This is a genomic window from Mucilaginibacter sp. Mucisp86, assembly GCF_047324315.1.
Lineage (GTDB): Bacteria > Bacteroidota > Bacteroidia > Sphingobacteriales > Sphingobacteriaceae > Mucilaginibacter.
Genome location: NZ_CP168503.1, coordinates 3,745,047 through 3,802,717 on the forward strand (window position 1 = coordinate 3,745,047; position 57,671 = coordinate 3,802,717).

Consider the following 57,671-nt stretch of genomic DNA (forward strand, 5'->3'; position numbering starts at 1 on the left):
GAGCGGGCCACATCGCCGCCGAAAGAAATTTCGACACCGGTAAGCTTATCCTGGCTGGGGTGATAAATATCTATGCCGGCAATATCCAATGCTTTAGCTGCTGCAAAGTGGTCAACATCTGGTTGGATGCCGAACGAATAGCCGTGCCATTCCAGATCGAAATTTTGGGTGATGAACTGGTCGGGCCGTTTGTATTCGCGCACTATGGCGGCCTGCCATGCTAAGTAATCGGTAACCAGCTGGCGTTGAAATTTCGCAAACTCGGACGAAAGACTACCGTTGATCGTATTAACCATCGAAGGAAAATCGTCCCAGTTATTGATGCGGTTGCTCCAGTAATCGAGCCCAAAAATGTGGTTAATATTATCCAGTGTTTTATACTTTGCCTTCATGTAGTTCACAAACAAGGCCTGCACGTTTGGTCCTGCCGTACCATATGATTTGGTTTCGTTGTCAACCTGGTATCCTATCACTGCCTTGTTGTCCTTCACATGCTCCATTATTTTGCGGATAACACGCTCTGCATAAAAACGATAATCTTTGTTAGTGATGTCCATATTTTGCCTTGGCCCATACTGGTTTTGACCCGATGGGGTGATAGCCAAAATTTCCGGGTGCTTTTTTACCATCCATGTGGGTACGGCATAAGTTGGTGTACCGATGATAACATGGATCCCCGCTTTTTGCATGGCATTTAATACCCTGTCAATATGGGTAAAATCGAAAACACCATCCTGTGGTTCTTCAGTGCTCCAGGTTGATTCGGCAATGCGCACTACGTTAATGCCGCAGGCTTTCATCATTTGCACATCCTTGTCCAGCCTTTCGTAAGGCATGTACTCGTCATAATAAGCCACGCCATAAAGCAGCTTATCCATTTTGGGATATTGTGCGAAAGCGGATACAGCGAAAAGTAATTGCACGATGAAGAGCAGCAGGTATTTCTTATTCATAACAGCGATATTTAGGGTAATTGGCTTACGCTGATGAAAGTACGAATTAATTGTATTTTTAACACACATTAATAAATATTTTACGATGTGAAACAGATGTAGTAGTACACAAAACATTTATTGCTGTTTAAAAACTGATATTAGCCCCCTGTTGTAGTACCATTATAACCTGTTAGTATTTCCTTATGAAAACAGTTATCCGTTACCTGCTTATCCTGATGTTTTGCTGCGCGATGAGCGCCCATGCGCAACAAAGGCGCCTTACCTACTGTAACCCGCTTAACCTCGATTATGGTTACACCCCCTTCGAAACATTTGCAGGCTGGGGTAAACACCGCGCTACTGCCGACCCAACTATGACTTTGTTTAAGGGCAAATACTACCTGTTCTCAACCAATCAATTCGGTTACTGGTGGAGCGATGATATGCTGAACTGGAACTTTGTTTACCGCAAATTTGTCCGCCCGTATAACGAGGTGAAAGGCGATGAACTTTGTGCTCCCGCTACATTAGTTTTGGGCGATACCCTGCTGGTGATCGGATCTACCTATAATAAAGATTTTACCCTGTGGATGAGCACTAACCCAACTCATGACGATTGGAAAGCCGCTAAAGACTATTTTAAAGTAGGTGCCTGGGACCCGGGCATGTTTGCCGATGATGACGGCAGGGTTTATATTTATCATGGCTCAAGCAATACCCTGCCGCTTTACGGGCAGGAGATTGACAGGCGCACCTTTGAACCCATCGGCCCTAAAAAAGAAATGGTTAAACTTAACCCCGAAGAGCACGGCTGGGAACGTTTTGGCGAACATAATGATAACGTTTTCCTGCTGCCCTTTATTGAAGGCTCGTGGATGAACAAGTATAAAGGCAAATACTACCTGCAATTTGGCGCTCCCGGTACCGAGCAAAGTGGTTATGGCGATGGCGTTTTTGTGGGCGATCATCCGCTTGGGCCTTTTGCTTATCAAAAACATAACCCATTCTCGTACAAACCCGGTGGTTTTGCCAAAGGTGCAGGTCATGGCGCTACCTGGGCCGATAAATATGGCAATTACTGGCATATCAGCACGATGGGGATCTCGGTGAAAAATAACTTTGAGCGCCGTATTGGTTTCTGGCCTGCCGGGTTTGACCAGGACGGTGTACTGTACAGCAATACTTCCTACGGCGATTACCCGCACTATTTATCCAATGGCCCGGAAGACCACCTGAAAAGCAATTTTACCGGTTGGATGATCCTTAATTACAATAAACCCGTAGAGGTTTCGTCAACCCTGGGGGCTTATGCGGCTAACAATGCTGTTGATGAGGATATCAAAACTTACTGGAGTGCCAAAACAGCCAACAAAGGTGAATGGTTAAAAACCGACCTGGGTGAAGTGAGCACAGTAAACGCCATCCAAATAAACTATGCCGATCAGGATGCCGGTTTTATGGGTAAATCGTTAGGCGTGTACCATCAATATATTATCTACTCATCCCTCAACGGCAAAACATGGCAGCCGCTTATCGACAAAAGTAAAAACCGTAAAGATGTACCACACGATTACATCGAACTAAAAACTCCAGCCAAAGCCCGCTATATCAAAATGGTAAACCTGCACATGCCTACGGGCAAATTCGCACTATCCGGCTTAAGGATATTTGGCAAAGGAGCCGGTGCAAAACCCGATACCGTGCAAAACCTCATTGTGCTGCGTGGCGACAGCGAGCGCCGTAACGCATGGCTTAAGTGGAAACCGAACGACAATGCCACCGGTTACACCGTTTATTTTGGCATAGCACCAGATAAGTTGTACAATAGTATGATGGTTTACGGCAAAAATGAATACTATTTTAATGGGATGGATAAAAGCCTGCCATACTATTTTCAGATAGAGGCGTTTAATGAAAACGGTATTTCGGCAAGGACGAAGGTTGTAAAGGTGGAGTAGTGTTGACTCACTGTTATTGTCATCCTTCGTACTACCCATGACACAATTAAAAAAACGTTCCCGTCAGCAGTTAAGCTTCGGGCGAAAGCAGGCAGAACAATGGTGGCCCGAGCGTAGGAAAGGGCATAGCAAGTTTTTGCAGAAGCAGGGGTAAGCGGGAGCGCAGCAGGGCAAAATAATTGCAGCCGTGGTTCTGACTGATTTGCGGGGCAAGGCCTGTGCGGCAAAGAAGCCTATGTGCTGACTTGATTTTTTGGGTACTTTTGTATCAAGACAAAAGTACCTGGCCCCGCGCGGCCAAGAGCGCGACGATGTAAGTTAAATACCCTTAAGCTAATTATCCCCCCAATGCTAAAAACTATCTTCCCCCTCATCATAACCCTAATGCTCAGCATTGCTGCCAAAGCCCAGCAGGCCGACAGCACCCTGAAAAAATCGCCCATAAAAACGCTGAGCGATAAACAGTTTACGCTGTTAATTACCGGCGAGTATCTGTTTGACGATATGGAGCAGGTAGCCCGGCTAAACCATTACCCCATGCCCGATGCTGCACTGAAGTTCAAAAAAGAGCTAAGCCTGAGCCCTATGCAGGTAACCAAAATAACCGCTATAGCTACCGAACTGCACCGTAAACGGATGGAGATGGGCAATTTTATAGTCACCAATGAAACTACGCTTGATAAATTGATGAAAAAAGGGACGGATAATGGTAGTATCATCTTTTACTCCAACCGCTCGGGGTTATATTATGGCGAGCTTCGCAACGCCATTTTACAGGCCTGTTTAGGTACGGGGAATGCCCTTGCGCCTCAGCAAATCACAAAGTTAGAAACACTCGCTGCTCATAATTGAAAATATCCCGTTTGATTTGCTTAATTTAGCGCCTCCAAATAAAGTGTATGAAGATTACGTTTGATTTTGAAAAACCACTGGCTGAGCTACAGCAGCAGATAGAGAAGGTAAAACAGGTTGAGGAAAAAAACAAACTCGACATGTCGGCAACAGTAGCCGAGCTGGAAGGAAAGCTGGAAGAAGCCAAAAAAGATATATACAACAACCTTACAGGCTGGCAAAAAGTACAAATTTCCCGTCACCCTGAAAGGCCATATACGCTGCAGTATATTGAGCTGATGTGCGATGATTTCATCGAGCTGCATGGCGACCGTACCGTTGGCGATGACAAAGCTATCATCGGCGGTTTCGGTACGCTGAATGGTCAAACAGTAATGTTTATCGGTCACCAGAAAGGCCGTAATACAAAGGAGCGTCAGTACCGTAACTTTGGTATGGCCAACCCAGAAGGTTACCGTAAAGCCTTAAGGCTAATGAAAATGGCCGAGAAATTCAATAAGCCTGTAGTTACCCTGATAGATACCCCCGGAGCATTCCCCGGTTTGGAGGCGGAAGAGCGTGGACAAGGTGAAGCCATTGCCCGCAATTTGCTCGAAATGTCTGTGCTTAAAGTGCCTGTAATTTGCGTGATCATTGGCGAAGGTGCATCAGGTGGTGCATTGGGCATTGGTATTGGCGATAGGGTTTTAATGCTGGATAACTCCTGGTACTCCGTGATCTCTCCCGAAAACTGCTCAACTATCCTTTGGAAGACCTGGGAAAATAAAGAACGTGCTGCCGAAGTGCTTAAACTAACCTCGACAGAGATGTTGAAGAACAAACTGATCGACGGTGTGATCAAAGAACCACTTGGCGGTGCACACCAGGATCCTGTTGCTATGGCCGGCATCCTCAAAAAACAATTACTAAAAGACCTCAAAACCCTTAAAGAGCGTAATATCGAAGAGCTTGTAGCCGAGCGAATTGATAAGTTTTGCTCAATGGGCGTGGTTAATGAATAATAACAAGGTATCGCGATGCAATCGCTAAACCATGTTAAGCGCTCGTTACAAACGAGCGCAAGTTTAAGAAGAAAAAGAGCTGCCTGTAAGGCGGCTCTTTTTCTTTCAATAGCTAACTTCGTGCGCTCGTTTGTAACGAGCGCTTAACATGGGTTTACGTTTGTAACGTAAGCAAATTAAAACTTTTGCTCTTGCGCTCGTTTGCAACGAGTGCTTAAAATGGGTTTACATTTGTAACGTAAACAACCTAAAATTTTACTGAGATAAAGCCCCTATCCAATAAAATAACCTCCAATAGCCCCTTCTCCCCGGCATAGTTAATTGCCGAACTATAAATATAATGTTCAGGATGGCTTACAATTTCTGCCCGTACAGGGTTATCATGGATGTAATCCAGCTTTTGAAAAAGTATTTCTTCCCGGTCACACTCAATAGAATGATAGCCATCTTGCCATACTTTATAATTTTGTATCCGATCGTCAAATCTTGCATTATACTGAAACCGGTATAGCATCCAATCCCGACGGCTTTCATTTTCTGTTTCTACCAGTTTAATGAGTTGTTTGTTGGTGTGCTTTTTAAAGTCGCGCACGATGTCAGGCAATCGTATCGGGTGTTTGGCTGATACCAATAAATGAAGATGATTGGTCATCAAGCAAAAAGCGTATATCTCTAATCCCTTATTTTGCTGGCAATAGATAAGTGAATCGATAATAAGTTGTTTGTAAGCTGGTCTGATGAAAACATCAACCCAATCAATTATAGTAAAAGTAATGAAATGGATTTCTTCATGGTTTCTAACCCGGTATTGATGCGACATTGTGGATAAAGGTTTAGGCTAAATTAATGATCGTGCGATACAATCGCAAAACCATGTTAAGCGCTCGTTGCAAACGAGCGCAAGAGACAACGAGCACAAGAGAAGAATTACAAACCCCACCCCACAATAGTCGCAAATGCCCCTTACATAAAAGTTAGTTTGATGGTAAATTTAATCATCAATTAAACCATGCATTATGAAGACTGAAGAATCAGAAAGCCCTTTTGGCAAATTGGGTAACCCGGCCCGGCGTGCACTGGCCAATGCGGGGATTACATCATTACTTGAACTGTCAAAACTTACCGAAAAAGAATTTTTGCATTTGCACGGTGTCGGCAAAAGTTCGGTGCCGGTGGTGAAAGAGAAAATGAAGGCCGCAGGGTTAAGCTTCAAAGAATAAAAGATTAAAAACAACCGGGTTAGCTTTTTAAAATGGGTGGTGGTTTTAATATAAATCGCTGTAACTTGTATGCTGAAGTTTGCGTCACACCTCTAAAATACAAAAGCCATGAAGCGCCTGATCTTTTTGCTGTTTTTGCTTCCGGTTTTAACAACTCATGCCCAGCAAATCAATACTGTTAAGCTTGATAGCCTGTTTACTTCACTTGCCAAAAATGATGAAGCAATGGGGAGTATCGCCATAACAAAAAACGGGAAGGTAGTATACCAAAAAGCAATGGGATACGCGGTAACGGAAAGCAATACCGTGGCTGATGAAAATACAGAATATCATATCGGTTCCATAACAAAAATGTTTACCGCAGTTTTGGTTTTTCAGCTCATTGAAGAAAATAAGCTTTCTTTGGATGATACACTTTCCAGGTTTTTTCCTCAGTTGCCAAATGCAGGTAAGATCACCATAAGTAACTTGCTTTATCACCGTAGTGGTCTTCCTGGTTTTACAAATGACACCAATTTTCCAGATTGGACGGATAAGCCTAAAACGCATGAGGAGTTACTGGGGTATATTGTTGGCCGAAAACCTGATTTTGAGCCCAACGCCAAAGCCGATTATAATAATTCCAATTACCTGGTATTGAGTTATATTATTGAAAAGGTTTGCAAAAAAACTTATCAAGAGGTTTTAAAGCAAAATATAACCGACAGGCTAAAGCTTACCAAAACATATTATGGCGTTGACGCTGTGCTGCATCCAAATGAAAGTGCCTCATACACTTACTTTGACAATAAATGGAAAAAGGAAAAGGCTGCCAACCTGAATAATTATTGCGGTGCGGGAGCAATAGTTTCAACACCTGCCGATCTGGCCAAATTTATCGACGCGTTGTTTAATTATAAACTGGTAAAAAAGCAAAGCCTCGAAAAAATGAAAACCCTGGTTGATGGCTACGGAATGGGGTTGTTCCCATTTGAATCCGGCACAAGAAAGGGGTATGGGCATAACGGGAAAACAGAAGGCTTCTCTTCCTCACTTACCTATTATCCTGATGAGAAATTGGCTGTTGCCTATTGCACCAATGGCGAAATTTATCCCAAAGCCGATATTTTAAATGGTGTTTTAAGTATTTGTTTTAACACACCATATGTGATACCAACATTCCAACCGTTAAAATTAAGCGCTGCCGAACTGGATAGGTATTGCGGCACCTATTTATCAAAACAGCCGCCAATTGAAGTGATTTGTACAAGAAAGGATAGTGTTTTAACACTGCAAACCAAAGGACAGATTTTTACTGTCGAGCCCGTTGAAAAGGACAGGTTTATGAATAAACAGTTTGGATTTTTCTTTGATTTCGACTTATCAAAAAAGCAGCTGGTAATAGAGCAGGGCAGTGTTAATTATTACCTTGATATAAATAAGTGAACCCCTGTGCCTTCCCGCACAGGGGCGTAAAGCTTACAGTATATAATATACGTCGGCTTTAGCGGCGGCAGGTTGTACTGCTGCCTTTTCACTCTCATGTTTATCGTTAAGCATCTGCTTTAAATCGCGTTCAATGGTTTGCGATATGGCAGTTGTTGGGGTATCTGTTGGTTTGTTTTCAAATGGGTCCTGCAGGTGGATAGCCATTTTTTCTACCAGTAAAAATGCCGCTGCTATGGCTATGATCAAAGGCACTTCAAACATGCCGAAGAACTCGATCAAACCAAATGGCAACAGTATAATGAACAGGTACAAACAAAAATGGATGTACAAGCTGTAAGTAACCGGGAACACCGTGTTCTTGATCCGCTCGCATTTACCCATGGAATCACAAAGGCGGTTAAGCGTGCCGTCAATTTGCACCTGTTGGTAGTCGTTAAGCCATCCGTTTTTATAAGCCAGTTTCAGATCAAGTCCGTGCAGTTTCATTAAACTATTGGGCATATTGGTAAAGCGATGGGTAAACTTTACCTCTTCATCAACCAACAAATGCGCGTTTTTGGCATAAGGATCTTGTTTACGTAACGACTGGCTTAAGCCGTAGCACCAGGCTATCTGCCTGTAAACAAAACGTTTTTTAAAACCTTCTACCTCCTCGCACGCAGCATTATCGCCATCTAAAAAGGTGATTAATTCGCGGGTGAGGGATCTTGAATCGTTAACTATCGCTCCCCAGATGCTCCGGGCTTCCCACCAGCGGTCATAAGCCTGGTTTGAGCGGAAGGCCAGCAACAACGATATGATGGTTGCCAATATGGCCGGTACAGCAATTGGAATTGAGATCCTGTATTCGGGAAAAAAACGATGGAATAAAGCTATAGATACCGCATAAACAGCAACCAGTAAAAGCTCATTCTTGATTTTCCCTACCACATATTTTACCGGGATATTTTCTTTCAATAGCATAGATTATCTTTTTAAATGAATTTGATAAATATTAAACTTCCAGTAATTCGTGTTCGGTTTGGGTTTTAAGTACAGTTAAAGGCTGCTTCACTTCAGCTTTAAGGGTGATTATTTTGTACCTGCTCCGTTCCATTAGTATGGTAGGATCAAAACTGTTGGGTGTTAACCTTTGGTAGTTATGATTTTCAGGCATGGCTATCAGGTCGGTTTCTTTTGCTTCAAGATAGTTTTTAAATACCGCTACTGTGTTGCCATAGAAAAAGTCGGGTGTGATGCTGATGATCTGATCCGGGTAATCGGCTTTAAGCATGGTACAACCGGCATAAAATTCATCGCTGATGAGCTGGTATTCCCTGCTTCTGCGTGATAATAATAACAGGTCGGATATGGAGTCGGATAATTGCAGGAAGTGAACGAGCGAGATATTGAGCTTTTGCTTTGGATACCGCTCTGCTAAAACAGGTATAATGTTTAATGATGATAAGGCGAAATCAGACGGGATAATGATGTTTAATGTTTTCATGATGATACCTTTTTTGTGAATACTACTGTTTGTTGATACAATAGTAGGTACCGGGCATTAAAGCCATTTAAGAAAGAAATTAGAATGTGATTAGAGTTTTTAAATAATGAAGAAATTATGTGGGTCGATTGGACAGGGAGGAGTGAGATGGAATAATATCTTCCCGTCATGCCGAACTTGTTTCGGCACCCCACAAGTCAGATAGGCGATTTGATTAGCCGGCGGCTCAGCGCATGGGATCCCGAAATAAATTCGGGATGACGCAGGGGGCAAAGCTACTAATTTTTCTCCACCTCATAAACCGGCAACATCACCCTGATCTCGGTGCCTTCACCCTCTTTAGAAACAATGCCGATATTGCCCTTATGCAGCCTCACAATATTTAGCGCCAGCGGAAGCCCCACGCCATGGCCCTCATATTTACCTGTGTTTGAGGCGCGGAAAAATGGCTCGAAAATATGCTGAACATCACTTTCAGGGATACCAATGCCCTGGTCCTTTACACTAAAAATGATGCTGTTGTTTTCGGCATATACTTTAAGCACTACGGGTTTGTTCTCAGAGTATTTACAGGCATTGAGGCCTATGTTACTTATAGCCAGTTTAAGCAGGTTAATGTTTCCCTGTGTTACCAGGCTATCCACATCATCGGGTAGCGACGAAAAATCAATGCTGAGCTGGTTGGCCGGGTTGATGTGATCAACAGCCTCTTTAACCATAAACGCCATTTCATCGGCACGGATCTGTTCCCAGTTTTGCTTTTTGCCGTCGAAACCGCTTTGAGCCAGTCCGAGCAGACTGGTAATAATATCCTGCAGACTTTGAGTGCCGGTTAATATTTCCTGCAGGTTTTTATGCAGATCGGCACCGGGTTGGTCTATGTTTTTGAGCGAAAGCTCGGCCTCTCCTTTAATAATGGCCAGCGGCGTACGCAGTTCATGCGAGGCATTGCTGATAAAGTTGTTCTGCGTTTCAAAGGCGGTTTCCAGCCTGTCGAGCATATTATTAAAGGTTTGGGTAAGCTCGGCTATTTCGTCTTTCCCGCTGTAATCTTCCAAACGCAGGTGCAGGTTACTGGCCGTAATGGTGTTTACTTTTTTGATGATGTTACGTACCGGCTTAAAGGTATGGTATGAAAAACGGCGGCCAATGAGGTAAACAATTAATATCGAAATCAGGAAACTAACAATCAATACCTGTTCAAGGTCATTAAGCTCACTAAGGCCCGAAGGATTGGTTGCCGAAACTACAATAATAGCGTCACCTTCGGGAAAGTGAAATATATTGCCGGCATAAAATACATTGTTGGCCTTAAATCTTGATTTTCCGTTAGCAAGGATATTATCTATCAGTTGGCGCGGAACACCTTTTACTGTTTTGCCTTTTGTATAAACCTCCGGTTTAATGACATATTGCTTTTCGGCAATGAGGCGCTCAAGATAGCGCTGGCGAATTTCCCTGTACATGCCAAGGCTGTCGCGATCATTAAGGTGATGGATTTGTGAGGATATGTTTACCCTTGTTTCCAGACGTTTAAAAAAATCGTCGAAGGTAAACTGGTGTACAAAATAAAAAATGGCGCCGCTAAATACCAATATTACCGATACCGTTAAGGCCAGGAACAGCAGCGCAACTTTTTTCTGGATGCTCATTTAGGCTGCGTTGTTTTTTAAAATATAGCCCATGCCTATAACCGTGTGGATAAGCTTGTTGTCAAAATCTTTATCCACCTTTTTGCGCAGGTAGTTGATATACACATCAACCACGTTGGTCCCCATATTAAAATCAATGTTCCAAACATGCTCCAATATCTCAATGCGGCTAAGCATATGGTTTTTATTTTTGGCCAGAAACTCCAGCAGGCGGTATTCGGTAGCTGTAAGGTCGATGGTTTTATCTCCGCGCTTAACTGATTTTTCGTCACCGTTAATTACCAGGTCGGCAATTTGGATCACGTTTGCCGGTTGTGTAAGATTTGAATTGCGACGGGCTAATGTCCGGATGCGCGCGTTGAGCTCGGCCAAACTGAAAGGTTTAACCATGTAGTCGTCGGCTCCGCTGTCAAGGCCTACTACCACGTTTTCGGTAGTGCCGAGTGCGGTAAGCATTAATATGGCAGCGTTTTGGTTGGCTTGCCGTAAGCGGCGACAAACCTCGATGCCATTAATACCGGGCAGCATAATATCCAGAATGATCAATTGAAAATCCATTTTAATGGCCATGTCCAGCCCGGTTGTACCATCAAGGGCAACACTTATTTCGTGGCCTTCGGCAGTTAGGTCGCGCTGGATAATGGATACCAGTTTAGCTTCATCTTCTATGAGGAGGATCTTCATTGTGGCAAATATATATTACGCTTATTATAAACAATAAATAACGCCGATGTTTTAGTTAAACTCATCAGGAATATCGGTAAATTAATGCAATATTAATTGTAAGCCAGATTATGCCTAATCCTTTCAAAATCATCAGTATTTTAGCCTGTATCGTGTTCCTGTTAGGGGCATTGGGGTGCCATCCTGCAAGTAAACCGGCAGATAAACAAGCGTCGAAAAAAACAGCCGGAAAAAAAGTAAAAGAATATAAAGAGATCAAATATTCATACGAACAGCTTATTGCTTTTTTTGACAGTGTGGGTAAACTACCTGTTGATCCAATGGCAAACAAAGTGGCTTTCTATGCCGATTCCGTTTTTAAAACTTTTACTAAACCAGTAAACCGCCAGCTTTCGGCTGCCGATTTTGCATTGTTAAAACAAGCCATACGGGCTAAAAGAATAAACGTGCATATCGCAAAAAAAATATTCGGGGAGTTTACGGTGGATAGTAATTGCAATTCAAACGGCTTATTTGATTCGGTCAAGAGAGGATATGTTTATTTGGAGGCCTATCCTTTTATCCGTAATAAAAATAAGTTTGATGAATTTGCGGTTGGCGTGGCTGATCGCGGACATTGTCCGGGCGCTATGATCTATTATTTTAGAGGAAGTAAGATTATAGCAAAACAAGACGGTTATTCGCGATATGGAAGTGAGCCGGAATATTTTACTAACGTGGATGGCGAAAATATTGTTTACAGGCAATATGAGTTTGCTGTAGGATCAGGCGTTGGATGGTTTAATTACTTTTTTTATAAATACGATGGCGATAGATTAATCCCGGTGTTAAATGAACTTGCAACCGGGAATGTGCAGGGAAGTTGGATAGGACGGGTTATATGGCTGGATGCATCAATTAAGAAAACAAATCCACTTACCTTAAAGATGGTTTACTACAATCATTTTGTTAAGGATGATAGAACTGGTTGGGGGCCTGCGGTCATCGATGATTCAACAATGGTTAGCTATAGGTGGGATGAAAAATCAAAAACATTTATCGGGCAATACGAAAAATCTAAAATTAGTAAAGCTCAGATTTTGTCATATTATCTGGATGATAATGATCTGTTATTTATTAATGTTTTTAAGAAGCCTTTAAGGGGGGCTTTAAATAGCAAAGAAAACAGGCCGTTAATATTGAGATACCTCACTAATGTAAAAGCCTATCAGGATACCATTAGTAAATGATTTTATTCTGTTCTAAAGCTTCGACTAATTCTCAAAAGCTGTTTAAAAACCAGAGAAAATATTTTTGTAGAGACGCATAATTGCGTCTCCCGGAGGACAAGCCGATTTCAAAAGCGTCTCTACTGCCGTAAATTGCAAGCGGGAGACGCAATTATGCGTCTCCTACATTAAAAAAACTGTCGTTTTTAACGGCCTCTCAGGTGAGTAAATAAAACAAAATGCCCGCTTTTGGCGGGCATTTACATATCAAAAATGAAACTTACCTTTTTCCTGTCACTCCAAATTTCTTTTCAAACCCACTTAACTGCGCGCTGAACTTGTTGAATAATTGTGGCTGCTTGTATTGTTTGCTAAACTCAACCAGGCCGCCCAAAATCTGCATTGAATATTGCAGATCACGGTTTTCGAGGTTAGTTTCACCTTTCTGGATCAGCGCATAGCTGTAATCGAGCTGGTTATTTACATAATCATCAACCAGGTTAGCCAGTTTGTTGCCCAATTGAATATCATTTAAGCGATATGCGTTTTCAATCATGTAATATTTGCGCACTGCTATCTCTAACGAGTTAATGGTGGTTGGCATTACTTCGTCATACTTCTTAAGCACTTTACGTGCCGAATCAGGTTTGCCGGCTTTCGCCAGGTCATCGGCCAGGGTTGAGTAAAGCCTTGTGATGAGCGGGTAAAACATGGTCATTGATTCGTGGTCAAGATAGCTGGCGTTTTTCATGTTGCCCCATTTGTATTTGGTCATCATGTTTTCGTACATCTTACCTGTGTTGCTGGCTTCAAGAGGGCCAACTGCAGTATCAGGTTTTAACGGCAGCAAACGGTACGCAAAACCTTCGTTATACATGTATTTATCCAAACCAATCATGTTACTGTTAGGTACAGTAACTGAAAAATAGATAGGACGCTTCCAGTCGTTGTGCGATAAGATATCCATCATCGCCAGTACATCTTTGGTAACATAACGGCCGCTAAATGTCCAGTCCATTTCAGGAGCTATCTTGTCTTTGTCGGCTGCCGCTACGGTGCCGGTTTTAACAACCTCATCGGCATTAACGGTCAATTTGAATTTGTTGGTTGGCAAATAATTGGCAACATCGCCGTTATTGTATTCAACCATGGCTTCTTTTTTATCAGAAGTAATAAAGTCAAAAACGTCTTTTAACTCGGTGGCTCCGGGAATTTTCTGATCACTAAAATAGATCACGTCGCGTACGCCCGGTTTAAACTTGTCGTTTGTCATGCTGATCGGCAATGGCTCCGACTCATTCATCTTGTTTTTCATGCCACGGATATACCAGTCGGTACCCAGCAAGCTCAGGTTCACGATACGCACATCGGGACGCACATTTTCAACCTCCTGGATATACCAGAGCGGGTAGGTATCATTATCGCCATAAGTAAACAAAATGGCATTTGGTGCACATGAGTTAAGATAGTTATAAGCCATGTCATGCGGTGTAAGCTTGGTTGAGCGGTCATGATCATCCCATTCCTGGTTAGCCATTAGTAAAGGAGCGGCAACAAGACAAACTACTGTAGAAATGATTGCGCTCACCTTTGCATTAAGCTTTTTACTCAGCACATCTGCAATGCCAATCACGCCCAGGCCTATCCATATCGCGAAAGCATAAAAGGAGCCGGCATAAGCATAATCACGTTCGCGGGGCTGCAGCGGGTCCTGGTTTAGGTAAAGCACAATGGCTAAACCGGTGCAAACAAACAGGATGGCAACAACACCGGCTTCGCGCTGGTTACGTGCAAAGTGAAATACCGCGCCAAACAAACCTATGATAAGCGGTAAAAAGAACAGGCGGTTATAGCTTTTACTTTCGGTAACAGAATAGGGCAGAGGTTTGTTAAAATTCCATCCGCTGATCCATTCACCATCAGCTCCGGAGCCCAGACTCTGGCCATCAAGGTCATTAGAACGGCCAACAAAGTTCCACAGGAAGTAGCGGGTATACATCTGGTTAATTTGCCATTTAGCAAAAAAGTTAATGTTTGAGCCAAAGGTAGGGTGTTCGCTTTCACCAAGGCCAGTCCACTCCCGATAAAACTCCGGGTGACCGGGCTTATCGCTGAACATACGCGGGAATATGGTATTTCGGTCGTAAACCGTATTGAGTTTTTTGCCTGCAACCTCGTATTTGGTTGCGCCGCGGCGGTAAATATTGGCTCCTTCTGTTTGTGCTGTAGCTTCCGAATCAAAAAACTGGCCGTACAATAATGGGGTATCGCCATACTGGTCGCGGTTAAGGTAGCTGTTCAGGGCGAAGGCATTCTCAGGGTCGCTGTTGTTAAGATTAGGATTGGCTTTTGCACGCACCACGATCATCACAAACGAGCTGTAGCCGAACAGGATAAACAACAGGCAGATCAAAAAGCTGTTAAGTGCAAAGCGTTTTTCGCGGATTTTTACCACGTATTCCAGCAGGGCTAAAATACCTACGCTTACTATAAGGCCAACTATGCCACCACTAATACCTAATATCAGCACAAAACATGCGGCAGCTAAAATAATAGCGGGTTTAACCGGATTTATAGTGTAGTAAATACCTGCAACAATGGTGATGATCAACAACAGGAAGAATACCACCGCACCACTGCCAAAGCCCATACCCAGCGTATTAACAAAAAGCAGATCAGAAAACGCTGCACCTTTTACGGTATACTGAATAACTCCCCAAAGCACAAATGCAAGTGCTACAACGCTTGCCAAAAAGGTAAGTAATGTGCCTTTTGTAGTAACATTTTTTGCCCTGCGGAAATAGATCACCAAACCGATAGCAGGTATCACCAGCAAGTTTAATAAGTGGATCCCTATAGAAAGGCCCATGATATATGCAATAAAAACTATCCACCTGTCGGCATGTGGTTCATCTGCGTGGGCATCCCACTTTAATATTGCCCAAAATACAACAGCGGTACAAAGAGATGATTGCGCGTAAACTTCCGACTCAACGGCCGAAAACCAAAAGGTATCCGACCAGGCATAGGCTAAAGCACCTACAATGCCCGAACCGATGATCAGGATCAGGTTTGTTGAATTGAGCTGCTCCTCTGTTTTAACCAAAAGCTTTTTGGCAAGGGCCGTAATGGTCCAAAACAGGAACATGATGGTAGCGCCGCTGGCCAGTGCCGATGCCATGTTGGCCCAATAAGCCACTTTGGTATTATCACCCATAGATAACAAGGTAAATACCTTGCCTATCATGGTAAATAAAGGGGCACCGGGCTGGTGAGCTACCTGTAAACGATAGATACAGGCTATAAATTCGCCGCAATCCCAGAAGCTTGATGATGGCTCAAGGGTTAAAATGTAAGTTACTGTGGCAATAATAAAGGCTACCCAGCCAAATATATTGTTGAGTTTTTTGTAATTCATGATTGGACACTATGTGAAAAAACAGGATTAATGCAGCCGAAAATAGTAAAACTATTGGGATGTTACCATCAAAAACGGGCTTTTGAGCCCTGTTTTAATTTTATTTTGCTGTATTTGAGGTGTTAATGAAATTTTTTAAAATTCTATTTTGACTTTCAAATATTCGCGCTATATTTGCATTCCTTTTCGGGGAGTAAGACAAACCAAAGGAGATTGCCTGATAGTATAATGGTAGTACGACGGTTTTTGGTACCGTTTGTCTAGGTTCGAATCCTGGTCGGGCAACAATAAAAATTCGGATTTCGGATTTTCAATTTCGGATTTATTCTGATTGGAAAACTTGAAATCCGAATTGTGTTTTAAGGCGTTTGTGAGCGGGATGTCTTATTTTTATAAGGCAGAATAATCAATCCGAAATCGAACATCCGAAATCCAAAATCAAAGAAAATGCCCTTACAATTTAACCCGGTTAAATTATTTGCAGGATCAGGCTCACAGGAGCTTGCGCATCTTATAGCTGATGCTTATGGTCGTGAGTTAGGTGAAGTTGTGGTATCGCGCTTTAGCGATGGTGAATACCAGCCGCATTTTAACGAATCTGTAAGGGGATGTGATGTTTTCCTGATCCAGTCAACCCACCAGCCTACCGATAATTTAATGGAGTTACTCATGATGATTGATGCCGCCCGCCGTGCATCTGCCCATTATGTAAACGCTGTTATACCTTATTTTGGTTTGGCCCGTCAGGATAGGAAAGATAAACCGCGTGTTGCCATTGGTGCAAAGCTGGTAGCCAACCTGTTGGTTGCAGCAGGCATCAACCGTATCATGACCATGGATTTGCACGCAGCGCAAATTCAGGGCTTTTTTGATGTTCCGGTTGATCACCTGGATGCTTCTATTATTTTTGTGCCTTATATCAAAAGCCTTGGCTTAGGTCACCTTACTATTGCATCGCCTGATATGGGCGGTTCATACAGGGCCCGTAGCTTTGCCAAGTTCTTTAATGCCGAAGTGGTAATTTGCGACAAGCGCCGTAAACGCGCTAACGAAATTGAAGCCATGACGCTGATTGGTGATGTTACCGATCAGGACATTGTACTGATTGATGACATTTGCGATACCGCAGGTACATTGGCAAAAGCAGCCGGCTTGATCATGGAGCGTGGTGCACGCAGCGTACGCGCCGTTTGTACGCACCCGGTATTATCAGGTAAAGCTTATGAAACTATCGAAAACTCGGCTTTAACCGAATTGATAGTTACAGATACTATACCGCTTAAGCAACAAAGCCCGAAAATTAAGGTACTTTCAACTGCCGAACTTTTTGCCAAAGCGATAAGCAATGTAAATGAGCATGGCTCGATAAGCACCTTGTTTAAGGTGGAGTAGTAGGTAGTTCATGGTTGATGGTTCATAGATCATAGTGAACATTTATCATGGAAAATAAAAAGAATAAAGTAATTGGGAAATTAGGCCATGAACAATGATCTATGAACCATGAACTAAAAAAAGGCTTTGTGGAAAGTAGAACAATGATCTATGAACCATGAACTAAATAAATAAAATAAATAAAAATGAAATCAATTGCTATTAGCGGTTCTCCAAGAGAGAACGTAGGGAAAAGAGACGCGAAAGAGCTGCGTTACAATGGCCAGGTGCCTGCAGTGCTTTACGGTGGTGCTACCCAGACCCACTTCTATGTGTCCGCAGCTGATTTGAGAGCCGTTGTTTATACTCCGGTTGTTCATTTCATCGATCTTGAAATTGCCGGTGTTAAATCACAAGCTATCATCCAGGACATTCAGTTCCACCCACTAACTGAAAAAATCACTCACGTTGACTTTTTATTGTTAGACGAGAAAAAACCTATCGCTATCGAGATCCCAGTTAAATTAACCGGTACTTCTCCAGGTGTTAAAGTAGGTGGTAAACTGGTTCAAAAATTAAGGAAACTGCGTATCAAAGCGCTTCCTAAAGATCATCTTGATGCTATTGAAGTAAGCATCGAGTCTTTAGAAGTTGGTAAATCAGTAAAAGTATCTGATATTAAATTAGATAACTTAACTATCACCAACGCTAAAGAAGATACCATTGTTTCTGTAACTACCTCACGTGCTTTACGTCAGGCTGAGCAGGAAGCAGCTCAAGGTAAAAAATAAGCCCCTAACCCCCTGAAGGGGGAACAAGAGGTGAAATTAAAAACAGCGGTAGAGTATCTCTATCGCTGTTTTTGTTTGGGCAATAAATAATATCTTCGCATAAAAATTTAAGCAAATCAAAAAATTCTCTGTCGGCTGACGGAGGTTAGGGGGCATGAAATATTTAATTGTAGGTTTAGGAAATATTGGTCCGGAGTATGCCGATACAAGGCATAATATCGGTTTTATGGTGTTGGACGAACTGGCTAAGCAGGAGGGAACAAGGTTTCAAAACTCGCGCCTGGCCTACTTTACCGAAGTATCGCACAAAGGCCGTACGCTTTGCCTTATAAAACCTACCACCTACATGAACCTGAGTGGGAAAGCCCTCAGCTACTGGATGAAAGACCTGAAAATTCCGATTGAAAATGTTTTGGTTATTGTAGATGATCTTGCATTGCCATTAGGTACCCTGCGTTTAAAACCCAAAGGCAGTGCTGCCGGGCATAATGGCCTCAAAAATATTGAAGCTGTGCTTGGTAACACCAACTATGCCCGCCTGCGTTTTGGTATTGGCGATAATTACCCCAAAGGCCGCCAGGTTGATTTTGTACTGAGTGCTTTTGATAAAGACGAACTGCCCGAACTCCCGGCATTGATTGATCGTTCGATAGAAATGGTGAAGAGCTTTGCCACTATTGGTACTGAACTTACCATGACCCGCTATAATAAGTAACAACACCGTTACAAACTAATATTTTAGTTAAAATTCCGTTCAAATCATGATTCGCGTTGTAACGCGGATGACGTTCTTACGTCTTGTAAACCTAAATAACCTTATGAAACAAATCCTACTAACGGTACTTTGCTGTTGCTTTTCCACCATCATATTTGCACAAACAAAAACTGCTGCTACGGTTGCAACGGCAGTTCCTAATATCACCGTAAAAGGAATTATCATTGATTCGGCTAACAACAAGCCTATGGGGTATGTTACCGTAGCCCTGCAGGATGCTGCTTCCAAGGCCCCTGTAAAAAGTACCCTTGCCAAAGATGACGGCAGTTTTGAATTAAAAGCCCCCGAAGGTAAAACTTACCAGTTGGTAGCTGTTTTCATTGGCTACGCTACTAAAACCATCCCGGTAAAACTTACAGGCAATACATTTAATGCGGGTAGAATCCTGCTTTCGGCATCAAGTAAGCAATTGAAGGAAGTTACCGTGACTGCGATAAGGCCTGTAATGAAACAGGAGGTTGATCGCCTGAGTTATGACGTGCAGGCCGATCCCGAAAGTAAATCAATTACAGCACTGGATATGATCCGCAAGGTGCCGTTGTTATCTGTAGATGGTAGTGACAATATCAAATTGAGGGGTAACGATAATTATAAGATCCTGATCAACGGCAAGGAATCGGCCATGATGGCCAAGAACCCATCGGATGTGCTTAAATCGATGCCTGCCGCTAATATCGAAAAGATAGAAGTGATCACCACGCCGCCCGCAAAATATGACGCTGAAGGCCTGGCGGGGATCATCAATATCATCACAAAAAAGAATGCCGACCAGGGCTATAACGTAAACATCAACACCGGCTACAACAATGTTTTTGGCGAACGTGCTAATGTGAACATAACAGTTAAGCAAGGGAAATTTGGTTTTAGTGGCTATGCCGGATACAACCATAGGCCTGTGCAAACCTCGTCTTTTGAAAATATCAGCAACTTTTATCACCCGGTATCATCACTTAGCCAAACCGGAACAAGAGGTAACGGGGCCAATAACGTTTATGGTAGTGGCGAGTTAAGCTACGAAATTGATAGCCTGAACCTGGTTACAGGTATGTTTGATTTTTACAATGGTAAGGGTAAACAGCAAAATAACCAGGTTACCAGTATTAAAGATAGTGTTGATGCCGTTACCCAGTTTTATCGTTTGTTCAATGCCGGTAACAGCACTTTTCATGGCTCTGATTTAGGGCTGAACTACCAGATAGGCTTCAGGAAGCATAAAGATCAATTGCTTACCGTATCCTACAAATACAACAATAATAATAATGGCCAAAATAATGGCGCAACAGTAGCCGCCGATTCAATAGGTAAGGCGCCTACCGATTATAAGCAATACAACAAATCGGGTTCAAAGCAGCATACGTTCCAGCTTGATTATATTCAGCCCCGGAAAATATTGACTCTTGAGGCCGGCGGTAAAATTATTTTAAGGGATAACTACAGCGATTTTTATACCGACCTGAAGCAACCCGATGGAAGCTATAAAACTGATGATAGCCAAACCAATGATTTTACCTATGATCAGGATGTTTATAGCTTGTATAATTCGTACTCGGTAAAACTCAGCAAATGGTCGTTTAAAGGTGGCTTACGTTTAGAGCACACAAAAGTAAACGCCGACTTTTCAACCACTAACAGTACCGTTCACCAGGATTATAATAACCTTGTGCCATCGGTATCTATTCAGCGCTCGTTAAAGAGCAGCAGCCTTACATTGGGCTTTACTCAACGCATCCAGCGCCCTGGCATCTACCAGTTAAACCCCTATACCGACAGGACAAATCCGCAATACATTAATATGGGAAACCCCAATCTGAAAGCTGCCGTTACCAATAACTTTGAGCTGGGGTACAGCAATTTTGCTAAAGGCTCCATCAACTTAAGTACTAATTACTCATTCGCCAATAATACTGTGCAGAACCTGGCGCGGGTTGATTCGGCCGGAGTAACTACCAACACCTATGATAACGTAGGCTCCAACAAAAACTGGGGTTTTGATGCAAATATCAATTATCCTATTACTTCAAAACTAAACGTAAACATCAATGCCGAATTATTATTTGTTTGGCTTAAGGGCTACTATAACGGCTCGCTTTATAAAAACAGTGGTAACCAGGGACATATTTTTACTTATACCAGTTATAAGTTTGACGGCGGTTATCGTGCCGGCGTCAACATAGGTTATGACAGTCGTTATGTATTGCTGCAGGGAAAGGATAATTACTACTTCTTCAGCTCCATCAGCGGTACCAAAACCATGTTTAAGGAAAAGGCCACTTTATCAGTTAACGTTAACAATCCTTTCAAAAAATTTAACAAACTCGACTTCTACACCAAAACACCCGACTTTGATACTTATACAGCCAACAACAACTTTTATCGCACCATTAACGTGAGCCTGAGCTACAAATTTGGCAGGCTTAACAGTAGCATAAAGAAAAATCAACGTGGTATTAATAATGATGACACCAGCAGCGGAAGCCGCAATTAATAACCTGAGTAACTAATCCGTTACCCGGCGCTGGCAAACGTTAAAAAGTGTTAAACGCATACTTTTTGCTGTCACACCCGGGTATCTTAAACGTCTTATGACCAAAATCGCAATTATGAAACAATTTTTACTAACAGTGATCTGCTGTTTTGTCACGGGGATGGCTATGGCCCAGGCCGCAGCGCCGGTTCCTGTTCAAAATATAACTGTTAAGGGCACCGTGATCGACTCTGCAACCAACAAGCCATTGGGGTATGGTACTGTCGCACTGCAGGATGCCGTTACCAAAAAACCGGTAAAAAGCACCCTCGCCAAAGATGATGGCAGCTTTGAGCTGAAAGCACCCGAAGGAAAAATCTATCAATTGGTGGTGGCTTCTGTTGGATACGCAACCAAAGTACTCCCAGTAAAAATGACTGGTAAAACGTTTGATGCCGGGCGCATCCTGGTGGCAGCATCAAGCAAACAATTGAACGAAGTAACCATTACTGCTGTAAAACCGGTGATGAAACAGGAGGTTGACCGCCTCAGTTACGATGTTACCGCCGACCCTGAAAGCAAAGCTGTTTCTGCATTGGATATGATGCGCAAGGTGCCGCTTTTGGCTGTAGATGGTGATGATAACATCAAGTTAAAAGGCAGTGGCAAATACAAGATCCTGATCAACGGAAAAGAATCGGCGTTGATGGCCAAAAACCCGTCGGATGTACTGAAGGCAATGCCTGCTACCAATATTGAAAAAATTGAGGTGATCACTACGCCGCCTGCAAAATACGATGCTGAAGGTTTGGCCGGTATAATTAACATTATCACTAAGAAGAACGCCGATCAGGGCTATAACGGCAGTGTTAATATGCGCTATAATACTGTTTGGGGCCCGGGCTATAACCTGAACATGACCGCCAAGCAGGGTAAGTTTGGAGTCTCGGGTTATGCGGGTTTTGGTAATCAAAAGCGAAATACCAATACATCAACCACCAAACAAACCTTTTTTGATCCTGAGTCAAACATTCTGCAAACAGGCAATAACTCATTTGGCGGCAAGTATCGTTATGCCAATGCGGAGCTGAGCTATGAGATTGATACACTGAACCTGCTTACCGGTTCATTTGAGTTTTTCCATGGCGAATTTGACCAGGACGGCTCACAACGATCGGCCCAGACGAATGCTGCCGGGGACCTGACCCAGGGTTATAACCTGTTGAGCAATGGTTACAACCACGATCAGGGATTGGACGCATCTATCAATTATCAGTTAGGTTTTAAAGGTCATAAAGATGAATTGCTGACCTTATCTTATAAATACAGCTATGGGCCGAGCAAAAATTTTACCGACAACCAGTTTTCGGACAGGGTTAATTATTACAATGCCCTTCAGCCCGATTTCAGGCAGTATAATAATGCAGGTAACCGCGAGCATACCTTTCAGTTAGATTATGCTTATCCATTAAAAAAGATCAGTATTGAGGCGGGCGGTAAAGTAATTCTTCGTAACAATTTCAGCGATTACAGGCGCGAAGATAAAGATTCAACCAGCTCGGTATATAACGTAAATACGGGTCAAACCGGTGCATTTGATTACCACCAGGATGTGTACAGTGCTTATAACTCGTACCAACTAAAGTTTGATAAATGGACAGGCAAGGCGGGTTTGCGTTTAGAGCATACACAGGTAAATGCGGTGTTTACGGGTACGCCGCTTGATAAAAATTATAACAATTTTATTCCTTCGATATCTATCCAGCGTTCACTGAAAAGCAGCAGCATTAGTTTGGGCTTTACCCAGCGTATCCAAAGGCCGGGCATTTACCAGTTAAACCCTTTTATTGATAAATCGAACCCTAAATTCATCAGTACCGGTAACCCCGATCTGAAACCGGAGCTGAACAATACTTTTGAGCTGAACTACAGTAATTTCTCAAAAGGATCAATTAATGTCGGCTTGAGCTATGCGTTCTCCAACAACGCTATCCAGAATGTGACCAGTTTGATTCAAAACAACATGGGCGATCATATTGATACGGTTACCTTTACTACTTATCAAAATTTGGGCAGTAACCGTTCTCTTGGCTTAAACCTTAATACCAATTACTCAATCACTAAAAAGTTTACGGTTAATATCAATGGGCAAATTTCGCACATCTGGTTAAAGGGAACTTATAATGGTCAGTTTTATAAAAACGACGGTTACACCGGCAATGCTTTTGCCAATATCGGTTACAAGTTTGATGGGGGCTACCGTTTAGGGCTTGATGCAGGTTTCTTTAGTGGTGATGTTACATTACAGGGTAAATCGAGCAACTTTATTTTTAACTCCTATGTGCTCTCTAAAGAGTTCCTGAATAAAAAGCTAACCATTTCGGCAGTAGCCAACAATCCATATAGCCAATATCGCACTTTCAGATCAACCACGCATACTGTTGATTTTGACCAGGAATCGTTGTATCACAACCGCTACAGGAATTTTGCTGTGAGGTTAAACTTTAAGTTTGGCAAGCTGAACGGCGATATTAAAAAGAACCAGCGCGGCATTAATAACGATGATACCAAAGGCGGCGGCAAAAGTAATGGTGGCGGCAACGGTTAATTGTTAAAGTATTTTTATGAAGAGAGGCGCGTAATTGCGCCTCTTTGTGTTTTGTATCGAGCTATTGTAAAAAGAGACGGATTGGAGGCAATCACACCTCTTTAAGAAATTTCGAAATCCGTAAATTTACCACATGAAAGTTTACGGAATAACCAATTGCAATACAGTAAAAAAAGCCCTCGACTGGCTTAAAGAAAATAAAGTAGCTTATGATTTTCAGGATTTCAAAAAACTGGGAGTAAGCACCGAAAAGCTACAGGAATGGGATACCAAAGCAGGCTACGAAAAATTCATGAACAAACAAGGCCTCACCTGGAAGCAGCTTGATCCGGCAGTTAAAGAAAGCATCAAAACCAACACCGATGCACTGCAATTATTACAGCAAAAAACCAGCATGATCAAACGTCCGGTTATTGAGGATAATGGTTTCCTTTTCTTCGGCTTTGATGAAAAGGTTTATGCCGATCATTTTTTGGGGAGGTAGGGATAGCAGGACTAACGAAGCCGAAAGGCTTCGTTAGTTTTAGTTACTTCAAACTCATCCGGGTTTCGTCTCTCGCCGTTGTTGGTGTTGTCACCAACAACTCTACGCCATCCAATTAATAATCTCGGTTAACCCATCCAATCGTTGTCACCAACAACTAATACATATTAATCCTCATCCAAATCCACCTGATATATAGACTTTAAGCATGCATTTAATTATTTAATAAATCGGTAACAATCGTTTTACCAATCTTTTGCATCTGCCTAATTTGTAGTATACTTGTTCCTTTACGCAATTTATTTGACTGAACATGAAACTAAAACTGACGGCAGGTTGCAGCCTTGCCTTAATGTTGGCCGCAAGCGTAAGTTACGCCCAGCAGCCAGCACCTACCACCACTACCACTCCCGCCGGATCTGTTTATGATTATCACGAAACTTTTGGTCCTGGGTTTTACACTAAAAACGGCACCGAATTTCGCGCGGCAAGCGGCGAACCAGGATATAAATACTGGCAAAATCGCGCCGACTATCAATTGGCTGCCAAACTGAACGATCAAACCAATGAAATTACCGGGTCGGAAGTTTTAACGTATACCAATAACAGTCCGCAAACATTGGGCTTTATGTGGATGCAGTTGGATCAGAACTTATTTAAGCTTGATTCAAGAGGTACAGCCATTGTTCCGCCTGCGGGCAGCCGTAACTGGGGCAGGGGCGAAGCATTTGACGCCGGTTATAAAATTAAATCGGTAAAGGTTGCCGGCCTGAAAGGCGAATATGTTGATGTTAAATTCCTGATTACCGATACCAGGATGCAGGTTTTCCTTCCGAAGGAAATTGCGGCTAATGGCGGTCAGGCTAAACTGAAAATTGAATATTCATTTGTGTCGCCAAATTATGGATCAGACCGCATGGGGTATTTGCAAACTAAAAACGGTAAAGTTTATACCATTGCACAATGGTATCCACGCGTATGTGTGTACGATGATGTAATGGGCTGGAACACGCTCCCATACAGCGGTCCGGGAGAGTTTTACCTGGAATATGGTGATTTTGACCTGAGCATCACCGCTCCGGCAAACCATATCGTAGTAGCATCCGGTGAATTATTGAACCCGCAGGAAGTATATACCCCTGAGCAATTGAAACGTTGGGCTGCTGCCGAAAAAAGCGAAAGCACTGTCATCATCCGCTCGGCTGATGAGGTTACCGATCCAAAATCGCGCCCGGCTGGTAAAGCACAGTTGACCTGGCATTTTAAGATCAAGAATGCCCGCGATGCTTCATGGGCTTCATCAGCAGCATTCATTGTTGATGCTGCCAAAATGGATTTGCCAAGCGGTAAAAAATCAACTGCAATATCTGCCTACCCGGTTGAAAGTGATGGCAATGATGCATGGGGCCGCTCAACCGAGTACGTTAAAAAATCAATTGAGTATAACTCATCAAAATGGTTCGAATACCCTTATCCTGCCGCTACTGCCGTTGCCGGTATTGTGGGAGGTATGGAATATCCTGGTATCGTATTTTGCGGAGCTAAAGCAAAAAAGGCAAGCCTTTGGGGTGTAAACGACCACGAGTTTGGTCACACCTGGTTCCCGATGATAGTTGGTTCAAACGAGCGTATGTACGGTTGGATGGATGAAGGGTTCAACACGTTCATCAACACGCTGTCTACAGCTAACTTTAACAATGGCGAATACAAAAACACCCGCGTTCAGGACATGCACGCTACCGGCGCTTTCTTTACCAGGCCCGATCTTGAGCCTATCATGAGCCAGCCGGCCAACCTGAAAGAAAGAAATACAGGTACTTTGCTTTACTCTAAACCAAGTGCCGGTTTAGTATTACTGCGTGAGCAGATCTTAGGCCCTGAGCGTTTTGATTTCGCATTTAAAACATATATTAACCGCTGGGCATTTAAACACCCAACTCCCGATGACTTTTTCCGTACCATCGAAAATGCAGCCGGCGAAAACCTGCAATGGTTTTGGAGAGGCTGGTTCCTGAACGACTGGCGTTTGGACGTTGCTGTAAGCGATGTAAAATATGTTGATAACGATCCAACCAAAGGTTCATTGATCACTTTGGATAACCTGGGTAAAATGGCGATGCCGGTTATCCTGGAGATCAAAACCAAAAGCGGTAAAGTTGAACGAATGAAACTCCCTGTTGATATTTGGGAGCGTTACGCTTCATGGACATTCAAATATCCGTCGACAGAAGAAATTGAATCAGTTACTTATGATCCGGACAAAGTATTGCCTGATTACAACCAAGACAATAACGTTTGGAAGAAATAAGCGGCCCTCTAAATCTCCCCTAAAGGGGAGACTTTTAAAAGCGACAAGAGAAAAACTTGTCGCTTTTTTGTTTTTCTCAGACTTAAGTGTAGCCGCCCATCGCCGTTGTTGGTGTTGTCACCAACAACTCTTTTGATCCCAGATGTATTTATAGCGCCGGAAACTTAACTTCAAAAGCGGTGTGTAAAGCTGTTGGTGACAACACCAACAGCGGCAGAGAAACGGTGGTGAGTGTTAGCTCATCGCCGTTTTTAGTTTTGTTGCTGTTGATGGAAAATGAAAGTCGATTGCAAAAAACCATGTCATTGCTGAGGCACGAAGCAATCGCACGGAGGCAGGGCCGCTCTGTATAGCATGCGATTGCCTCGTCGCCCCCAGAGCTCATTCCCATTTCGCTCCTCGCAATGACATGTTTACTATTTGTGGAAGAGGATTAGAAAATCCTCTTCTCGCTGCTGTTGGTGACAACACCAACGGAGTTAAAGCCCTCTCCTTTGGAGAAGGTTGGGGCGAGGTCTTTGTAACAATGAAGTTCAACTGACAAACAATTAGATACGACTTCGTTATTTTACATGATCAAACGCAAACTATCATGAAAAACAAAGTGTGGTTAATAACCGGTTGCTCAACCGGCTTCGGCAGGGAGCTGGCAAAGCTTGTTTTGCAATTGGGCTATAAAGCCGGTGTTGCAGCGCGCAATACAGGTGATGTAAAAGACATTGTTGAAGGTTACCCCGAAACGGCTGTTGCACTTAAACTTGATGTAACAAAGCCTGAAGAAATCAAAGCTGCGGTTGAAACTATTACACAAAAGTTTGGCACTATTGATGTATTGGTGAACAACGCAGGTATTGGCTATTTCGGTGCTATTGAAGAGAGCGAGGAGGATGAAGTACGCCGCATGTTCGAGATCAACTTCTTTGGCCTTGCCAATATGACCAAGGCTGTTTTGCCAATTATGCGTAAGCAGAAAAGCGGGCATGTAGTTAACATAGCATCTATCGGCGGACTGGTTGCTTTTCCGGCAGTTGGTTTTTACAATGCAACAAAATTTGCTGTGGATGGCTATTCTGAAGCGTTATCTAAAGAAACCAAACATCTTGGTATTAAAGTTACGGTTATTGCACCAAGTGGTTTCCGTACCGATTGGGCAGGCCGTTCGGCTAATAACAGTAAGATTGTTATCGACGATTATAAAGAAACTGCAGGCACCAACAAAAACAACATCCGCGGCTACAGCGGCAAACAGCCCGGCGACCCGGAACGTGCTGCCAAAGCTATTGTTGACGCAGTTGAAGCCGAAAACCCACCGTTACGTTTGTTATTAGGCAAAGCCGCATTGAGAGGCGCCCGCAACAAACTACAGGAACTACAGAAGGATTTTGACACATGGGAAGCGACTACCGTAGGTGCTGATTTTCCGGAAGGGGAATGACATTGAATTTGCAGGTTTAAGCGTCTGCGCTTGAACCCATACATTGGTAAGCGTCCACGCTTAATTTATTAAGTTAATAACCGGGAGCGTGGACGCTCCATTTAAAAAAGGTTCAAGCGTCAGACGCTTAAACCTGCATGATTTACTTTCTAAAATTTGTCATTTCGATTGAACTGGGGCGGAATGTGCATGAGGGCGAAAGAGAAATCTTATACGCCAGGCACGGGCGCTATGCGAATCCGCTTTGTATGTTGTACAAGATTTCTCCCTACGGTCGAAATGACATTTTTTTCGATTGTACATTAGAAAGGATCTCTATTTAAAAGCCCCGCAGTTTTTTCGTAAATTGCATTTACAATAAACTGAAACCTATGGGACAGATTGTAATTGTTGCCTATAAACCAAAACCAGGCAAGGAGGAAGTACTAAAACAATTGATGAAAACGCATTTACCCCGTCTGAAACAAGAAGGGCTGGTAACCGATCGTGAATCCATCATCATGGAAGCTGCCGATGGCACCATCATTGAAGTTTTTGAATGGTTGAATGCCGAAGCTATCGCAAATGCCCATCATAATAAAGCAGTGCAGCAAATGTGGGGCGAATATGCTGAAGTATGCGATTATGTGCCGTTGAATACATTAAAGGAGGCTGGTGATATGTTTGCCGGTTTCAAGCCTGTTGATTAAGATGGTACTAATTTATCCACCTATCTGCAACCGCTCATTCTTTAATTTTTTCTGCACATCCTGCTTATAATTACGGCCAATAGGCAACTCATGCCCGGCGACATCCATACTGTAGGCATAGAAAGAATCTATTTTGTTGAGCGCTACTATAAACGACCGGTGAATACGTACAAAACGGCTCTCGGGCAACATCTCTTCCAACAGGCTGATCTTTTGCCTGGTGATATGGACCTGGTTATTAACAGCCACTACCTTCACGTAATCGCGCAGGCTTTCTATCCATAAAATATCATTGATGTTAACCTTGATGGTTTTGCGGTCTACCTTCAAATAAATGAAGGTATGCGTATCGCTAACAGGTTCTTCCTGGGTAATTATAGGTTTACCTTTATGCTCGTTAAGCTGATAGATCTTGTCGACCGCCCGCAAAAAGCGTTCAAAAGAGATCGGTTTTAACAGGTAATCAACTGCATTAAGCTCAAAGCCATCAAGAGCGTATTCACTGTAGGCAGTAGTGAAGATAACTTTAGGCGGGTTTTTGAGGCTTTTCAGCAGATCGGTACCTTTTATTCCCGGCATCTGGATGTCAAGAAACATCAGGTCGATAGGTTTTTGTTGCAACAATCTGAAAGCCTGGATGCCATCGGTACAGGTTGCGGTAACCTCCATCTCGCTGAAACGCTCAAGGTAATTTTTCAGTACCTCAATGGCGTGCGGCTCATCGTCAACTATAAGCGTGCGGATTTTCATGCGGTTACCATTTGTGGGGTTGCGGTTTGCTTTACAGTTTTCAGGTCGAGATCAAGTACAACAAAAAAAGTATCTTCTTCGTTCACGATCTTCAGGCGTGAGCTGTGAGGGTAAAGCAGGTTAAGCCTTTTAGTCACGTTTTTTAACCCGATATGCCCTGGCGTGTCGCTACTATCGATAACTTGCTCGGGCTTGCTGTTGGCTACTTTTAGTTTAAAATGATTGAGTGTAAGGCTGATATCAATATTGATCCAGGCAGCGCCTACCTGTTCGCTGGTGCCATGTTTAAAAGCGTTTTCAATAAAAGGTAAAATCAGGAGCGGTGCTATGGTTTTTTCTTTCAAATTACCTGTGATGTTAAAGTTGATATCGATGCGCTCTTCATAGCGGAGTTTTTCCAGCTTTACATACTGCTGCATCATAAACACCTCTTTTTCCAAAGGCACTTCGTTATCTGAGCATTCATAAAGCATATAACGCAACAGATCCGACAAGCCGATAATGGCTTGAGGTGATTTTGGCGAGTTGTTTAAGCTCAAAGAATAAAGGTTATTAAGTGTGTTAAATAAAAAATGCGGATGTACCTGGGCTTTCAGCGCATTGAGCTCGGCCTCAAGAGCTGCCTGCTTACGTTCATACCACATTTTAAAAAGCTTTATGGCCAAAACAAAACCCGTGAACAGGTTGGTTCCTTTAAACGAGTTTACAAGGCTTTGTCCATCCAGCAATTGCTCAAGAAAAGGGCGGTGGGTAGAGGCTATATAGCCTGCATCGGTTACGCGCATTACCCTGATCAGGTAGGGCGCAACAAAAGTAATCCCGATGGCGCGGCTGATAAACATGCACGCAAAAACAAGCGGTATCAGCATCAGGAAAAACATTATATATCGTTTTTCAAAAACGTATTTGGGTACCAACCAATAGGCAATAGCATAGTAATAAGCAATTTGTATGGGCATGTACAAAAGGTTATTGCGAAAGGAGACCCAAAAATTGGTTTGCAATGAATAAAGCGTGGTGATAAAAAATGACACTATTACCCAAAATATCACATGCTGCCAAAAGCGCGGCAGTTTGATATTATTAAGTATCATATCAAAACCATTATTCATATAGCTAATTTACTGCAAAACAGTTTAATTGAGCGGTTTTTTAAATGAATTGCGACAAACTGCAGTCAATTGATGACGAACTGCATGAAAGGGACGAGCTTCAGTACATTTTGTGTGATAAATGTGCATTCGTCGCATAAAAATACAGTTTATCATACCTGGCCGGTAATGCGCCTACGTTGTTTTTGCCGGATTTTATAATGCCTTAAGTTTAGTTTATAATTTAAAAATAAGGCCATGAAAAAGTTAATTATCACAATTTGCATCCTGGCATTTGCAGCAGCTGCAGTGCAGGCCCAGAATAAAACAACAGATGTACACGGATTTTGGGTAGTTGAACACAACGTTAATTTACCCCGCGTGCAAACCGTTAAATTTTATAACGATAGCAATAAGCTTATTTACGAAGAAACAGTTTACAGCAAACTCAATATCCAAAAGAAAAAGACCCGTCTGGCCCTTGACCAGATACTGGACAGGCTGAATGAGCGTACAGCTTATATCGAAAATAAGAACCTCGTAATGCTGAGCCTTAATTTAAGGAATTAAGATTTTTTTAAATATACGTTTAAGAAACCGGTTGCCAACGCGAGGTATGGTGCCGGTTTATTTTTTGTAGGAAATTCTTTTTCTGTCCCCGTCAGCAGGTAAGCTTCGGGCGAAAGTGGGCAGAACAATGGTGGCCTTTGTGTGGAGGAAAGGGCATAGCAAGTTTTTGCAGAAGCGAGAGGAAAGTGCGAGCGCAGAAGGGCAAAATAATTGCAGCCCGTGGTTCTGCCCGGTTTGCAGGGCAAAGGCACTGAGCGCAAAGAAGCCTCCCTGCTGACTTGATTTTTGGGTTACTTTTGTGTCAAGACAAAAGTAACAGCCCTCCCGCGGCAATTGAGCGGGCCGATGATGTTATGTACAACTAAATCCTATTGCTACCCTTAATTGGAAGTTTGGTAACTAATTTTTTAATACTCCAGATACTTCTCCACCCTTACCGCCACAAAATCCCCTTCAACATATTTCCCGGTCTCTTCACTTAAAACCCGGAGAATAATACCGCCATGCTCAAGGATCAGATCCTCATAAAAACCTTTAAACAATACCTGCTTAACAACCCAGTTTTTTACCGCGGCTATCAGCTTTATTTTGATCTGCTCTGGGTAAATAACAGCATATTCCTTTGAGATTTCAATACCGCAAAGGTGGGCTTCATGAGCAGTAAGTACATTGCAGTTGCTCAAAAGCTGTGCGGTATAAAGAAATTTAGGGTGTTTGTATAATGATTTAGGTGTCCCGTGCTCTACTATTTCGCCTTTATTAAGTACGATGAGCTCATCGGCCATGGAAAGTACTTCGGCAGGGTCGTGGGATACCATAATCACGGTTAATCCCGTTTTTTTAACTATTTGCCTGATATCGTGCTGTAAGCCTTCCCTGAAGGATGTGTCTACTTGGTTAAAAGGCTCATCGAGTAGGAGCACCTCGGGATGAGTAACGATGGCTCGGGCAATGGCTACCCGCTGTTTTTCCCCTCCGCTCAGGTCGGCCACCCGCTTATCGGCCATGGCAAACATGTTGAGCTGTTTAAGCACCCTTTCGGTTTTCTCCTGTTTGGCTTTGAGGTCGGTGGCGGGGAGCATAGCTGCTACGTTATCCCAGACTTTGGCAAAAAGGTTAAGATCGTCAGTATGCTGTGTCACCATTTTCATGGCATCATGACCGGGGATCAGCTTTTCTTCGGGACCCCAAATGCGTTCGCCTTTAAAGTAAACAGTACCTTCATCGGGCGAAAGCAGCCCATATAGCAATCTTAGTAAAGTACTTTTACCGCTACCGCTTTCGCCGATAATGGCCGTGATTTTACTGGGCTCAATAATCAGTCCGGTTTTTTTTACGCCGGCCTGCTGCTTTCCCGGATATATTTTACTTACGGCAACTGCCTGCAAAAAAGGAATCTCTGACATCAGGGGCAAAGATAAACCGTTGATGCTTATGATTACGTTGATTGCGTTGATTTTTTACCGTTGATTCCTTTCTTGATTCCGCTGATTTCGTTGACGTTTTTATCGTGCGGGTTTTGATTGCTCAAAATCATCGTAGCTTAAATCTATTTAATCACTACAAATGAGGACAGAATCAGCGAAATCAACGCAATCAAATAAATCAACGGTCAGAAGCCAAAAGTCAACCCGAACGAGAAGTTTCTCAAGCCTTTTTGATCCGGGCTGTTCTCAAACATATCGTTGAAGTAATACTTGGCATAAAGGCCCATGATGCCGTAACCCATGCGTACAAACACGCCTTTACGCAGTTTGGCAAAATGATAATCGTCGTTAAATTTCTGTTTGCCGTTTTCCTCACTGATCTGTTTTACGCGGCCATTAAGCAAGATGCCAATCTCCGGACCTGCAACTAACCTGAAATAGTTCCCCCGGTCATCTTCATGGCTGCGGTAATAAAACGATAGCGGGATACGCAGGTAAGTTGATGAAAAACGGTTTTTGCTGAAATGGATGCTATCCTGAACGTAGGTTAATACCGGCGCATTACGCTGAATGGTGATATCATTACGCAGGCGGATGTGTGTCCAGTCGAAACCGCCGGATACATAGATTTTGAAAGCGCTGTTAAAGCGATAGCCAAATTGCAGCACATCAAAACCAAAATTGCTTGTTTTCCACTGGCGGTAGCTTAAAAATTTGTTTTTGTCGGATAAAGTAAAGCTGCCGTTGTCAATCAGCGTAGCAAAACCAAGGTCGATCCTTGAAAAGGTTACCCCAAATGAAAAGCCAGGTGCTTTATGTGCGTGATAGGTGGTATCGGGCTCATCATTATTAATATTAACCTGCGTTACATCATCCCCAAAGCCAAGTTTTACTTTAACATGCTTTTTATGTGTGGTAGTATCAGATGTGTTTTGTGCAGAATCGGCAGGTGTGCTTTGAGCAAAAGCAAAGCTCGCGGCAAGGCATATTGTGATGGTAAAAATAAGGCGTTTCATATGTTGTGGTATATATCTATCGTTCGCTAAAATATTATTTGTCTTTCTCTTTTTTTACTTTAATAAAGCCCAGGTTTAAACCTGTAATGGTGGCATCATCTTCATCGGTATTGCTAAATTCAATCACTTTATCTTTACGTTTATCAACAGCAGCTATCACCACGTTAAAAACATCGCCAAGGCTGCGAATACGGTGTTTTTTTACAGGTTTGGCCGCAACAGCAGCAGCTTGCGACGGTACCCTGGCTATCAATACCGGCTGTGTACTGTCGTTATTGATAATGGCCAACTTTGGGCTGATCCTGGTTGCTGTATCCGGGACTGCGGCTTTAACAACAGGATAATCCACTGCAGGGGTATTTGCCAGTAAGGGCTCGTCTGTATGGGCAGTTACAGGTGATTGGACAGGGCTTACAGGCTGTGGTACAGATGGCGTCAAATTGCTTTTTGTTTTGATCTTATTAATGTGCGCTAACTGACTAACAGGTGCTATAACCGGATTTGCAGGTACTTTGTTTTGGGCCGGGGCTGGAGGTGCCACATGCTCAACGGTAACTGCAACAGGTTGTTTTACCGGTTGATGGCTTTTAACTATTGCTGTTGAACGGTCATGATGTTTAACCGGTTGTTTAGGGATAAACAGGATGCCTGCGGTGATCAGCAATATAACGCCTGCTGCTGCGCTTAGCAAAGGAAATATTATTCCTTTACGCCTGCCGGCGTTTAATTCAGCGTTGATGCCTTGCCATACATGGGCCGACGGTTGTATCTCCAGGTCATCAAGCTTTTGTTGAAACAGCCTGTCCAGTTCTTTATCCTGCATATCCATATTTATTGCCCTCCATTTTAGCAATTTGTTCTTTCAGTATTGTACGGGCCCTTGATAGCTGCGATTTAGAGGCACCCTCGGTAATGCCCACAATCTCTGCTATCTCTTTGTGCGAGTAACCTTCAAGCGCATAAAGGTTAAACACTATCCGGTAACCCGGCGCCAGTTGTTGTATTATGCCCATCAGCACCTTTGCATCCAGGTTGGCCGCAGCCAGGGGATTAACGGACGGCTCGTGCCCGGCCTCTTCAATATCAATTACCTGCATCATTTTATGATGTTTACGATAATACTCAATTGAACTGTGAACCATAATGCGCCTAACCCAGCCTTCGAATGATCCCTCGCCCCGGTAATCATTCATTTTTTGGAAAACCCTTATAAAGCCATTCTGCAACATATCTTCGGCCTCCATGCGGTCGGTAGCGTAGCGCATACATACCCCCAGCATTTTTGAGGCAAACTGTTTATAAAGCAGTTCCTGTGCCTTCCGCTCGCCTGCCCGGCAGCGGTCTATCAATTGGTGAATGGTATATTTAGGTTCCAAAAACATCATTTATAAGTAAGATGGTATAGTGATGTAAATGGTTGCATGGTGGTGTAAATATTTTGATGAATAGTTTAAGCGATAGGAAAGAGGGAATATAGTGAATGTAAGAATAGATACTTTATTTAATGTTTTTTGTGTATATTTATTGAAATTCATGTGTATGAGAACCAATGTTGATATTAACGATGAGCTGATAGCTAAAGCTCAAAAGCTGGGTAATATAAAAACAAAGAAAGCAGTAATTGAAGAAGCTTTGAAGTTATATGTTACGATTGAAAATCAAAAGAAGCTTGCCGAATTATGGGGGAAGGTTGAACTCGATGATAAGGCTTTTGAATAATGGATATTATTTTGGTAGATACGTCTGTATGGATCAATTTTTTTAAAGGAATTGAAACAGATTCAAGTAAATTTTTAAGAAATAATTTGGCAAATATCGTAGTGGCAACCTGTCCTACAATAATGCAAGAGATGTTGCAAGGTGTAGTTTCAGAAACCGAAGCAAAGAAAATTAAATCTTATTTTGATAGTATGACCAAATTAAAAGGAGATCCTTATGTAGCCGCTACTGAAGCCACAAGCCTATATCGTGATTTACGAAAAAGAGGTATTACTGTGCGTAAACCAAATGATTGTCTCATTGCTGTTTACGCTATAAAGAATAAAGTAACCCTGTTAAATGACGATAGGGATTTTTATTTCATTGCAGCACATTCACCTTTAAAAGTGATGAACTTCACCTAAGATTACTTCTTCTCCCGGTATCTTTTATAAATCTTCACGGCGATCATTAAAATTCCCCCCAGAGAAACTATCCCGATTACGCCAAATACCCAGCTCAAAGCATCTTTTTTTACAGCGAGGAAAACAATGGCGAAAAGAAAAATAGTGGCCAGCTCATTCCAGAGGCGTAGCTGACTGGAAGTCCATTTGAAAACACCATTGCGCATTTGCTTGATCTTGGATTCGCAAATGTGATGATAACCCACCAGGCCAAATACAAAAGCTAATTTGATATGCAGCCAGGGCATTTTTAACCACGCGGGATATAAATACAGCATGGTACAACCTGCAAGGACGGTAAGCAACATGGATGGTTTGGCTATCACGTTCCACAGCCTGCTTTCCATAATTTCAAATTGTTTGGAAAGTATGGTACGTTCCGGCTCGGGTTTGTCCTGCGCCTCGGTATGATAGATAAATAAGCGCACAATATAAAACAGCCCCGCCATCCAGCAGACTACAAAAATGATGTGTATAGCGAGAACGTATTGGTACATTAGCCCCCCGACCCCCTAAAAGGGGAGTTTTAAATCGTTTATATTATTTGTTACTCCTCCATTACTCCCCCTTTAGGGGGCTGGGGGGAATTCTTTTATCACTTCCACCGCGTACTTAACATTATCAAACGGGATATCGGGCATAATGCCATGACCCAGGTTAAAGATGAAGCCATTTTCGCCCTTCATACGGTCGAACAGGCGGTAGATACGTTCTTTAATTACTTTTTTATCAGCATAAAGGATGTGCGGATCAAGGTTACCCTGTACTGCTATGCCTGCCGGTAAGCGTTTTTTAATATCTAACAGATCAACATTCCAATCGATAGAAATTACATCCGGTTTAGCCTCGGCCATTAACGGCGCAAAAACCGAGCTGCCTTTACAGAAAGAGATCACCGGGATATCTTTACGGTTCAGCTTGCTAATGATCTCGGCAATATAACGGTGACTAAATTCTTTATAATCATCCCACGCCAAAGCCTGTGCCCAGCTATCGAAGATCTGTACAGCGTTTACACCGGCAGCAATCTGCATGTTCAGATAATCTGCAGTAACGTTGGCAATTTTTGATAACAGCTGATGGGCCATTTCGGGCTCATTGTGCAGCATCAGTTTGGTACGCTTAAAATCTTTTGATGATCCGCCTTCAACCAGGTAGCTCATTACTGTAAACGGCGCACCGGCAAAACCGATAAGCGGAATACGACCGGCAAGGCGCTGTTGAATTACTTTGATGGCATCGCCAACGTATTGCAGTTTATCCAATACATCAGTTTGTAATGCATCAATATCGGCCTGTGTACGTACAGGGTTTGCAAACAGCGGACCAACGCCTGCGTTAAAGCTCAGGTCGCCGCCCATGGCTTCACCTGTTACCAGGATATCTGAAAATAAAATTGCGCCGTCGATGCCTAACAGGTCGACAGGCAGCATGGTAACATCGGCAGCAATCTCCGGTGTTTTACACATTTCAAGGAACGAGTATTTGTTTTTAATGTCCCAATACTCTTTCATAAAGCGGCCCGCCTGCCTCATCATCCAAACCGGTGGGCGTTCTGTTTGCTCCGAAAATGCCGCTTTTATTAATAACGAATCTCTCATACTTTAGTTAGATGCAAGAAGTTAGGTAGAAGCAAGAAGTCAAGAATCAAGAGACAAGAAAAGAAATTTCATCTATCTTGCTTCTTGCTGTCTTGTCTCTTGACTCTTTCCATCCTGACTCTTGCCGTCTTATTTCTTAATATCTTGTCTCTTGACTCTTAAAGTCTTGACTCTTTTTTTCTGGTTCTTTTTTCAATTCCTGCTGAAGGCGGCTTATCACATCCCTCATTTTGGCAGTTATTTTTTCTTTATGCTGCTCAGTTAATTGCAGGTAGGCTTTGGCTTTTTCAAAATTGCCGCGCCTGATACTAATATTGGCCACGCTAACTAATGCGGCTACGTGGTCATTAACCGACCGTAAGGGGTATTGTGCTGCTATTTCATAGTGCATTTCTGCCCCTTCAAAATCCTGCCTTTGCAGGCATAAGCCACCGTATATGAATTCATAATATCCCCGTCGGTTTTTGCTGAGCCATTCGGGTTTCATGATCTCATTTAACGATGCAGCTGTTTTATCATAATCCTTTACATGAAAATGTTTGGATGCTACAACCAATGTACCCTGCCTGAAATAATCCCAAATAAGCAGGATGATCATCATTACTGCTACTGCTGCAAGCTCATAAATACGGAAATACACCAGTACACCTAACGACAGCAGAAAAATAAACGCAATGAATATACGTGTCCTGTTACTGAACATTAATGCTGGTTATCGGTAAATTTATAGCCTACACCGCGGATAGAGTGAAAATAAACCGGGTTTTTAGGATCTGGTTCAAAATACTTACGGAAGGTTAGGATGAAGTTATCGATGGTACGGGTTGACGGATAAACGTCATAATTCCATACAGTTTCCAGGATCTGCTCGCGCGATACAGCATCATTACGACGCTCAATCAACAGTTTAAGCAGCATGGTTTCCTTTTTAGTAAGGGCGGTAATTGAGCCATCTTCATTAACCAGTTCAAACGAGTTAAAGTGGATGGTTTTATCACCTATTTTGTAGCTGTTAAACTCTTTAAGGTCTTCGCCTTTCAGGCTGCGTTTTACCAGGTTGTTCACCCTTAAAATAAGCTCCTCGAGGTTAAACGGTTTGGTAAGATAATCATCAGCTCCTTTTTTCAAGCCCGAAATCTTGTCCTCATTGGTGTTTTTTGCCGTAAGGAACATGATAGGTACTTCGGTATTTTCAAGCCTGATAGTTTCAGCAACAACAAAGCCGTCAATCTCCGGCATCATTACGTCAAGTATCACCAGGTTAAAACGTTCTTCTTTAAATAGCTGTAAAGCTTTTTTGCCGTTTTTAGCCGGAGTTACCTTGTAGCCTTCCAGCTCAAGGTTAAGCTTAATTGCTTCTAACAAATGCTCTTCGTCTTCGGCCAATAAAATCCTTTTTTTGTTTGGCATGCTCATATTCAAATTTAGGTTAATCCAAATGTAACTTCAAAAATACTACCAGCAGGGCGGTTATCTTTAACCCTGATACTGGCCTGGTGTTTATCCAACACCTCCTTAACAATATAAAGGCCCAGTCCGGTACCTTTAGTGTTACGGGTTTCTTCGCTGCCTACGCGGTAAAAGCGCTCAAAAATGCGGGTCTTTTCCTCGTCGGCTATGCCGATGCCATGATCGGCTACCTGTAAATAAACTTTATCGTCTTTCGAAAACAGCTTTACCCCAACCGATGAACAGGGGCTTGAATATTTTACAGCGTTTTCGATTAAATTGGTGACTACCGATGTAAGGGCAAATTTATCGCCTACAATCTCAACTTTTGGTTCTATCTCGGCCTCTATGATCTGCTGATTGCAATCGCATTTGGAGATCTGCAGGCGGTTAACAATGCTGTCAACCAAAACCGAAAGGTTAAAGCTGGCCTTAGGGAAGCTGTATGAACGGTTTTCGATCTTTGATGCCAATAGCATATTCTCAACCATATCGTCCAAACGCTCTACGTCGTTCAGTGATTTCTCAATAAAATCAAGAAGCTGTTCTTTGGTCAGGTGACGCTTTTGAATAGTTTGCAGCAGGATCTTAATAGATGCCAGCGGCGATTTCAACTCATGCGTTACCGAAAGCAAAAAGTTCTTTTTTTGCTCCTGCAGGCGGCGTTCTTTATTGAAAGAACGGTGCAAATTGATTGCGCCAATCAAAAATACGGCAACAAACATAGCCCCTTCGCCGAGGATCATACCGGTACGGCGCGGTTGCAGCGTAACCAGCATATAGCCCCACCATACCAGTTCGGCAACGGCATAGGTGATAAGCGCGTAAAAAATAACAAATGACTTCTTCATAAACCCCCTCTAAATCTCCCCCGAAAGGGGAGACCTTCTATGATTATTTAATGCCACCTCGCAATAGTCCTCCCTTTGGGGAGGGTTGGGTGGGGTTATTTACCGTTAAATACTAAATCCAAACTATCAAATATAGCACGTTTTGTTTTCTCCAGGTCGGTTTTGGTGTGTGCCGATGATATAAAGCCAACCTCATACCCCGACGGGCCTAAATAAATACCCCTGTTCAGCAATTCGCGGTGGAATTTTTTGAATTTCTCCATGCTTGAAGCATCAATATCTTCGGCTTTACGAATATACTCTTTATCTGTAAAAGCAAACCAAAATATAGAGCCTATACCAAACACCTTGAACTTGTAATTGCGGGCTGTGGCAAAACGCTGAATGGCTTCTACGAATTCCTCTGTTTTATTGTTCAGGTCGCGGTAAAAGCCCATGCGCAAAAGCTCACTAAGCTGGGCGATACCGGCACCCATGGCAACCGGGTTACCCGATAGTGTACCCGCCTGGTAAACCGAACCTTCTGGTGAGATATTACTCATGATTGTTGCCGATGAGCCATAAGCACCAACAGGCATACCGCCACCAATGATTTTACCATAAGTGATAATATCAGGTTTGATTTGGTAGTAACCGGCAGCGCCTTCAAAACCTACGCGGAAACCAGAGATCACCTCATCAAATATCAGCATGGTGCCGTTTTGCGTACAAATATCGCGCAGGTATTGCAGGTATTCTTTTTCCTGCAATAGTAAACCATTGTTGGCTGGCACAGGCTCAATGATTACTGCCGCAATCTGCTCTTTAAATTCGTCAAAAGCTTTAGCCAAAGCTTCTTTATCATTAAGTGCTACCACAATGGTTTCGTCGGCAACTGATTTTGGTACACCGGCTGATGAAGTTTCACCAAACGTAACCAGGCCCGATCCTGCTTTTACCAATAAGGCATCGGCATGACCGTGATAGCAACCTTCAAACTTCAGGATCTTATCGCGTTTGGTATAGCCTCTTGCTAACCTGATGGCCGACATTACGGCCTCGGTACCCGAACTTACAAAACGGATCTTTTCAATAAACTTATTGTTTTTCAGGATCAGTTCGGCCAGTTCATTTTCCAATGCGGTAGGTGCTCCGAAGCTCATGCCATTTTGCATTACTTCGATAACTTTTTCCCTTACTTTGGCATTGTTATGGCCCAGGATCAGTGGTCCCCATGAGCAGCAATAATCGATAAACTCGTTGCCATCGGCATCCCAAATATGGCTGCCATCACCTTTTTGAATAAACAGCGGTGTACCATAAACAGATTTAAAAGCCCTTACCGGTGAGTTTACCCCACCCGGAAAATAGGTTTGTGCCTTGGCGTAAAGCTCGGCCGATTTTTCACGACTGATATCGGGCTTTCCCGTAGTATTTACCGGTTCATCCTCTGCTGAAAACATCTTTTTTATTGAATCGAACATATATGTTGAAATTCTAAACTCTGATTTTATTTAACAATTACTACCTGCTTTCCTGTAATTAGGTAATTGTAGGTAAGGGGTATTAATTGTGCTTTTCGATTATGTCTTATTACTGTGGGCGTTGCCTGCGGCCCGGGCTTTTCGTTGCAAGTCCTCGCCTTGCCTTCCCTTAATCCCAGCCCGCGCTGCGGGCTTTCCACTGCAATCCCTAACGCGCCCTACGCACTAACCTCTTATAACTGACTAATCTCTTATCTCTAACCTCTAATCACTACCCTACAACCACTTATTCTCCAAAACCTCTTTGGCATGGTAAGTTAAAATAGCAGTTGCGCCTGCACGGCGGATGCTGGTAAGCACCTCGGTGATGGCACGCTGCTCGTTTAGCCAGCCGCGTTGTATGGCAGCTTTGATCATGGCATACTCGCCGCTGACATTGTAGGCTGCAACAGGCAGTTCGGTATTGTCTTTTATTAATTTAATAACATCCAGGTAGGGCAGGGCAGGTTTCACCATCAGGAAATCTGCGCCTTCCAGTTCATCCAGTTCGGCCTCAATCAAGGCTTCGCGCTGGTTGGCGGGGTTCATCTGGTACGTTTTTTTATCGCCAAACTTTGGTGCTGAGTTTAAAGCATCCCTAAACGGGCCATAAAACGCGCTGGCATATTTAGCTGAATACGACATGATAGACACGTTGGTAAAACCATTATCGTCAAGCACATTACGGATATACCCAACACGGCCATCCATCATATCCGATGGGGCGATGATATCAGCACCTGATTGCGCATGTGCTAAAGCCATTTTGCCCAAAACATCCAGCGTTTCATCGTTCAGGATCACGCCGTTTTCCACAATACCGTCATGTCCGTCGCTGCTGTATGGGTCCATGGCTACATCGGTAATAACGCAGGCTTCCGGGAAGTTTTTCTTTACCTCGCGGATGGCGCGTAAGTAAAGACTTTCATCACGGTAGCTTTCGGTAGCAAATTTATTCTTCAGCTCTTCGGCAATATTAGGAAACAGATCAAAAGAGTTCAGGCCCAGTTTAAGGCAGCTTTCAATTTCGCGCAGCAGGTTATCGATAGAATAACGGAAGATGCCCGGCATTGACGCCACTTCACTTTTCTGGTTTACGCCATCAATAATAAACAGCGGGAAAATGAGGTTAGCAGCGCTAACATGTGTTTCCTGCACCATCTGGCGTATCACTTCACTCTTGCGGTTCCTTCTTGGTCGTTGTAACATTTTTTAGTTCATTAGTTCACTGGTTCATTAGTTTATTGGTCTTTTCTCAGTTGCAAAGCTTATCAAAGCGATACTAATGAACCAATGAACAAGTGAACCAATGAACGTTTTATAATCCAAACACTGCCTCTGCCAGCCCAACTTCGTCGGGTGAGTAGGGGAGCGTATATTTTACACCCATTTCATCAAATTTTTTGCCGGTTGATTTGCCTATGGCCACTACCTTTTGGTATGGGTCGAGCAGGTTATCGGCAAAATAAGCCTCTACGTTTGATGGGCTGGTGAACACCATTACATCGGCGCCACTGGCCTCAACATCTTCTTCCAGTACGGTTTCGTAAACAGGCAGGTCGATGATTTTTGTATCGGCAGATAAGCCTTGTTGTATACTCCTCATCGGGCTTTCGGCACCGGGGAACAACACGATCTTACCATTGGCCAGTTTAGCAAATTCTTCAGCAACTTCGGCAGTATCGGTACCTTCGCCAACATAGTCGGTGAAATGACCTTTACGACGCAGCATTTCTTCACTCCCGCTGCCCATTACCCCAAATTTTACTTTTTTAGGGAATTGCGGGTTTAACTGGAAAAAGTATTCAACCGCGTTTTTGCTCGAGAAAAATACCCAGTCGATATTTTTTAATATATATGAGTCGAACCGAGTGATTACAGGAACGGTACGGATTAACGAACGATCTTCTATCTGGATGCCATGTTTTTCAAGCGCTTTGCGGAAATAGCTTTGTTCACCAAGCTCGCGCGAAATAAATACACTTGATGGGTGCTTGCGGTCTTTTGCAAATTTGGCTACAACTTTTTCTGCCAAACCTTCGGTGGTTGGCGCTTCTAAAAATAACCTGTCCGGAAATTCATCTCCTTCGTTGGCCTTTGAAGTAAACACCTGGAAAAGGCCATCTTCCTTACGGCAGTAACAGCCTAAAGGCAGGTGGCAGCCACCGCCAAATAATTTTAATACGGTACGTTCAACGGCCAGTTCTTCAGCAACATCTGCATGGTGTAAGGCCTGCAGCGCTTCGTAAAGCTCATGGTCAGTTTCGCGGATCTGGATAGCCAGTGCACCTTGTGCCGGTGCAGGGATCAGTTCAACCGGGGTGATCTCTTCCACATGAAACTCGCTCAGGTCGAGGCCTAAGCGGGTGACACCAGCTTTTGCCAGCATAATGGCATCATATTTTTCATCGCGAAGCTTACCGATACGGGTAGGTACGTTACCGCGAAGATCTTCAATTTCAAGATCGGGGCGGTGGGCCAGTAGCTGGGCTTTGCGGCGGTTTGATGATGTGCCCACGATAGCACCGTATTTAACAGATAGCTTTTGATGAACATCAACACAATCCTTAAGGATCAACAAAAGTTCGGCGGGGTCTTCCCGTTCTGAAACTGCCGCGATAATGAGTCCCGGAGGATTTTCAGTTGGCAGGTCCTTATGTGAGTGCACGGCGATATCAATAGTGCCGGCAATTAATTCTTCTTCTAATTCTTTGGTAAAGAAACCCTTACCTTCCAGCTTGTCAAAGCTGAGGTTCAGGATACGGTCGCCCTGGGTTTTAATGATCTTTAACTCGGCGGTAATGTTAATGGCAGCGAGGCTGTCTTTAACGAAATTGGCCTGCCATAAAGCCAATTCACTGCCACGGGTTCCTATAATCAGTTTTCTGTCCAAAAGAATGAATGTTTGCAGCTGCAAATTTAAATTTTTATGCCGATGATAAGGTACATCAACTTAATGAATTATTGTTAATTGCAACAAAATGACTGTAATGTGTGGGTTGAACGCAGCACAAATTTGCCTTGCATATCGAACACTTAGCATATCGTTATAAGGCAAGCCTTGCGGCGGCGGAGAAATTACGCTTCACTAAACTTCGACCAGTGATAGTATCTAGGATTGTTAAAGGAGAATTCCGCGTTAGGGATGGCAGCGGATACCGGCCCGTGAGTAAGGCCTGCAGGCGTATGAGCGTACAGCCCGGCCGCTGGCAACGCCCATATTTAATTTAACGGTTTTGAGTGTGCATCTTACAATGGACAATTGTGGACAGAAATAGAAGAGGAGTAAAGGAGAAAGGCAATTTTATATGCCTTGCATTGTGATCAAGCATAACGCTTCAGTCAGATGTAGAAGATTTCTCCTCGTACCTCGTTCGGAAATGACATTTTTTTAAAAGGCATAGCGATATCTTAAAACAAAGATCTTAAAGAAAATTTTTAGTGCTTGGTTGCAAACTACTTCAATCAATTTTCATTGATCAATATATCCTTCGCCATGATCATGGGTACGCTGATATATTTTTTCTCCATGTAGTTGATCACCTTTTCCAGGATTTCGCGCGATTGCTCATCTAAACCCTGTACTTCGTCGGCAAAAACTGAGTTGATGGCGGTATTACGGATCTCCTTGATTTTTTCAGGAACCTGGCGCATAGCTACTTCAATACGGCGCTGTTTAAGCTGCTGTATAAATTCGGCAATGTTTTGCTCAATAATAGCTTCGGCGTGCACCAGTTCGTGGTAGCGTTCCTGCAGGTTCTTTTTCGCAACTTCGTTAAGGGAGTGTACTTCGATAAAGTTAACCGGGAATTGTTCCAATACTTCAGGAGCGGTATCGTTAGGGATGGCAAGGTCAACAATCGTTTTCCTGCCGGTTTCGCCGTTTAGCAGCGATTGGTAAATTTCGGTAGTGATGATAGGCTCAACTGCGGAGGTGCAGGTGATAATGGCATCAAAACCTTTATTGTATGTTTTCAAAGCTTCCAGGTCAAATGCTTCACCACCCAAATCGGCAGCTAATTTTTCGGCATTGGCCACAGTACGGTTAAACACCGCGAAGTTTGAAAATTTATGTTTTTGAAGATATTTAGAGATGTTGCGGTTAGTTTCGCCTGCGCCGATGATCAAAACACGGGCATTTGAACAAAGATTAAGGTCTTTTAGCTTGCGGTAAGCCAGCGATACTACCGAGATTGGGTTTTTGGAGATGTTGGTATGCGTATAAACTTCTTTGGCTGTTTTTACAACGCAGTTCATGATCATGCGCATGGCATCGCCGGTTAGGCCGGCCTCTTTGCAATGTTCGTAAGCCTTACGTAACTGGGCCAGGATCTCCTTTTCACCCACGATCAAACTCTCTAATGAACATGAAGTACGCAGCAGGTGTACCATGGCTTCCTGATCTTCATAAATAGACGCGCTATCCATAAAAGTGCTCAGTGAATCATGACAAAGCTCTGTGTTAAAGGCTTCTATAAATTTTTTGGCAAAGTCTTTATCAACCGATTGCGGTGTGGTCATCACAAATTCCACGCGGTTACACGTAGCCAGATAGAAGATTTCGGGGATATTAAACTGCTCTTTAACCTGCGCAAGTTTATCTGTCAGATTTTCCTGGCAAACCACCAATCTACCCAATTCCTTCAGTTCAATCTGTTTGTGCGTAAAAGCTATTACCTTTAGATACTTCAAAGCAGTTTTAAAATTTGACCGAACAAAAGTATCACTATTCGGCACATCCTATGTCAACACTTTGTCAAACAGGCTTATTTGGAATGGTTATAAATTGCTAAAACGGCTTGTTTTGCAGTATTTAAACAGTTTTATAACACCTATCGCAAAATATTTGTAAATTAAAGCATGGATAAGTATAAAAAAATAAGCCTGGTAATACTCGTGGCATTTTATGTGCTTGCAGGCCTCAATCACTTCCGCGATCCTGACTTTTATTATGCCGTTATGCCCAATAATTTGCTTTACCCAGAGGCAGTTAACATATTGGCAGGGATAGCCGAAATTTCATTAGGACTGTTACTGATTTGGCCTAAAACAAGGTACTGGGCTGCCTGGGGAATTGTATTAATGCTGATAGCTTTTTTACAGATCCACGTGAGCATGGCGTTTAAAGCGCCGATGAAATTAAATTCGATGACAGTTACACCTTTTTTAGCATGGCTGCGTTTAGCGCTGCAGTTTGTGCTCATATACTGGGCCTGGTGGCATACATCAGACCAAAAAAAAATAGCCTAAACCAAAAGTGGTTTTGGCTGTTGGGAGATGGGGCAGGATTACGGAGGAAGTGATGTTAATGAAGTAAGTTTGTCACTATAGCTTGTCGAAGACTTGCGTGCAGGGGCCGGTCCACTATGTTTCGGCAGGCTACCCGTGAAATTTTCTTTAGTTTGTCATGTTGAACAAAGTGAAACATCTTCTTCGCCATGCTAACCGGAGAAGATTCTTCGCTATCACGCAGGATGACGAGGAAAAAACTGATACAACAAATTACCTATGGATCTGCAAAGTATTGAAATGCGTAACCTGGAGGTACAGGACTACCAGGAGCTTAAAAAGTCAATGAAATCGGCCTATATGGATATGGATGAGGACTATTGGGACGCCAATTCTATCCGCAGGCTCATCAAAATATTCCCCGAGGGACAGATCTGTATCACCGTTAATGATATGGTTGTAGGCTGTGCGCTGGCTATTATTGTCGATTATCAGAAATTTGGTGATAACCACACCTATAAACAAATAACCGGCGACAGCACTTTTAAAACCCATAATGACAATGGCGATGTGTTGTATGGTATTGATGTGTTCATTCACCCTAAATATCGGGGATTGCGCCTGGCCCGCAGACTTTATGATGCCCGCAAGGCCCTCTGCGAAAAGTTGAACCTGAAAAGCATTATTGCAGGCGGGAGGATCCCCAACTATCAAAAATTTCAGAACGAGCTTACGCCCCGGCAATATATCGATAAGGTAAAGTATAAGGAGATCTATGATCCTACGCTTTCTTTCCAGTTATCAAATGATTTTCATGTGCGCAAGGTGTTGAGAAATTATCTGCCGGAGGATAGCCGCTCTAAAGGGTTTGCTACACTTATTGAATGGAACAATGTGTATTACGAAGAGGTAAGCGATGTTATTAATCATAAAACTGTGGTGCGCATTGGGTTAGTACAATGGCAGATGCGATCATATAGCAACATCAGCGAACTCATGAAACATGCCGAATATTTTGTTGATGCCGTGAGTGATTACCAGGCCGATTTTATCTTGTTTCCCGAACTGTTCAACACGCCGCTTATGGCTGATTATAATCACATGGATTCGGCCAAGGCCATGCGTGAGCTGGCCAAATATACCCAGCCCATTATCGAGGAATTTTCAAAGCTGGCGGTATCCTACAATGTGAATATCATTGCAGGCAGCATGCCTTATATTTTCGAAGAATCGTTGTATAATGTATCTTACCTGTTCAGGCGGAACGGCAGTATGGAGGAGGTATACAAAATTCACCCCACCCCAGCCGAGATCAGCTCATGGGGCATGCGTGGCGGCGATGAGGTGAAAGTTTTTGATACCGATTGCGGCAAAGTAGGCATCCTGATTTGTTATGATGTGGAGTTTCCGGAACTATCACGCATCCTTGCCGGCCAGGATATGCAGATCCTTTTTGTGCCCTTCCTTACCGATACCCAAAACGGATACAACCGGGTTAAGTTTTGCGCCCAGGCCCGAGCTGTTGAAAACGAATGTTATGTAGCCATTGCGGGCTGTGTAGGCAATTTGCCTAATGTTAATAATATGGGTATCAGTTATGCACAATCAGCGGTGTTTACGCCTTCGGATTTTGGTTTCCCGACCAATGGTATTCAATCGGAAGCTACGCCAAATACCGAGATGATCGTTATTGCCGATGTTGACCTTTCATTGCTGGATGAGCTGCATGAATATGGGAGTGTGCAGAATATCAAAGACAGGCGCACCGATCTGTATAATATTACTTTTAACGGGAAGAGGGTGTAGAGATTAATTTTAAAAGTATAATAAGAAGCGTCATTCAAAAAACTGTCCCATCAGGGTCTCTCGCAGAGGACCCTGATGCTCTACGTCATACCAGCTGCTATGTTTAATTAAAGCAGCCTCACTGGTTTCACATGATTAACTGTCCCATCAGGGTCTCTCGCAGAGGACCCTGATGTTCTACGCCATGCCAGCTGCTATGTTTAATTAGAGTAGCCTCACTGGTTTCACATGATTTATGTCTGCCCAAAAATCCCGGTAATCAGTAATAATTACAAGTTTATGAGGTTTTGCCAAATGATAGAAAGTCGCGCTGCTATGTGGGTATTCGGTAAAGTCATTACAAAGCGACCATTTTCCTGATACCGGATTATGATGTATGTAATCTATTTTTTGATGAAGAAACGCCGTGGAGTATATGCGTTTGGCATCAAACGATGGTTCAAAAACCTTATGCTTTTGTCCTTTGATTTTTTCTTTTTCAGTACACGCCGCCGAAAGCTGATCAAGGATATCGGTTCTGCCTGATGCAGATAGTTTTTTAACAAGCTCATAAGCCATAAACCTTTTGCCGTTACTGATCATCTTATTAAGCCCTCCATCTGTATCAGGCATTTTAATAATCAGATGAATGTGATTAGGCATCAATACAAAAGCATGAGTTTGCACCTGATAACGTTCTGCTATAAACCCGAACCAATCATATAGTATGTTATACGATTGTGTGATCTCGAATAAAGGGATCCAGTTATAACATGTAAGCGTTATAAACCAGGTTTCGCCAGGATCGTTGTGTAAGGTATGGGTGGCCATGGTTAAATATAAAGATAATTATGGATCTTAAGATGATTGTCAACCTCAGGGTCCTCTACGAGAGACCCTGAGGGGACGGGAAGACAGGCGCACCGATCTGTATAATATTACTTTTAATGGGAAGAGGGTGTAATGCGGCATATTTTATATATTGCGATGGTGTAATCCATTGTAATGAAAACCGTTGACATTAAACCTAAGCCATATATTAAGTTGCGCATCATAGCTACATTGATAGATTACGGCATTTATTTTGTTTTCTTTTATACCTACGTAACGGTATTTAATCAAAGTCCTGTACCGGGTGTTTCCCGGGTAGATGGTATAATGGCGTTGCCCATATTTATAGCATGGTTTCTTTATTTTGTTGTAATTGAGTCGGTAAATGGAACTACGCCGGGGCATGATATATGTAAATTGAAAGTAATCAAAGTAGACGGCGGTAAATTAACTTTAGGTGATGTGTTTAAACGCAGGATATGTGATTGTTTTGATATACTCTTTTATGGATTGCCGGCAATTATCTGTATCAAAAAAACAGAAAAGCACCAACGGATAGGTGATCTTTTAGCAGGAACACTTGTTGTAAAGCGCTCGGATATTACCGAAACCGAGATAGTATTTTAATATGATCAGGAAAGATAATTTCACCCTTCCCGGTGCCAAGGGGAGGCCAATGCTTATTGATGTTACCTATGATGATGTTTTTAAAAACGCACCGCTGGTAATTTTTGCCCATGGCTTTAAAGGGTTCAAAGATTGGGGTACGCATGATCTTTTGGCCCGGTACTTTGCCGAAAAGGGTTTCCGTTTCCTGAAATTTAACTTTTCGCACAATGGCACAACACCCGCCAATCCCTTAGACTTTGCCAATCTGACTGCCTTTGCCGATAATACCGTCTCTATCGAACTGGAGGACCTCGACACCATCATTGATTTTGCCTGTAGCGGTGCAAGCATCCCGGTTGCAAACGGGGTGTATTTAATTGGACATAGCATGGGCGGAGGTGTAAGTATTATCAAAACTGCCGAAGACGCCCGTATCAAAAAGCTGGTGACTATGGCTTCAATATCCGGTTTCCGGAACCTTTGGCCAAAGCAAATAGAGCAGCAATGGCGCTTGCAGAGTGTTTTTTATTTTGAAAATAAACGTACCGGTCAGCAAATGCCTGTGAAGTCGACCTTGTTGGATGACCTCGACAAGCACCCGCTCAGGCTGGATATTATCAGGCAGGCAAGCCTCGTAACGCAACCATGGCTCATCGTTCATGGTGATGCCGATCCTACGGTACCTGTAAGCCACTCTCTGCAGCTGCATGAAGCTAACCCGGCAGCGGAGTATGTAGTGCAAAAAGGCGCAGATCATACTTTTGGTGGCGAACACCCTTTTGCCGGAGATGCTTTGCCGGCTTCGCTGAGTGAGTTTTGTGATAAGGCAATATCATTCTTAAGTAAATAAAGGTTGAGCCGCTTCATCCATTCGTAACTTTTTTGCGTTAGTTATATCATACCTGATATAAGTACTATAATTGCCACTATGAGTTTACCCGCATCGCGTAAAAAAGGACGAAAATATCAAAATACCATACCCACTGATGAAGCCGGCTTTGGCAAAATGATCCCTATTTTGAGGGAATACATGAACAACAAGGCCGAGAATACGCCTAAAAAAACTTTAGGCCCGTTTAAAACGGATCCGTCGGTTTATAGTACTCCGCCCGCATCGGGTTTACGCATTACCTGGATAGGCCATTCCAGTATCCTGATCGAGATCGATGGTAAACGCATTCTTACCGATCCGGTTTGGAGCGACAGGGTTTCGTTTTCGCAATCATTCGGTCCGAAGCGGTTTTTTAACCCACCGATAGCTTTAGAAGACTTACCTCCGCTGGATGCCGTAATTCAGTCGCATGATCATTACGATCATTTGGATAAGGCTACCATTAAGTTTTTTGCTGATAAAAACATCCCCTTTTTCTGTTCGGTAGGGGTTGCGCAATATTTAACAAGCTGGGGTATGGCAGCCAATTTTATTACCGAAATGGATTGGGGCGACAGTGCTATGATCGGCAACGAAATTGTGCTCACGTCAACACCCTCGCGCCATTTTTCGGGCAGAGGAATTATCGGGCGAAATGAAACGCTATGGTCTTCATTCGTGATCAAAGGCCCTCAGCATAATATTTATTTTGGTGCCGATTCCGGTTACTCGCCCGAATTTAAGGCGATAGGGGAGGCCTTTGGCCCGTTCGATCTGACCATGCTGGAGATAGGCGCTTACGGAAAATTCTGGCCGGATATTCATATGGGGCCGGATAATGCCTCAAACGCCCATCTCGATCTGAAGGGAAAACTGATGATGCCAATTCATTACGGTACCTTTAACCTGGCTCCGCATGCCTGGTATGAACCTATAGAATGGTTAACCGCCATGGCAAAACAAAAACACATCGATTTATTTGTGCCCAAACCCGGTGAACCAACTGAAGTAAAAGGTGCCTATAATTCTGATTGGTGGAAGGAATATTTATCTTAGTGGGGTAAAACAAATAAAATAATGTCATTGTGAGTAACCACCAGAGAGACCCTGGAAAAAATCGTGATGACGTGCAAAATATATTTAGGGATGTTGTGCGGAGGCCGCGTTAGGGATTGCAGTGTAAAGCCCGCAGCGTGTGTAGAGAGTGAGGGCAGGAAAGGCGAGGACTTGTAACGGAAAGCCCGGGCCGCAGGCAACGCCCATGTTATAAAATCGATTTTTTAAAAAAAATATATTTAATAATCAACAACTTACGATCACGTCATTATAAGCGTAGCGTGGCAACCGCACGGAGGCAAGTCGGCCCTGTATAGCATGCGATTGCTTCGTCGTTCCTCCTCGCAATGACATGGTTGTGTAACCGCCCAGCGCCATGTCCCAATCTTACATATTAGTTATCAACGGTAAACCCGAAGGCCCTTTTACTATTCCCGAGCTCAAAGCCCGCGGCATTAAACCCGGCGATTTTGTAAAGACCGATGATATGGTAGATTACAAAGAAGCCCATGAAATTGCCGAATTAAGAGAACTGTTCGGCTTTGCCCGGCCTAAATTGCTCATACAGTATTACGGCAGTTTTGACCAGCGCTGGCTGGCTTCGGCGCTTGATTGGTTTATCCTGTTTGGTGTGTTTGTTTTACTTGCGGCAATGGCAGTGTTCCTGTTTATTACTGATAAGCAGGAGCGCATATATGCTTCAATTGGTATAGTTGCTTTTACGCCTATTGGTAAATTTATTTATCATGTGGTGATGGAAAGCTCGGCTAAACAGGCCACTTATGGTAAACAAATGCTCAAAATAAAAGTGGTGGATCTGGACGGAAACAGGATTACTGTTGGCAAAGCCATTGGCCGTAACCTGGCCAAAATCTTTTCGGTACTGACTTTTTTTATCGGCTACCTGATAGCATTTTTTAATAAGCAACAACAGTGTTTACACGATATGATTGCAGGAACGCTGGTGATTAAGGAGAGGTTGGTGTGATTTTACTTAAAATATCGTTTGGTGTGTAGCACCCGGTAAATTGTGATTTTGCTCTTGCTTTCTTTGTAATGTATCCCGTAAGGAAAGCGATATAACGGTGCTATTCTGATTCCCCTGTATCTTACTTGAAATAGTTGAGGCGTATCTTCGATGAATTGCATCGTTTCGAAAAACTCTTTGAAGAATTTGTCGGTAATAGAAGGAAGAATTTCGTTGTAGTAATCCTGAATATCTTCCAAATCTTTTTCAGCTTCAGCCCTGAAAACAAGCTCCCTGATCATTTAGCTTGAAACTTGTCTTTAATATGCTGAAGCGAAACATATTTAGCGTTGCCTTTGTCTTCATCCTCCAACATCGAATCTATCATCGTTTTATACTCGTCGGTTAATTCAAGATTAATATGATGTTGATGCAGCAAATTTTCGTATTCGCTTATCGGAATAATTACAGCGGTTTTTTTACCTTTTTCATTAGTGATGAACTGAGTTGCCATATTCAAATTTAGTGAATATTGTTTGTATTTAATAAGTGGTGAAAGTGCATTTAACCCAAACATTACAGCCTTTAAACATTACAACTTCCTCCCATCAAACAACTTTCGTATTTTTGCATTCTAATTTCCATCATTGATGAATACTGATGCTGTTAAAGTGCTGCCCGGCCGTTATTGTAATTCGTTAACCGAATATTCACGCTTTGTTACCCGCGAGGTTAATATTGGCGACGTGCCTATGGGCGGGAATAATCCAATCCGCATACAAAGCATGACCACTACCGATACCATGGATACCATTGGTACGGTTGAGCAGTCAATCCGCATGGTTGATGCCGGTTGCGAGTATGTGCGGATCACGGCCCCCAGCATCAAGGAGGCCCAAAACCTGGCCGAGATCAAAAAACAGCTTCGTGCCCGTGGTTATACTGTGCCGCTGGTTGCTGATATCCACTTTACCCCAAATGCGGCCGAGGTGGCTGCCCGCATAGTTGAAAAAGTGCGCGTAAACCCCGGTAACTATGCCGATAAAAAGAAATTCGACCAGATAGATTATACCGACCTGGAATACCAGGGCGAGCTGGAACGCATCTTTCAGAAATTTACACCGCTTGTAAAAGTTTGTAAAGAGTATGGCACTGCCATGCGCATCGGCACCAACCATGGTTCGCTGAGCGACAGGATCATGAGCCGTTACGGCGATACCCCGCAGGGCATGGTTGAATCGGCTATGGAATTTATGCGGATGTGCGAACAGCTTAATTTTTATAACCTCGTGATCTCCATGAAATCGAGCAATCCGCAGGTAATGGTGCAGGCCTACCGTTTGTTAGTGGAGACCATGGTTGCAGAAGGTATGAACTACCCGCTGCACCTTGGCGTAACCGAAGCCGGCGACGGAGAGGATGGCCGTATTAAATCTGCCGTAGGCATAGGTACCTTGTTGGAGGATGGCCTTGGCGATACCGTACGCGTATCCCTCACCGAAGAACCCGAAGCCGAAGCACCGGTTGCAATTGAGTTGGTTCGCCGTTACACTTTGAGGGAAAAGGCGAAAAGCGAAAGGCAAAAGGCCGAAACTCCGGGAGAAAATAAAAACCTTTCGCCTTTAACCTTTGACCTTTCACCTTCAAAACACAATCCCTACGAATATAAAAAACGCGAAACCTACGAGGCCAACGCTTTTATCGGCGGACATTTAGTGCCGAGGGTTGTTGTTGATCTATCTAAAAAGAACCTTAAAGATCCTGCTGTGTTGAACGAGGCCGGCTACCTGTACTCGCCTTTACTGGATAAGTATAACATGGCCGAGCAATCGGTTGATTTTGTTTACCTGGCGGATGAATTACCTTCATTTACCCTGCCGGGCAACTTAAAGCAGCTTTATAATTACAACACCTGGCTTAAACTTGCCGATAAAACCAATTGCCATCCTGTATTTACCTTACAGGAATACATTGGCGATGTTGACCGTTCATCAAAACTAAACCTGGTACGTTTAAAACCAGCCGATATTGACTCGGATACTTTCGGATCTATCCAGCTGGATAATTCACTGGTACTGGTACTTGAAACAGATGCTCTGCATGGCATGGCCGAACAGCGTTCTTTCTTCTTCAAAATGGAAGAACTGGGACTTGATGTACCGGTGATTGTGAAGAGAAGCTATGCTTTTGAGTCCGAAAGTCCGGAAGTCGGAAAGTCCGAAAGTGAAGCTGATCTCAAATCTCAAATCTCAGATCTCACATCTAAATTACAACTCTACGCCTCAACCGATCTTGGCGCTTTATTGGTTGATGGTTTTGGTGACGGCATCTGGATTGATGCACCTGAACTGCCTACAAATGTAATAACCTCTACCGCGTTTGGTATTTTGCAGGCTACCCGCTCACGCATCTCTAAAACGGAATATATTTCATGTCCAAGCTGCGGGCGTACTTTGTTTGATCTGATGGTTACCACCCAGATGATCAGGAGCCGTACCAGTCACCTTAAAGGTTTGAAGATTGGTATCATGGGCTGTATCGTAAATGGTCCCGGTGAAATGGCCGATGCCGATTATGGTTATGTAGGCTCTGGTACCGATAAAATCACCCTCTACCGTGGTAAAGAAGCTGTGAAGAAAAATATCAGCTCGGCCAATGCACTTGATGAATTGATCAATATCATTAAAGGCGATGGCAATTGGATTGATGCGGTGCAGGAGTAATTGTCTGAACGGGGATTAAACTGAGTTAAGGAATTTGCAGAATAAGCGTGATGAGAAACTTACGAAGTTTTTAAAACTTCGTAAGTTTTCAAGCGATAAGCAAAAAATGACTTAATGACTAATGACTATAAAAGGTCAAAGCCTATATCTTTCCTAAAGTACATACCGTCATAATAGATCCGGCTTGCATCGGCAGTGGCTTGTTGCAGGGCGCTGAACATATCATCCTGTATAGTAGTAATAGCCAGCACACGGCCGCCTGTAGTTATTACATCGTCTCCATCCATTGAAGTACCTGCATGGAATACGATCGAGTCGCGCACGTTTTCGGTACCGGTGATCACTTTATTCTTCAGGTATTCGCCGGGATAACCGCCTGCAACCATGACTACGGTGGCAGCTGTTTTAGGGCTTATGATGATCTCTTTTTCGTTCAGATTTCCTTCGGCAACGCCTAATAGTAGATCTACAAAATCCGAATCTATACGGCGCATCACGCTTTCCGTTTCCGGGTCGCCCATACGGCAGTTATATTCAATTACCCATGGCTCGCCGTTGCTGTTCATCAGACCAATAAAAATGAAGCCTTTATAAGGGATGCCATCTTTTTTCAAACCTTCAACAGTAGGGATGATCACGCGTTCTTCTACCTTTTTCATATAGGCGGCGTCTGCAAACGGAACGGGGGAGATAGAACCCATACCACCGGTATTTAAACCTGTATCGCCTTCACCTATGCGTTTATAGTCTTTTGCTTCGGGTAAAATTTTATAGCTGTTGCCATCGGTCATCACAAACACCGATAGCTCAATGCCTGTTAAAAACTGTTCAACAACCACGCGTGAGCTTGCTTCGCCAAATTTGGCATCGGCCAGCATAGCGGTAAGCTCGGTTTGAGCTTCCTCTAACGTAAGGCAGATCAGTACGCCTTTACCGGCTGCAAGTCCATCGGCTTTAAGCACCACCGGTAAACCGGCAGTTGCCAGATAGGTAAGGCCATCCTGTAAAGTATCTTTAGTGAAAGTTTTATAGGCGGCAGTAGGGATATTGTGTTTCTCCATAAACTGCTTGGAGAAATCTTTACTGCCTTCCAGCTGTGCGCCTTCCTGTTGAGGCCCAACAACCGGGATATTCTTCAATTGTTCATCGGCCAGGAAAAAGTCATGAACGCCTTTTACCAGCGGCTCTTCAGGGCCAACCAATACCAGGTTAATACCCTCGTTTAAAACAAGCGCTTTAATACCTTCAAAATCGGTAACCTTAATATTTACGTTTGTACCGTACTGGGTGGTACCGGCATTGCCGGGAGCAATAAAAAGTTTGTCGCACTTAGGGCTTTGGGCTACTTTCCAGGCGAAGGCACTTTCCCTTCCGCCCGAACCAAGAATCAGGATGTTCATGCGGCAAAGATAGTTTTTTTAATAAGCCTTTAATACTATATATGAGGCTACTTGTGTTATAAGTAGTAAATTTACCACATGGCCCGTAGACTCGAAAAGTTTGAAAAGCTCCCGGTATACCAAAAATCGCAGGAATTATTTGACCTGGCAGATGTAATTGCCGAATCATTAAAAGAAGACAGCATGAAGGAACATCTGGCTATCCAGATGTGCAGTAATGCCGCCCTCATCCAGGCAAAAATAGCCGGCGCCGAAGGTGGAAGCCTGTATTCGCTGCGGATGCAGAATGCTGTGCTTATTAAACTGGCTGTGCAGGATATGTTCAACGCGGTGTCTTTTGCATCGATGGTAAAAATTAATGAAGAGGATTATGTGCAGTTGATGCGGGAAAAAGTGGAAGAGTTTCGGCTGGTTTTTGTAGAATGGATCAGGGGATTTGATAAAAGTTACGATATTCCGGATAACTGGGCCATTCGCTTTGACACCAGTACGCCCGAACAGGAAAAACTGGAAGAACTGATGTTTGACGAAGACCGCTTTTTTGGCGAGTTTAATGAAGATGACGAAGACACGGGCGATTTTGATGATTTTGACGATGATGACAGATATGATGATGAAGGGGATGAGGATAAAAGCAATAATGATAAATGAATGATATTTCGGATGTTCGATTTCGGATTTTTTTTCTGAACTCGAATTAAACGAATTAAAGAATTTTTGGAATTTTTTCACCCCGTTGCCGTGTCCTCACGGCAACTGACCGGCCTAAACGTAGCACATGAATGCATGTTGTCGTAAGGACACGACAACGGGGCGAATCATAACAATAACAAACACCACAATGTCAATCTTACACCCCATACAGCGCTTTAAGCCTTTATCCTTTCGGCTTTCGGCGCAAAATCTTACATTTGCCTGTCAATTTGGCTCTAATGGCTGCTATGGCGCAATTGTTGAACCGGGTTGTATCATAATAAAATAATATGTTAAATTTTATCAGTAAGCTTTTCGGAA

53 protein-coding genes and 1 tRNA gene (2 of these 54 cut by a window edge) are annotated in these 57,671 nt (G+C 43.2%); 28 read left to right on the top strand and 26 right to left on the bottom strand.

Annotated elements, in window-relative coordinates:
* A protein-coding gene (locus ACEN9X_RS15835) for a beta-galactosidase (protein WP_413666062.1) crosses the window boundary here: on the bottom strand, positions 1-953 show its start. It extends 1,132 nt beyond the left edge of the window; 953 of the gene's 2,085 nt are visible here — the first part of the coding sequence; its start codon is at positions 951-953; the stop codon falls past the left edge of the window.
* 185 nt (positions 954-1,138) lie between these two features.
* Here ACEN9X_RS15835 and ACEN9X_RS15840 point away from each other — a divergent pair, with 185 nt between their 5' ends.
* From ACEN9X_RS15840 to ACEN9X_RS15850, 3 genes are all read left to right on the top strand, one after another.
* Positions 1,139-2,893, top strand: coding sequence for a discoidin domain-containing protein (locus ACEN9X_RS15840; RefSeq protein WP_413666063.1), 1,755 nt, complete (start codon positions 1,139-1,141; stop codon positions 2,891-2,893).
* A gap of 348 nt (positions 2,894-3,241) precedes the next feature.
* Entirely contained in the window at positions 3,242-3,745 is a 504-nt protein-coding gene (locus tag ACEN9X_RS15845) for a hypothetical protein (RefSeq protein WP_413666064.1), read from the top strand.
* 47 nt (positions 3,746-3,792) lie between these two features.
* The gene (locus ACEN9X_RS15850; protein WP_413666065.1) at positions 3,793-4,746 is read left to right on the top strand and encodes an acetyl-CoA carboxylase carboxyltransferase subunit alpha; all 954 of its coding nucleotides are present in this window, start codon (positions 3,793-3,795) and stop codon (positions 4,744-4,746) included.
* 247 nt (positions 4,747-4,993) lie between these two features.
* Here the strand turns inward: ACEN9X_RS15850 and ACEN9X_RS15855 are convergent, their stop codons facing one another.
* Positions 4,994-5,566 carry an REP-associated tyrosine transposase gene (locus ACEN9X_RS15855; protein WP_413666066.1) on the bottom strand — a complete coding sequence of 191 codons (573 nt, stop codon included), beginning with the start codon at positions 5,564-5,566 and terminating at the stop codon, positions 4,994-4,996.
* Positions 5,567-5,762: 196 nt separating this feature from the next.
* Here ACEN9X_RS15855 and ACEN9X_RS15860 point away from each other — a divergent pair, with 196 nt between their 5' ends.
* Positions 5,763-5,966: a hypothetical protein gene (locus ACEN9X_RS15860; protein WP_413666067.1), complete on the top strand. Its 204-nt coding sequence runs from the start codon at positions 5,763-5,765 to the stop codon at positions 5,964-5,966.
* Between the two features lie 108 nt (positions 5,967-6,074).
* The gene (locus ACEN9X_RS15865; protein WP_413666068.1) at positions 6,075-7,391 is read left to right on the top strand and encodes a serine hydrolase domain-containing protein; all 1,317 of its coding nucleotides are present in this window, start codon (positions 6,075-6,077) and stop codon (positions 7,389-7,391) included.
* A gap of 33 nt (positions 7,392-7,424) precedes the next feature.
* Here ACEN9X_RS15865 and ACEN9X_RS15870 read toward each other — a convergent pair whose 3' ends face one another.
* The 4 genes from ACEN9X_RS15870 to ACEN9X_RS15885 form a co-directional block, all read right to left on the bottom strand.
* Positions 7,425-8,357: a bestrophin family protein gene (locus ACEN9X_RS15870; protein WP_413666069.1), complete on the bottom strand. Its 933-nt coding sequence runs from the start codon at positions 8,355-8,357 to the stop codon at positions 7,425-7,427.
* Between the two features lie 31 nt (positions 8,358-8,388).
* Entirely contained in the window at positions 8,389-8,880 is a 492-nt protein-coding gene (locus tag ACEN9X_RS15875; protein ID WP_413666070.1) for a hypothetical protein, read from the bottom strand.
* A gap of 278 nt (positions 8,881-9,158) precedes the next feature.
* Entirely contained in the window at positions 9,159-10,532 is a 1,374-nt protein-coding gene (locus tag ACEN9X_RS15880) for an ATP-binding protein (protein WP_413666071.1), read from the bottom strand.
* Positions 10,533-11,216: a response regulator transcription factor gene (locus ACEN9X_RS15885; RefSeq protein ID WP_413666072.1), complete on the bottom strand. Its 684-nt coding sequence runs from the start codon at positions 11,214-11,216 to the stop codon at positions 10,533-10,535.
* 110 nt (positions 11,217-11,326) lie between these two features.
* Here ACEN9X_RS15885 and ACEN9X_RS15890 point away from each other — a divergent pair, with 110 nt between their 5' ends.
* Complete coding sequence (locus ACEN9X_RS15890; protein WP_413666073.1) at positions 11,327-12,445, top strand: hypothetical protein; 1,119 nt, start codon at positions 11,327-11,329, stop codon at positions 12,443-12,445.
* Between the two features lie 259 nt (positions 12,446-12,704).
* Here ACEN9X_RS15890 and ACEN9X_RS15895 read toward each other — a convergent pair whose 3' ends face one another.
* Positions 12,705-15,842 (bottom strand): protein O-mannosyl-transferase family, encoded by a 3,138-nt coding sequence (locus tag ACEN9X_RS15895; RefSeq protein ID WP_413666074.1) that lies wholly within the window; start codon positions 15,840-15,842, stop codon positions 12,705-12,707.
* A 214-nt stretch (positions 15,843-16,056) separates the two neighbouring features.
* Between ACEN9X_RS15895 and ACEN9X_RS15900 the strand changes: the two genes are divergently transcribed.
* The 10 genes from ACEN9X_RS15900 to ACEN9X_RS15945 all read left to right on the top strand — a co-directional run bounded on the left by ACEN9X_RS15900 (position 16,057) and on the right by ACEN9X_RS15945 (position 28,767).
* Positions 16,057-16,127 (top strand) — tRNA-Gln (locus ACEN9X_RS15900).
* 162 nt (positions 16,128-16,289) lie between these two features.
* The gene (locus ACEN9X_RS15905) at positions 16,290-17,234 is read left to right on the top strand and encodes a ribose-phosphate pyrophosphokinase (protein WP_413666075.1); all 945 of its coding nucleotides are present in this window, start codon (positions 16,290-16,292) and stop codon (positions 17,232-17,234) included.
* A gap of 185 nt (positions 17,235-17,419) precedes the next feature.
* On the top strand, positions 17,420-18,004 hold the full coding sequence (locus tag ACEN9X_RS15910; protein WP_091212752.1) for a 50S ribosomal protein L25/general stress protein Ctc: 585 nt from the start codon (positions 17,420-17,422) through the stop codon (positions 18,002-18,004).
* Positions 18,005-18,158: 154 nt separating this feature from the next.
* The gene (gene pth / locus ACEN9X_RS15915; RefSeq protein ID WP_413666076.1) at positions 18,159-18,719 is read left to right on the top strand and encodes an aminoacyl-tRNA hydrolase; all 561 of its coding nucleotides are present in this window, start codon (positions 18,159-18,161) and stop codon (positions 18,717-18,719) included.
* A 103-nt stretch (positions 18,720-18,822) separates the two neighbouring features.
* Positions 18,823-21,264: a TonB-dependent receptor domain-containing protein gene (locus ACEN9X_RS15920; RefSeq protein WP_413666077.1), complete on the top strand. Its 2,442-nt coding sequence runs from the start codon at positions 18,823-18,825 to the stop codon at positions 21,262-21,264.
* A 115-nt stretch (positions 21,265-21,379) separates the two neighbouring features.
* Entirely contained in the window at positions 21,380-23,851 is a 2,472-nt protein-coding gene (locus ACEN9X_RS15925) for a TonB-dependent receptor domain-containing protein (RefSeq protein WP_413666078.1), read from the top strand.
* A 133-nt stretch (positions 23,852-23,984) separates the two neighbouring features.
* Positions 23,985-24,335 (top strand): Spx/MgsR family RNA polymerase-binding regulatory protein, encoded by a 351-nt coding sequence (locus ACEN9X_RS15930; protein ID WP_413666079.1) that lies wholly within the window; start codon positions 23,985-23,987, stop codon positions 24,333-24,335.
* A 313-nt stretch (positions 24,336-24,648) separates the two neighbouring features.
* Positions 24,649-26,643, top strand: coding sequence for a M1 family metallopeptidase (locus ACEN9X_RS15935; RefSeq protein WP_413666080.1), 1,995 nt, complete (start codon positions 24,649-24,651; stop codon positions 26,641-26,643).
* A 592-nt stretch (positions 26,644-27,235) separates the two neighbouring features.
* On the top strand, positions 27,236-28,078 hold the full coding sequence (locus ACEN9X_RS15940; RefSeq protein ID WP_413666081.1) for an oxidoreductase: 843 nt from the start codon (positions 27,236-27,238) through the stop codon (positions 28,076-28,078).
* 371 nt (positions 28,079-28,449) lie between these two features.
* Entirely contained in the window at positions 28,450-28,767 is a 318-nt protein-coding gene (locus ACEN9X_RS15945; RefSeq protein WP_413666082.1) for a hypothetical protein, read from the top strand.
* Positions 28,768-28,779: 12 nt separating this feature from the next.
* Here the strand turns inward: ACEN9X_RS15945 and ACEN9X_RS15950 are convergent, their stop codons facing one another.
* Positions 28,780-29,517: a LytR/AlgR family response regulator transcription factor gene (locus ACEN9X_RS15950; RefSeq protein WP_413666083.1), complete on the bottom strand. Its 738-nt coding sequence runs from the start codon at positions 29,515-29,517 to the stop codon at positions 28,780-28,782.
* Entirely contained in the window at positions 29,514-30,476 is a 963-nt protein-coding gene (locus ACEN9X_RS15955; protein ID WP_413666084.1) for a sensor histidine kinase, read from the bottom strand. Before ACEN9X_RS15955 ends, ACEN9X_RS15950 begins: the two co-directional genes overlap by 4 nt.
* 390 nt (positions 30,477-30,866) lie before the next feature.
* Between ACEN9X_RS15955 and ACEN9X_RS15960 the strand changes: the two genes are divergently transcribed.
* Positions 30,867-31,178 (top strand): hypothetical protein, encoded by a 312-nt coding sequence (locus tag ACEN9X_RS15960; RefSeq protein ID WP_413666085.1) that lies wholly within the window; start codon positions 30,867-30,869, stop codon positions 31,176-31,178.
* Between the two features lie 407 nt (positions 31,179-31,585).
* Here ACEN9X_RS15960 and ACEN9X_RS15965 read toward each other — a convergent pair whose 3' ends face one another.
* The 4 genes from ACEN9X_RS15965 to ACEN9X_RS15980 all read right to left on the bottom strand — a co-directional run bounded on the left by ACEN9X_RS15965 (position 31,586) and on the right by ACEN9X_RS15980 (position 35,003).
* Positions 31,586-32,584 carry an ABC transporter ATP-binding protein gene (locus ACEN9X_RS15965; protein ID WP_413666086.1) on the bottom strand — a complete coding sequence of 333 codons (999 nt, stop codon included), beginning with the start codon at positions 32,582-32,584 and terminating at the stop codon, positions 31,586-31,588.
* Between the two features lie 206 nt (positions 32,585-32,790).
* Entirely contained in the window at positions 32,791-33,621 is an 831-nt protein-coding gene (locus ACEN9X_RS15970) for an outer membrane beta-barrel protein (protein WP_413666087.1), read from the bottom strand.
* 34 nt (positions 33,622-33,655) lie between these two features.
* Complete coding sequence (locus tag ACEN9X_RS15975; protein ID WP_413666088.1) at positions 33,656-34,450, bottom strand: hypothetical protein; 795 nt, start codon at positions 34,448-34,450, stop codon at positions 33,656-33,658.
* Positions 34,434-35,003 carry an RNA polymerase sigma factor gene (locus tag ACEN9X_RS15980; RefSeq protein WP_413671142.1) on the bottom strand — a complete coding sequence of 190 codons (570 nt, stop codon included), beginning with the start codon at positions 35,001-35,003 and terminating at the stop codon, positions 34,434-34,436. Before ACEN9X_RS15980 ends, ACEN9X_RS15975 begins: the two co-directional genes overlap by 17 nt.
* A 157-nt stretch (positions 35,004-35,160) precedes the next feature.
* Between ACEN9X_RS15980 and ACEN9X_RS15985 the strand changes: the two genes are divergently transcribed.
* Both ACEN9X_RS15985 and ACEN9X_RS15990 read left to right on the top strand, forming a co-directional pair.
* Entirely contained in the window at positions 35,161-35,340 is a 180-nt protein-coding gene (locus ACEN9X_RS15985) for a type II toxin-antitoxin system VapB family antitoxin (protein ID WP_091166939.1), read from the top strand.
* Positions 35,340-35,744: a PIN domain nuclease gene (locus tag ACEN9X_RS15990; protein WP_413666089.1), complete on the top strand. Its 405-nt coding sequence runs from the start codon at positions 35,340-35,342 to the stop codon at positions 35,742-35,744. Before ACEN9X_RS15985 ends, ACEN9X_RS15990 begins: the two co-directional genes overlap by 1 nt.
* Positions 35,745-35,746: 2 nt before the next feature.
* Here the strand turns inward: ACEN9X_RS15990 and ACEN9X_RS15995 are convergent, their stop codons facing one another.
* From ACEN9X_RS15995 to hemA, 9 genes are all read right to left on the bottom strand, one after another.
* The gene (locus ACEN9X_RS15995; RefSeq protein WP_413666090.1) at positions 35,747-36,280 is read right to left on the bottom strand and encodes a CopD family protein; all 534 of its coding nucleotides are present in this window, start codon (positions 36,278-36,280) and stop codon (positions 35,747-35,749) included.
* 72 nt (positions 36,281-36,352) lie between these two features.
* Positions 36,353-37,384, bottom strand: coding sequence for a uroporphyrinogen decarboxylase (gene hemE / locus ACEN9X_RS16000; RefSeq protein ID WP_413666091.1), 1,032 nt, complete (start codon positions 37,382-37,384; stop codon positions 36,353-36,355).
* A gap of 136 nt (positions 37,385-37,520) precedes the next feature.
* Complete coding sequence (locus tag ACEN9X_RS16005; RefSeq protein WP_413666092.1) at positions 37,521-38,087, bottom strand: hypothetical protein; 567 nt, start codon at positions 38,085-38,087, stop codon at positions 37,521-37,523.
* On the bottom strand, positions 38,087-38,794 hold the full coding sequence (locus ACEN9X_RS16010) for a response regulator transcription factor (protein ID WP_090529686.1): 708 nt from the start codon (positions 38,792-38,794) through the stop codon (positions 38,087-38,089). The genes ACEN9X_RS16005 and ACEN9X_RS16010 overlap by 1 nt, the downstream gene beginning before the upstream one ends.
* Before the next feature lie 14 nt (positions 38,795-38,808).
* On the bottom strand, positions 38,809-39,684 hold the full coding sequence (locus ACEN9X_RS16015) for a sensor histidine kinase (RefSeq protein ID WP_091212796.1): 876 nt from the start codon (positions 39,682-39,684) through the stop codon (positions 38,809-38,811).
* 95 nt (positions 39,685-39,779) lie between these two features.
* Entirely contained in the window at positions 39,780-41,147 is a 1,368-nt protein-coding gene (hemL, locus tag ACEN9X_RS16020) for a glutamate-1-semialdehyde 2,1-aminomutase (protein ID WP_413666093.1), read from the bottom strand.
* A gap of 276 nt (positions 41,148-41,423) precedes the next feature.
* Positions 41,424-42,395: a porphobilinogen synthase gene (gene hemB, locus ACEN9X_RS16025; RefSeq protein ID WP_413666094.1), complete on the bottom strand. Its 972-nt coding sequence runs from the start codon at positions 42,393-42,395 to the stop codon at positions 41,424-41,426.
* Between the two features lie 109 nt (positions 42,396-42,504).
* The gene (gene hemC / locus ACEN9X_RS16030; protein WP_413666095.1) at positions 42,505-44,079 is read right to left on the bottom strand and encodes a hydroxymethylbilane synthase; all 1,575 of its coding nucleotides are present in this window, start codon (positions 44,077-44,079) and stop codon (positions 42,505-42,507) included.
* A 572-nt stretch (positions 44,080-44,651) separates the two neighbouring features.
* Positions 44,652-45,878: a glutamyl-tRNA reductase gene (hemA, locus tag ACEN9X_RS16035; RefSeq protein WP_413666096.1), complete on the bottom strand. Its 1,227-nt coding sequence runs from the start codon at positions 45,876-45,878 to the stop codon at positions 44,652-44,654.
* A gap of 168 nt (positions 45,879-46,046) precedes the next feature.
* On the opposite strand from hemA, the gene ACEN9X_RS16040 reads away from it, so the two are divergent.
* Together ACEN9X_RS16040 and ACEN9X_RS16045 are read left to right on the top strand one after the other, a co-directional pair.
* Positions 46,047-46,436 (top strand): MauE/DoxX family redox-associated membrane protein, encoded by a 390-nt coding sequence (locus tag ACEN9X_RS16040; protein WP_413666097.1) that lies wholly within the window; start codon positions 46,047-46,049, stop codon positions 46,434-46,436.
* 258 nt (positions 46,437-46,694) lie between these two features.
* Positions 46,695-48,221, top strand: coding sequence for a GNAT family N-acetyltransferase (locus tag ACEN9X_RS16045; RefSeq protein ID WP_413666098.1), 1,527 nt, complete (start codon positions 46,695-46,697; stop codon positions 48,219-48,221).
* 204 nt (positions 48,222-48,425) lie between these two features.
* Here ACEN9X_RS16045 and ACEN9X_RS16050 read toward each other — a convergent pair whose 3' ends face one another.
* Positions 48,426-49,031: an REP-associated tyrosine transposase gene (locus ACEN9X_RS16050; protein ID WP_413666099.1), complete on the bottom strand. Its 606-nt coding sequence runs from the start codon at positions 49,029-49,031 to the stop codon at positions 48,426-48,428.
* A gap of 174 nt (positions 49,032-49,205) precedes the next feature.
* On the opposite strand from ACEN9X_RS16050, the gene ACEN9X_RS16055 reads away from it, so the two are divergent.
* From ACEN9X_RS16055 to ACEN9X_RS16070, 4 genes are all read left to right on the top strand, one after another.
* Positions 49,206-49,658 (top strand): RDD family protein, encoded by a 453-nt coding sequence (locus tag ACEN9X_RS16055; RefSeq protein WP_413666100.1) that lies wholly within the window; start codon positions 49,206-49,208, stop codon positions 49,656-49,658.
* 1 nt (position 49,659) lies between these two features.
* Positions 49,660-50,490 carry an alpha/beta hydrolase family protein gene (locus tag ACEN9X_RS16060; RefSeq protein ID WP_413666101.1) on the top strand — a complete coding sequence of 277 codons (831 nt, stop codon included), beginning with the start codon at positions 49,660-49,662 and terminating at the stop codon, positions 50,488-50,490.
* A 78-nt stretch (positions 50,491-50,568) separates the two neighbouring features.
* On the top strand, positions 50,569-51,567 hold the full coding sequence (locus ACEN9X_RS16065) for an MBL fold metallo-hydrolase (RefSeq protein WP_413666102.1): 999 nt from the start codon (positions 50,569-50,571) through the stop codon (positions 51,565-51,567).
* A gap of 376 nt (positions 51,568-51,943) precedes the next feature.
* Complete coding sequence (locus ACEN9X_RS16070) at positions 51,944-52,555, top strand: RDD family protein (protein WP_413666103.1); 612 nt, start codon at positions 51,944-51,946, stop codon at positions 52,553-52,555.
* Positions 52,556-52,557: 2 nt separating this feature from the next.
* Here ACEN9X_RS16070 and ACEN9X_RS16075 read toward each other — a convergent pair whose 3' ends face one another.
* Together ACEN9X_RS16075 and ACEN9X_RS16080 are read right to left on the bottom strand one after the other, a co-directional pair.
* A complete protein-coding gene (locus ACEN9X_RS16075) occupies positions 52,558-52,836 on the bottom strand; it encodes a type II toxin-antitoxin system RelE/ParE family toxin (protein ID WP_413666104.1) in 279 nt (92 codons plus the stop codon).
* Positions 52,833-53,048: a hypothetical protein gene (locus tag ACEN9X_RS16080; RefSeq protein ID WP_147446080.1), complete on the bottom strand. Its 216-nt coding sequence runs from the start codon at positions 53,046-53,048 to the stop codon at positions 52,833-52,835. Before ACEN9X_RS16080 ends, ACEN9X_RS16075 begins: the two co-directional genes overlap by 4 nt.
* 136 nt (positions 53,049-53,184) lie before the next feature.
* Here ACEN9X_RS16080 and ispG point away from each other — a divergent pair, with 136 nt between their 5' ends.
* Positions 53,185-55,257, top strand: coding sequence for a (E)-4-hydroxy-3-methylbut-2-enyl-diphosphate synthase (gene ispG, locus ACEN9X_RS16085; RefSeq protein WP_413666105.1), 2,073 nt, complete (start codon positions 53,185-53,187; stop codon positions 55,255-55,257).
* Positions 55,258-55,382: 125 nt separating this feature from the next.
* On the opposite strand, the gene purD is transcribed toward ispG, so the two are convergent.
* Positions 55,383-56,657, bottom strand: a complete 1,275-nt coding sequence (purD, locus tag ACEN9X_RS16090) for a phosphoribosylamine--glycine ligase (protein ID WP_413666106.1) — start codon at positions 56,655-56,657, stop codon at positions 55,383-55,385.
* 78 nt (positions 56,658-56,735) lie between these two features.
* On the opposite strand from purD, the gene ACEN9X_RS16095 reads away from it, so the two are divergent.
* Positions 56,736-57,308: a hypothetical protein gene (locus ACEN9X_RS16095; protein WP_413666107.1), complete on the top strand. Its 573-nt coding sequence runs from the start codon at positions 56,736-56,738 to the stop codon at positions 57,306-57,308.
* Between the two features lie 332 nt (positions 57,309-57,640).
* On the top strand, positions 57,641-57,671 hold the 5' end (the start) of the coding sequence (secA, locus tag ACEN9X_RS16100) for a preprotein translocase subunit SecA (protein ID WP_413666108.1). Its footprint extends 3,281 nt past the window's final position; 31 of the gene's 3,312 nt are visible here — the first part of the coding sequence; it begins with the start codon at positions 57,641-57,643; its stop codon lies beyond the right edge, outside the window.

Excerpts from the sequence above, each read along its gene's own strand:
- ACEN9X_RS15960 (WP_413666085.1), top strand. The coding sequence starts at position 30,867 with ATGAAAAAGTTAATTATCACAATTTGCATCCTGGCATTTGCAGCAGCT.
- ACEN9X_RS16055 (WP_413666100.1), top strand. The coding sequence starts at position 49,206 with ATGAAAACCGTTGACATTAAACCTAAGCCATATATTAAGTTGCGCATC.
- ACEN9X_RS15945 (WP_413666082.1), top strand. The coding sequence starts at position 28,450 with ATGGGACAGATTGTAATTGTTGCCTATAAACCAAAACCAGGCAAGGAG.
- ACEN9X_RS16010 (WP_090529686.1), bottom strand. The coding sequence starts at position 38,794 with ATGCCAAACAAAAAAAGGATTTTATTGGCCGAAGACGAAGAGCATTTG.
- ACEN9X_RS15885 (WP_413666072.1), bottom strand. The coding sequence starts at position 11,216 with ATGAAGATCCTCCTCATAGAAGATGAAGCTAAACTGGTATCCATTATC.
- ACEN9X_RS16050 (WP_413666099.1), bottom strand. The coding sequence starts at position 49,031 with ATGGCCACCCATACCTTACACAACGATCCTGGCGAAACCTGGTTTATA.
- hemE (WP_413666091.1), bottom strand. The coding sequence starts at position 37,384 with ATGAGAGATTCGTTATTAATAAAAGCGGCATTTTCGGAGCAAACAGAA.
- ACEN9X_RS16095 (WP_413666107.1), top strand. The coding sequence starts at position 56,736 with ATGGCCCGTAGACTCGAAAAGTTTGAAAAGCTCCCGGTATACCAAAAA.
- ispG (WP_413666105.1), top strand. The coding sequence starts at position 53,185 with ATGAATACTGATGCTGTTAAAGTGCTGCCCGGCCGTTATTGTAATTCG.
- hemL (WP_413666093.1), bottom strand. The coding sequence starts at position 41,147 with ATGTTCGATTCAATAAAAAAGATGTTTTCAGCAGAGGATGAACCGGTA.
- ACEN9X_RS15880 (WP_413666071.1), bottom strand. The coding sequence starts at position 10,532 with ATGAGCATCCAGAAAAAAGTTGCGCTGCTGTTCCTGGCCTTAACGGTA.
- ACEN9X_RS15840 (WP_413666063.1), top strand. The coding sequence starts at position 1,139 with ATGAAAACAGTTATCCGTTACCTGCTTATCCTGATGTTTTGCTGCGCG.
- pth (WP_413666076.1), top strand. The coding sequence starts at position 18,159 with ATGAAATATTTAATTGTAGGTTTAGGAAATATTGGTCCGGAGTATGCC.
- ACEN9X_RS15950 (WP_413666083.1), bottom strand. The coding sequence starts at position 29,517 with ATGAAAATCCGCACGCTTATAGTTGACGATGAGCCGCACGCCATTGAG.
- ACEN9X_RS16015 (WP_091212796.1), bottom strand. The coding sequence starts at position 39,684 with ATGAAGAAGTCATTTGTTATTTTTTACGCGCTTATCACCTATGCCGTT.
- ACEN9X_RS16040 (WP_413666097.1), top strand. The coding sequence starts at position 46,047 with ATGGATAAGTATAAAAAAATAAGCCTGGTAATACTCGTGGCATTTTAT.
- ACEN9X_RS15955 (WP_413666084.1), bottom strand. The coding sequence starts at position 30,476 with ATGCCCATACAAATTGCTTATTACTATGCTATTGCCTATTGGTTGGTA.
- ACEN9X_RS15860 (WP_413666067.1), top strand. The coding sequence starts at position 5,763 with ATGAAGACTGAAGAATCAGAAAGCCCTTTTGGCAAATTGGGTAACCCG.
- ACEN9X_RS16080 (WP_147446080.1), bottom strand. The coding sequence starts at position 53,048 with ATGGCAACTCAGTTCATCACTAATGAAAAAGGTAAAAAAACCGCTGTA.
- ACEN9X_RS15910 (WP_091212752.1), top strand. The coding sequence starts at position 17,420 with ATGAAATCAATTGCTATTAGCGGTTCTCCAAGAGAGAACGTAGGGAAA.
- ACEN9X_RS16075 (WP_413666104.1), bottom strand. The coding sequence starts at position 52,836 with ATGATCAGGGAGCTTGTTTTCAGGGCTGAAGCTGAAAAAGATTTGGAA.
- ACEN9X_RS15930 (WP_413666079.1), top strand. The coding sequence starts at position 23,985 with ATGAAAGTTTACGGAATAACCAATTGCAATACAGTAAAAAAAGCCCTC.
- ACEN9X_RS16070 (WP_413666103.1), top strand. The coding sequence starts at position 51,944 with ATGTCCCAATCTTACATATTAGTTATCAACGGTAAACCCGAAGGCCCT.
- hemB (WP_413666094.1), bottom strand. The coding sequence starts at position 42,395 with ATGTTACAACGACCAAGAAGGAACCGCAAGAGTGAAGTGATACGCCAG.
- purD (WP_413666106.1), bottom strand. The coding sequence starts at position 56,657 with ATGAACATCCTGATTCTTGGTTCGGGCGGAAGGGAAAGTGCCTTCGCC.
- ACEN9X_RS15995 (WP_413666090.1), bottom strand. The coding sequence starts at position 36,280 with ATGTACCAATACGTTCTCGCTATACACATCATTTTTGTAGTCTGCTGG.
- ACEN9X_RS16005 (WP_413666092.1), bottom strand. The coding sequence starts at position 38,087 with ATGTTCAGTAACAGGACACGTATATTCATTGCGTTTATTTTTCTGCTG.
- ACEN9X_RS15850 (WP_413666065.1), top strand. The coding sequence starts at position 3,793 with ATGAAGATTACGTTTGATTTTGAAAAACCACTGGCTGAGCTACAGCAG.
- ACEN9X_RS15980 (WP_413671142.1), bottom strand. The coding sequence starts at position 35,003 with ATGTTTTTGGAACCTAAATATACCATTCACCAATTGATAGACCGCTGC.
- ACEN9X_RS15990 (WP_413666089.1), top strand. The coding sequence starts at position 35,340 with ATGGATATTATTTTGGTAGATACGTCTGTATGGATCAATTTTTTTAAA.
- ACEN9X_RS15895 (WP_413666074.1), bottom strand. The coding sequence starts at position 15,842 with ATGAATTACAAAAAACTCAACAATATATTTGGCTGGGTAGCCTTTATT.
- ACEN9X_RS15925 (WP_413666078.1), top strand. The coding sequence starts at position 21,380 with ATGAAACAATTTTTACTAACAGTGATCTGCTGTTTTGTCACGGGGATG.
- ACEN9X_RS15875 (WP_413666070.1), bottom strand. The coding sequence starts at position 8,880 with ATGAAAACATTAAACATCATTATCCCGTCTGATTTCGCCTTATCATCA.
- ACEN9X_RS15975 (WP_413666088.1), bottom strand. The coding sequence starts at position 34,450 with ATGGATATGCAGGATAAAGAACTGGACAGGCTGTTTCAACAAAAGCTT.
- ACEN9X_RS15845 (WP_413666064.1), top strand. The coding sequence starts at position 3,242 with ATGCTAAAAACTATCTTCCCCCTCATCATAACCCTAATGCTCAGCATT.
- ACEN9X_RS15970 (WP_413666087.1), bottom strand. The coding sequence starts at position 33,621 with ATGAAACGCCTTATTTTTACCATCACAATATGCCTTGCCGCGAGCTTT.
- ACEN9X_RS15865 (WP_413666068.1), top strand. The coding sequence starts at position 6,075 with ATGAAGCGCCTGATCTTTTTGCTGTTTTTGCTTCCGGTTTTAACAACT.
- ACEN9X_RS15935 (WP_413666080.1), top strand. The coding sequence starts at position 24,649 with ATGAAACTAAAACTGACGGCAGGTTGCAGCCTTGCCTTAATGTTGGCC.
- ACEN9X_RS16065 (WP_413666102.1), top strand. The coding sequence starts at position 50,569 with ATGAGTTTACCCGCATCGCGTAAAAAAGGACGAAAATATCAAAATACC.
- ACEN9X_RS15985 (WP_091166939.1), top strand. The coding sequence starts at position 35,161 with ATGAGAACCAATGTTGATATTAACGATGAGCTGATAGCTAAAGCTCAA.
- ACEN9X_RS15905 (WP_413666075.1), top strand. The coding sequence starts at position 16,290 with ATGCCCTTACAATTTAACCCGGTTAAATTATTTGCAGGATCAGGCTCA.
- ACEN9X_RS15870 (WP_413666069.1), bottom strand. The coding sequence starts at position 8,357 with ATGCTATTGAAAGAAAATATCCCGGTAAAATATGTGGTAGGGAAAATC.
- ACEN9X_RS15855 (WP_413666066.1), bottom strand. The coding sequence starts at position 5,566 with ATGTCGCATCAATACCGGGTTAGAAACCATGAAGAAATCCATTTCATT.
- ACEN9X_RS15965 (WP_413666086.1), bottom strand. The coding sequence starts at position 32,584 with ATGTCAGAGATTCCTTTTTTGCAGGCAGTTGCCGTAAGTAAAATATAT.
- ACEN9X_RS15920 (WP_413666077.1), top strand. The coding sequence starts at position 18,823 with ATGAAACAAATCCTACTAACGGTACTTTGCTGTTGCTTTTCCACCATC.
- ACEN9X_RS16045 (WP_413666098.1), top strand. The coding sequence starts at position 46,695 with ATGGATCTGCAAAGTATTGAAATGCGTAACCTGGAGGTACAGGACTAC.
- ACEN9X_RS16060 (WP_413666101.1), top strand. The coding sequence starts at position 49,660 with ATGATCAGGAAAGATAATTTCACCCTTCCCGGTGCCAAGGGGAGGCCA.
- ACEN9X_RS15940 (WP_413666081.1), top strand. The coding sequence starts at position 27,236 with ATGAAAAACAAAGTGTGGTTAATAACCGGTTGCTCAACCGGCTTCGGC.
- ACEN9X_RS15890 (WP_413666073.1), top strand. The coding sequence starts at position 11,327 with ATGCCTAATCCTTTCAAAATCATCAGTATTTTAGCCTGTATCGTGTTC.